Origin of the sequence: Nocardia sp. CC213A (assembly GCF_030766805.1) — a bacterium.
In the GTDB taxonomy this organism is placed as follows: Bacteria; Actinomycetota; Actinomycetes; order Mycobacteriales; family Mycobacteriaceae; genus Nocardia; species Nocardia otitidiscaviarum.
In genome coordinates, this window is record NZ_JASFXA010000009.1 from 1 (window position 1) to 57,193 (window position 57,193).

53 protein-coding genes and 1 pseudogene are annotated in these 57,193 nt (G+C 69.3%); 33 read left to right on the forward strand and 21 right to left on the reverse strand.

Annotated elements, in window-relative coordinates; genetic code table 11:
* On the reverse strand, positions 1–1,136 hold a 1,136-nt coding region (locus QJS31_RS17815; RefSeq protein WP_372341800.1), incomplete at its 3' end, for a SpoIID/LytB domain-containing protein.
* 163 nt (positions 1,137–1,299) lie between these two features.
* On the opposite strand from QJS31_RS17815, the gene QJS31_RS17820 reads away from it, so the two are divergent.
* Entirely contained in the window at positions 1,300–3,744 is a 2,445-nt protein-coding gene (locus tag QJS31_RS17820) for an N-acetylmuramoyl-L-alanine amidase (RefSeq protein WP_306357208.1), read from the forward strand.
* A gap of 28 nt (positions 3,745–3,772) precedes the next feature.
* Here the strand turns inward: QJS31_RS17820 and QJS31_RS17825 are convergent, their stop codons facing one another.
* Positions 3,773–4,612 carry an HAD family hydrolase gene (locus QJS31_RS17825; RefSeq protein ID WP_282781575.1) on the reverse strand — a complete coding sequence of 280 codons (840 nt, stop codon included), beginning with the start codon at positions 4,610–4,612 and terminating at the stop codon, positions 3,773–3,775.
* A 220-nt stretch (positions 4,613–4,832) separates the two neighbouring features.
* Between QJS31_RS17825 and QJS31_RS17830 the strand changes: the two genes are divergently transcribed.
* The 6 genes from QJS31_RS17830 to QJS31_RS17855 are packed head-to-tail and all read left to right on the forward strand — an operon-like array spanning position 4,833 to position 12,636.
* A complete protein-coding gene (locus QJS31_RS17830; protein ID WP_282781577.1) occupies positions 4,833–5,810 on the forward strand; it encodes an ABC transporter permease in 978 nt (325 codons plus the stop codon).
* Positions 5,807–6,736, forward strand: coding sequence for an ABC transporter permease (locus tag QJS31_RS17835; RefSeq protein ID WP_282781579.1), 930 nt, complete (start codon positions 5,807–5,809; stop codon positions 6,734–6,736). Before QJS31_RS17830 ends, QJS31_RS17835 begins: the two co-directional genes overlap by 4 nt.
* The gene (locus QJS31_RS17840; protein ID WP_282781581.1) at positions 6,733–8,595 is read left to right on the forward strand and encodes an ABC transporter ATP-binding protein; all 1,863 of its coding nucleotides are present in this window, start codon (positions 6,733–6,735) and stop codon (positions 8,593–8,595) included. The genes QJS31_RS17835 and QJS31_RS17840 overlap by 4 nt, the downstream gene beginning before the upstream one ends.
* Positions 8,596–8,604: 9 nt before the next feature.
* Complete coding sequence (locus QJS31_RS17845) at positions 8,605–10,281, forward strand: ABC transporter family substrate-binding protein (RefSeq protein ID WP_282781583.1); 1,677 nt, start codon at positions 8,605–8,607, stop codon at positions 10,279–10,281.
* Between the two features lie 31 nt (positions 10,282–10,312).
* On the forward strand, positions 10,313–11,992 hold the full coding sequence (locus QJS31_RS17850; protein ID WP_282781585.1) for an ABC transporter family substrate-binding protein: 1,680 nt from the start codon (positions 10,313–10,315) through the stop codon (positions 11,990–11,992).
* 35 nt (positions 11,993–12,027) lie between these two features.
* Entirely contained in the window at positions 12,028–12,636 is a 609-nt protein-coding gene (locus tag QJS31_RS17855; RefSeq protein ID WP_306357209.1) for a hypothetical protein, read from the forward strand.
* A 32-nt stretch (positions 12,637–12,668) separates the two neighbouring features.
* On the opposite strand, the gene QJS31_RS17860 is transcribed toward QJS31_RS17855, so the two are convergent.
* Together QJS31_RS17860 and QJS31_RS17865 are read right to left on the reverse strand one after the other, a co-directional pair.
* Entirely contained in the window at positions 12,669–13,358 is a 690-nt protein-coding gene (locus tag QJS31_RS17860; protein WP_306357305.1) for a protein glxC, read from the reverse strand.
* A 97-nt stretch (positions 13,359–13,455) separates the two neighbouring features.
* Positions 13,456–14,199: a 1-acyl-sn-glycerol-3-phosphate acyltransferase gene (locus tag QJS31_RS17865; protein WP_029930455.1), complete on the reverse strand. Its 744-nt coding sequence runs from the start codon at positions 14,197–14,199 to the stop codon at positions 13,456–13,458.
* Between the two features lie 109 nt (positions 14,200–14,308).
* Between QJS31_RS17865 and QJS31_RS17870 the strand changes: the two genes are divergently transcribed.
* Together QJS31_RS17870 and QJS31_RS17875 are read left to right on the forward strand one after the other, a co-directional pair.
* Positions 14,309–15,205, forward strand: a complete 897-nt coding sequence (locus QJS31_RS17870) for a hypothetical protein (RefSeq protein ID WP_306357210.1) — start codon at positions 14,309–14,311, stop codon at positions 15,203–15,205.
* Positions 15,206–15,249: 44 nt separating this feature from the next.
* Complete coding sequence (locus QJS31_RS17875; RefSeq protein WP_306357211.1) at positions 15,250–16,791, forward strand: Rieske 2Fe-2S domain-containing protein; 1,542 nt, start codon at positions 15,250–15,252, stop codon at positions 16,789–16,791.
* 78 nt (positions 16,792–16,869) lie between these two features.
* On the opposite strand, the gene QJS31_RS17880 is transcribed toward QJS31_RS17875, so the two are convergent.
* From QJS31_RS17880 to QJS31_RS17890, 3 genes are all read right to left on the reverse strand, one after another.
* Positions 16,870–17,205: a calmodulin gene (locus tag QJS31_RS17880; RefSeq protein WP_306357212.1), complete on the reverse strand. Its 336-nt coding sequence runs from the start codon at positions 17,203–17,205 to the stop codon at positions 16,870–16,872.
* A gap of 70 nt (positions 17,206–17,275) precedes the next feature.
* Entirely contained in the window at positions 17,276–18,289 is a 1,014-nt protein-coding gene (locus QJS31_RS17885) for a peroxiredoxin (RefSeq protein WP_306357213.1), read from the reverse strand.
* A 77-nt stretch (positions 18,290–18,366) separates the two neighbouring features.
* Positions 18,367–19,335 (reverse strand): DMT family transporter, encoded by a 969-nt coding sequence (locus QJS31_RS17890; protein ID WP_306357214.1) that lies wholly within the window; start codon positions 19,333–19,335, stop codon positions 18,367–18,369.
* A 167-nt stretch (positions 19,336–19,502) separates the two neighbouring features.
* Between QJS31_RS17890 and QJS31_RS17895 the strand changes: the two genes are divergently transcribed.
* A complete protein-coding gene (locus tag QJS31_RS17895) occupies positions 19,503–20,210 on the forward strand; it encodes a hypothetical protein (protein WP_282783477.1) in 708 nt (235 codons plus the stop codon).
* On the opposite strand, the gene QJS31_RS17900 is transcribed toward QJS31_RS17895, so the two are convergent.
* From QJS31_RS17900 to serS, 3 genes are all read right to left on the reverse strand, one after another.
* A complete protein-coding gene (locus QJS31_RS17900) occupies positions 20,199–21,608 on the reverse strand; it encodes an MFS transporter (protein WP_306357215.1) in 1,410 nt (469 codons plus the stop codon). The two genes, QJS31_RS17895 and QJS31_RS17900, sit on opposite strands and share 12 nt — an antisense overlap.
* A gap of 76 nt (positions 21,609–21,684) precedes the next feature.
* A complete protein-coding gene (locus QJS31_RS17905; RefSeq protein WP_282783475.1) occupies positions 21,685–23,466 on the reverse strand; it encodes a bifunctional diguanylate cyclase/phosphodiesterase in 1,782 nt (593 codons plus the stop codon).
* 174 nt (positions 23,467–23,640) lie between these two features.
* Positions 23,641–24,903 carry a serine--tRNA ligase gene (gene serS, locus QJS31_RS17910; protein WP_306357216.1) on the reverse strand — a complete coding sequence of 421 codons (1,263 nt, stop codon included), beginning with the start codon at positions 24,901–24,903 and terminating at the stop codon, positions 23,641–23,643.
* 236 nt (positions 24,904–25,139) lie between these two features.
* Here serS and QJS31_RS17915 point away from each other — a divergent pair, with 236 nt between their 5' ends.
* From QJS31_RS17915 to QJS31_RS17940, 6 genes are all read left to right on the forward strand, one after another.
* On the forward strand, positions 25,140–26,732 hold the full coding sequence (locus QJS31_RS17915; protein ID WP_306357217.1) for a GMC family oxidoreductase: 1,593 nt from the start codon (positions 25,140–25,142) through the stop codon (positions 26,730–26,732).
* A 435-nt stretch (positions 26,733–27,167) separates the two neighbouring features.
* Positions 27,168–28,205 carry a septum formation family protein gene (locus QJS31_RS17920; RefSeq protein ID WP_282783484.1) on the forward strand — a complete coding sequence of 346 codons (1,038 nt, stop codon included), beginning with the start codon at positions 27,168–27,170 and terminating at the stop codon, positions 28,203–28,205.
* A gap of 11 nt (positions 28,206–28,216) precedes the next feature.
* Positions 28,217–28,570 carry a metallopeptidase family protein gene (locus QJS31_RS17925; RefSeq protein ID WP_029930464.1) on the forward strand — a complete coding sequence of 118 codons (354 nt, stop codon included), beginning with the start codon at positions 28,217–28,219 and terminating at the stop codon, positions 28,568–28,570.
* A gap of 112 nt (positions 28,571–28,682) precedes the next feature.
* Positions 28,683–28,994, forward strand: coding sequence for a PE family protein (locus QJS31_RS17930; protein ID WP_029930465.1), 312 nt, complete (start codon positions 28,683–28,685; stop codon positions 28,992–28,994).
* An 8-nt stretch (positions 28,995–29,002) separates the two neighbouring features.
* Positions 29,003–30,190: a PPE domain-containing protein gene (locus QJS31_RS17935; protein WP_306357218.1), complete on the forward strand. Its 1,188-nt coding sequence runs from the start codon at positions 29,003–29,005 to the stop codon at positions 30,188–30,190.
* A complete protein-coding gene (locus QJS31_RS17940) occupies positions 30,187–31,014 on the forward strand; it encodes an ESX secretion-associated protein EspG (protein WP_282785268.1) in 828 nt (275 codons plus the stop codon). Before QJS31_RS17935 ends, QJS31_RS17940 begins: the two co-directional genes overlap by 4 nt.
* A 324-nt stretch (positions 31,015–31,338) precedes the next feature.
* Here the strand turns inward: QJS31_RS17940 and QJS31_RS17945 are convergent, their stop codons facing one another.
* From QJS31_RS17945 to QJS31_RS17955, 3 genes are all read right to left on the reverse strand, one after another.
* Positions 31,339–32,001 carry a histidine phosphatase family protein gene (locus QJS31_RS17945; protein WP_143983327.1) on the reverse strand — a complete coding sequence of 221 codons (663 nt, stop codon included), beginning with the start codon at positions 31,999–32,001 and terminating at the stop codon, positions 31,339–31,341.
* On the reverse strand, positions 31,998–32,915 hold the full coding sequence (gene pheA, locus QJS31_RS17950; RefSeq protein ID WP_282785267.1) for a prephenate dehydratase: 918 nt from the start codon (positions 32,913–32,915) through the stop codon (positions 31,998–32,000). The genes QJS31_RS17945 and pheA overlap by 4 nt, the downstream gene beginning before the upstream one ends.
* Positions 32,916–33,238: 323 nt before the next feature.
* Positions 33,239–33,673 carry a hypothetical protein gene (locus QJS31_RS17955; RefSeq protein WP_282785266.1) on the reverse strand — a complete coding sequence of 145 codons (435 nt, stop codon included), beginning with the start codon at positions 33,671–33,673 and terminating at the stop codon, positions 33,239–33,241.
* Positions 33,674–33,777: 104 nt separating this feature from the next.
* Here QJS31_RS17955 and QJS31_RS17960 point away from each other — a divergent pair, with 104 nt between their 5' ends.
* The 4 genes from QJS31_RS17960 (at position 33,778) to QJS31_RS17975 (ending at position 37,611) form a co-directional block, all read left to right on the forward strand.
* Entirely contained in the window at positions 33,778–34,563 is a 786-nt protein-coding gene (locus QJS31_RS17960) for a DUF2470 domain-containing protein (protein ID WP_306357219.1), read from the forward strand.
* A 76-nt stretch (positions 34,564–34,639) separates the two neighbouring features.
* On the forward strand, positions 34,640–35,428 hold the full coding sequence (locus QJS31_RS17965) for a CPBP family intramembrane glutamic endopeptidase (RefSeq protein ID WP_306357220.1): 789 nt from the start codon (positions 34,640–34,642) through the stop codon (positions 35,426–35,428).
* 364 nt (positions 35,429–35,792) lie between these two features.
* On the forward strand, positions 35,793–36,965 hold the full coding sequence (locus QJS31_RS17970; protein ID WP_306357306.1) for an LCP family protein: 1,173 nt from the start codon (positions 35,793–35,795) through the stop codon (positions 36,963–36,965).
* 97 nt (positions 36,966–37,062) lie between these two features.
* Complete coding sequence (locus QJS31_RS17975; RefSeq protein WP_029930474.1) at positions 37,063–37,611, forward strand: ferritin; 549 nt, start codon at positions 37,063–37,065, stop codon at positions 37,609–37,611.
* Positions 37,612–37,875: 264 nt separating this feature from the next.
* Here the strand turns inward: QJS31_RS17975 and QJS31_RS17980 are convergent, their stop codons facing one another.
* Both QJS31_RS17980 and QJS31_RS17985 read right to left on the reverse strand, forming a co-directional pair.
* Positions 37,876–38,793 carry a DUF5926 family protein gene (locus QJS31_RS17980; protein ID WP_306357221.1) on the reverse strand — a complete coding sequence of 306 codons (918 nt, stop codon included), beginning with the start codon at positions 38,791–38,793 and terminating at the stop codon, positions 37,876–37,878.
* Between the two features lie 182 nt (positions 38,794–38,975).
* Positions 38,976–39,599, reverse strand: coding sequence for a superoxide dismutase (locus tag QJS31_RS17985; RefSeq protein WP_306357222.1), 624 nt, complete (start codon positions 39,597–39,599; stop codon positions 38,976–38,978).
* A 208-nt stretch (positions 39,600–39,807) separates the two neighbouring features.
* Between QJS31_RS17985 and msrA the strand changes: the two genes are divergently transcribed.
* Positions 39,808–40,491 carry a peptide-methionine (S)-S-oxide reductase MsrA gene (msrA, locus tag QJS31_RS17990; RefSeq protein ID WP_282786268.1) on the forward strand — a complete coding sequence of 228 codons (684 nt, stop codon included), beginning with the start codon at positions 39,808–39,810 and terminating at the stop codon, positions 40,489–40,491.
* 24 nt (positions 40,492–40,515) lie between these two features.
* On the opposite strand, the gene QJS31_RS17995 is transcribed toward msrA, so the two are convergent.
* Entirely contained in the window at positions 40,516–41,127 is a 612-nt protein-coding gene (locus tag QJS31_RS17995) for a hypothetical protein (RefSeq protein WP_143983333.1), read from the reverse strand.
* A 282-nt stretch (positions 41,128–41,409) separates the two neighbouring features.
* Here QJS31_RS17995 and QJS31_RS18000 point away from each other — a divergent pair, with 282 nt between their 5' ends.
* From QJS31_RS18000 to QJS31_RS18020, 5 genes are all read left to right on the forward strand, one after another.
* Entirely contained in the window at positions 41,410–41,784 is a 375-nt protein-coding gene (locus tag QJS31_RS18000; protein WP_282786269.1) for a rhodanese-like domain-containing protein, read from the forward strand.
* Between the two features lie 56 nt (positions 41,785–41,840).
* The gene (locus QJS31_RS18005; protein WP_306357223.1) at positions 41,841–42,911 is read left to right on the forward strand and encodes a DUF4328 domain-containing protein; all 1,071 of its coding nucleotides are present in this window, start codon (positions 41,841–41,843) and stop codon (positions 42,909–42,911) included.
* Positions 42,908–43,672 carry a glycerophosphodiester phosphodiesterase gene (locus QJS31_RS18010; protein WP_282780723.1) on the forward strand — a complete coding sequence of 255 codons (765 nt, stop codon included), beginning with the start codon at positions 42,908–42,910 and terminating at the stop codon, positions 43,670–43,672. The genes QJS31_RS18005 and QJS31_RS18010 overlap by 4 nt, the downstream gene beginning before the upstream one ends.
* Before the next feature lie 161 nt (positions 43,673–43,833).
* A complete protein-coding gene (locus QJS31_RS18015; protein ID WP_029930482.1) occupies positions 43,834–44,361 on the forward strand; it encodes a hypothetical protein in 528 nt (175 codons plus the stop codon).
* Positions 44,362–44,654: 293 nt separating this feature from the next.
* The gene (locus QJS31_RS18020; protein WP_306357224.1) at positions 44,655–45,458 is read left to right on the forward strand and encodes a TMEM165/GDT1 family protein; all 804 of its coding nucleotides are present in this window, start codon (positions 44,655–44,657) and stop codon (positions 45,456–45,458) included.
* A gap of 321 nt (positions 45,459–45,779) precedes the next feature.
* Here QJS31_RS18020 and QJS31_RS18025 read toward each other — a convergent pair.
* Positions 45,780–45,947: pseudogene (locus tag QJS31_RS18025) on the reverse strand (TetR/AcrR family transcriptional regulator); the annotation flags it as partial.
* A complete protein-coding gene (locus QJS31_RS18030) occupies positions 45,944–46,873 on the reverse strand; it encodes an SDR family NAD(P)-dependent oxidoreductase (RefSeq protein WP_282780719.1) in 930 nt (309 codons plus the stop codon). The gene QJS31_RS18030 and the pseudogene QJS31_RS18025, both read right to left, overlap by 4 nt.
* Before the next feature lie 143 nt (positions 46,874–47,016).
* On the opposite strand from QJS31_RS18030, the gene QJS31_RS18035 reads away from it, so the two are divergent.
* Entirely contained in the window at positions 47,017–47,784 is a 768-nt protein-coding gene (locus QJS31_RS18035; RefSeq protein ID WP_306357225.1) for an SDR family NAD(P)-dependent oxidoreductase, read from the forward strand.
* A 175-nt stretch (positions 47,785–47,959) separates the two neighbouring features.
* Here the strand turns inward: QJS31_RS18035 and QJS31_RS18040 are convergent, their stop codons facing one another.
* The 3 genes from QJS31_RS18040 to QJS31_RS18050 all read right to left on the reverse strand — a co-directional run bounded on the left by QJS31_RS18040 (position 47,960) and on the right by QJS31_RS18050 (position 52,390).
* Positions 47,960–48,160 (reverse strand): cold-shock protein, encoded by a 201-nt coding sequence (locus QJS31_RS18040; RefSeq protein ID WP_029930487.1) that lies wholly within the window; start codon positions 48,158–48,160, stop codon positions 47,960–47,962.
* 304 nt (positions 48,161–48,464) lie between these two features.
* A complete protein-coding gene (htpG, locus tag QJS31_RS18045; RefSeq protein WP_282780717.1) occupies positions 48,465–50,429 on the reverse strand; it encodes a molecular chaperone HtpG in 1,965 nt (654 codons plus the stop codon).
* Positions 50,426–52,390 carry a TM0106 family RecB-like putative nuclease gene (locus QJS31_RS18050; protein ID WP_372341567.1) on the reverse strand — a complete coding sequence of 655 codons (1,965 nt, stop codon included), beginning with the start codon at positions 52,388–52,390 and terminating at the stop codon, positions 50,426–50,428. The genes htpG and QJS31_RS18050 overlap by 4 nt, the downstream gene beginning before the upstream one ends.
* A 438-nt stretch (positions 52,391–52,828) precedes the next feature.
* Between QJS31_RS18050 and QJS31_RS18055 the strand changes: the two genes are divergently transcribed.
* The 6 genes from QJS31_RS18055 to QJS31_RS18080 all read left to right on the forward strand — a co-directional run bounded on the left by QJS31_RS18055 (position 52,829) and on the right by QJS31_RS18080 (position 57,153).
* Complete coding sequence (locus QJS31_RS18055; RefSeq protein WP_282780712.1) at positions 52,829–53,467, forward strand: DUF6474 family protein; 639 nt, start codon at positions 52,829–52,831, stop codon at positions 53,465–53,467.
* 267 nt (positions 53,468–53,734) lie between these two features.
* Positions 53,735–54,226: a hypothetical protein gene (locus QJS31_RS18060; protein ID WP_282780710.1), complete on the forward strand. Its 492-nt coding sequence runs from the start codon at positions 53,735–53,737 to the stop codon at positions 54,224–54,226.
* Between the two features lie 281 nt (positions 54,227–54,507).
* Complete coding sequence (locus QJS31_RS18065; RefSeq protein WP_306357226.1) at positions 54,508–55,155, forward strand: YcnI family protein; 648 nt, start codon at positions 54,508–54,510, stop codon at positions 55,153–55,155.
* Positions 55,152–55,685: a copper resistance CopC family protein gene (locus QJS31_RS18070; RefSeq protein ID WP_306357227.1), complete on the forward strand. Its 534-nt coding sequence runs from the start codon at positions 55,152–55,154 to the stop codon at positions 55,683–55,685. The genes QJS31_RS18065 and QJS31_RS18070 overlap by 4 nt, the downstream gene beginning before the upstream one ends.
* The gene (locus QJS31_RS18075) at positions 55,682–56,632 is read left to right on the forward strand and encodes a CopD family protein (protein WP_282780704.1); all 951 of its coding nucleotides are present in this window, start codon (positions 55,682–55,684) and stop codon (positions 56,630–56,632) included. The genes QJS31_RS18070 and QJS31_RS18075 overlap by 4 nt, the downstream gene beginning before the upstream one ends.
* A gap of 59 nt (positions 56,633–56,691) precedes the next feature.
* Positions 56,692–57,153: an SRPBCC family protein gene (locus tag QJS31_RS18080; RefSeq protein WP_039808229.1), complete on the forward strand. Its 462-nt coding sequence runs from the start codon at positions 56,692–56,694 to the stop codon at positions 57,151–57,153.
* Positions 57,154–57,193: the final 40 nt, after the last annotated feature.

Below are 57,193 nucleotides of genomic sequence, written 5' to 3' on the forward strand. Positions count from 1 at the left end.
TCGCCCGGCACGGTCGCCGTGGTAGCGGGCGGCGGGGTCGGCGTGGACGCCGTGCTCGGGGCCATCGTGCCGCCGGGCGTGGGCTGGCGCACGGGATGCGTCGGCAGGGCATCCGGTCCCGCCGCGGCGGGCGGCGCGGCCATGAGGTCGATGAGGTCGAGGACGACCTCCACCGCGTCCACGAGGTCGGGGCCGATCCCCTCGCCGTCCGGTCCATCCGGCGGCGGCACCTCCGCGGGCAGCGGGGCCGGGGCCAGTTCGGCCGGGGTCGGGCCCACCTCGAGGGTGCGGATGTCGATGGCGGAGCCGCCGTCGGGCGCGGCGGAGTATTCGCTGCGCAGAATGCGTCCGTCGCGCAGCAGCACCTGACCGGTGGACGTGCGCACGGCGGCGGAGGTGCGCGCGTCCTCCTTCTCGGTGCCCGGATACATCTGACAGTCGGTGGTGTCGCAGGTCTGCGCGTACGGGTAGCGCTGTTCGGCCAGCGCGTAGGACCGGGCCGCGACGGCCTGAGCGCGCAGGGCCTCCGCGCCGCCGTGATCGGCCCAGGCGGGCACCATCTCGGCGGGCACCACGCCCATCAGATAGTCGTCCACGTCGACGTCGTTGACGGTGCGGGCGGCCGCGCCGTCGAGGGCGACGCCGAGCGCGCCGCGGTAGGCGCTGCCGCCGCAGAGGGTGAGGTGTTCGGCGGCGGGCCGGTCGGGGCCGGCTTCGACCGGGTAGACCCACGGGTCGTCGGTGCTGCCCGTCCACAGCACGTCACCGTCGCAGCCGCTGGTGATGACCACATCGGCGCCGGTCGGCGTGGCGGTGAGATGGGCGGCCTGGCCGGGGATGACGCGGCGGCCCGCCACGAAGAAGCCGGAGTCGGACCAGACGTCGAGGGTGCTGTCGTCCTGGGCCATGAGGCGGACGCGGACATTGGTCGGGCCGATGGCGCCCAGTTCGGCGCCCGGATAGTAGTGCGCCAGAATGCGTTCCGCGGTCCAGCCGTCCCGGGCCTGGTTGTAGGCGCCGTGCTGACTGAGGCCGCGGCCGTGGCCGTAGGGTCCGGCGGCGACCTGGTTGCGCACCTCGCCGTCGGGCCAGGCCCAGAGCACCACGGCGGTGCCCCCGGCCAGCGCCGCGGCCACCACGCACAGACTGACCGTCTTCCGTCGTCTACGTCGCTGTAGCAAGTACCCGTTCGGCATGTCATACCCGTTCTTCCGTGATTCCGGGGCTACATTCGAGCTACCGCTTGGTAATCCTCCACTGAAGGTTTAGGGTCTGTTACAGATGGGACTAGTGTGATCGTTGATTCGTCAGGAATCAACCCCGACACCGGGTGACGATCAACGGTTCTACCTGGAATGGGAGATGCTCGTGCCGTACCGCAAGCCGAAACGCTCATATGTCCTCCCGGTCGTCACCATCTTGGCGGTCACCGCGCCGATCGGTGCTCTCGCACTCAGCGATGCCCCGGCATACCGCGATACCGAGGAGCGCAACCTGGCGGCAATACCGGCGAGCGTGGCCGAACTCGCCCTGGCCGCCGCACCCGACGTGGTGCTGCCGCTCCGCGACATCACCGGCCTACCCCTACCGGACCTACGACTATCCGACCTGAGGATGCTGCCGCTACCGGCATCCATCCGGATTCCCGAGAACCTCCCGCTACCACCCGGGGTCGAACTACCCAGCGAGATCCCGCTACCCCGACTCGATCAGCCCGCCCGCACCCCCGTCGGCCCCTTCACCGCCGCACCCGGATTCATCGCCGACCCCGGCGCGGCCGACTCCCAGATCACCCCCGATCCCCAAGCCCCTTCCGCGCCGGACAGCGAATTCCACACCGCACCAGGCGAATCCGGAACGGTTCAGGCCCCCGCTCCCGCGGCTCCCGAAGGCCCCGCGGTACCCGGCGCGAATGCGCCCGAAGCGCCCGCCGCCGACGTTCCCGCGGCACAGCAGCCGCACCTCGACCCCGAGACCGGCGAGGAAACCCACGCTCCCGCCCAGCCCGCCGCCCCCGTCATCGGCGGCGACCCCGACCGTCCCGCGCTGGCCCCCGGCGTGGTGCCCAGCGACCTCGTCGACCAGGTCGGCGCACAGGTCAAGGAGATCACCCGCGACACGCCGTTCAGCATGGTGGCGCTCACCGCCAAGGAGCTGGTGGGCACGACGACCATGATCCGCGCCAAGGCCCCGGACGGCACCTGGGGGCCCTGGTACGAGGCCGAACCGGTGGACACCACCTCCGCCGACGGCGTCACCGACGCCCGCACCGGCACCGAGCCGATCTACGTCGGCGATACCAAGTCCGTACAGATCCTGGTGACCCGCAAGCCCGCGTCCACGACCTCCGCCGGGGCCATCGGCACCGACCCGGCGCAGCCCATCGACCCGGCACAGCCGCCCGCCGACCCGGCACAGTCGCCCGGCGATCCGGCCGTCGTGCCGCGCACCGACGCGGCGGCGGGCGATCCCGCGCAGATCGGGCTGGAGGCGCTGTCGGCCGTCCTCATCGATCCGGGCCGCGGGGCCATCGACGCGACGCTGTCCGAGGTGGCCGCGCCGCTGCCCGGCGGCGGGCCGAAGGTGATCTCACGCGCACAGTGGGGCGCGGACGAGAACATGCGCTGCCAGGACCCGACCTACGACAAGGACGGCGTCGCGGGCATCACGCTGCACCACACCGCGGGCCGCAACGACTACTCCAAGGCCGAGTCGGCCGGCATCGTGCGCGCCATCTACGCGTATCACGCGAAAACCCTGGGCTGGTGCGATATCGGCTACAACGCCCTGGTCGACAAGTACGGCCAGATCTTCGAGGGCCGCGCGGGCGGACTCGACAAGCCGGTGCAGGGCGCACACGCGGGCGGGTTCAACGAGAACACCGCGGGCGTGTCCTTCATGGGCAACCACGAGGAGCAGGCCCCGAGCGAGGCCGCCGTGCGTTCCATGGGCGAATTCATCGGCTGGCGGGCCAAGGTGGCCGGACTCGACCCCGAGGGCACCACCACCATGATCTCGGAGGGCAGCAGCTACACCCCCTACGCGCTCGGCGAGGAGGTGCGGCTGCCGATCGTGTTCGCGCACCGCGACGTCGGCAACACCAGTTGCCCCGGCGACGCGGCCTACGGGCTGATGGACCGGATCCGCTCCATCGCCGAGGACGCCTCCGGCGGGGTCTCCCCACAGCAGGAGCTGCCGTCACCGCCGCGGTCGCGCACCGATCAGCGCGCGGATCAGCAGCAGTCCATCGACCCGGAGGCCGACGCGGACCTGGCGGCGCTGGCCGATCTGACCACCCTGCTGCTCGACATGCTGGACCGCAGCGCGGTGGCCCGCACCTGGAACGAGCAGGGCGGGGCGGCCGGACCGCTGGGCGCGCCGATCTCCGAACCGCGGCCCACCGTGGACGGCGGCCAATACGTGCAGTTCGCCAACGGCATCGCCTACTCCACCCCGGACGGCCGGGTCTACCAGGTGGTGGGCAAGATCCTGGAACGCTTCATCCAGCTGGGCGCGTTCACCGGCCTGCTGGGCATGCCGACCAGCAGTGAGTACGAGGTGCCCGACGGCGTGCGCGCCGACTTCCAGTACGGCTCGCTGATCTTCAATCGGGTCACCGGCATCATCACGACGATTCTCGACACCTTCGGGACCAGCCAGTCCCCCGCCGGTGCGCCGATCCCGCAGCCGTTGGCGCAGGCGCCCGCAGCCGACCCGATCCCGGCCCCGCTGCCCGCGCCGTAACCCGGCGGCGCTCAGCGGCGAGAGTCGTTCACGCCCACCAGCGTTCGAGGATGCGGGCCACCCCGTCCTCGTTGTTGGTGGCGGCCACCTCGTTGGCGGCCTCCTTGGCCTCCTGATGCGCGTTGGCCATGGCCACGCCGTGCCCCGCCAGCCGCAGCATCGGCACGTCGTTCGGCATATCGCCGAAGGCGATCATGGTGGCGTGCTGCACGCCGAGCCGCTGGGCGACGGTGGCCAGCCCGGTCGCCTTGGTGACGCCGGGGGCCGACAGCTCGACCAGCCCGTCATCGGTCGAGTACGTCAGATCCGCGCGCCCGATCAGATGCGGCTCCAGCACCTCCCGCATGAACGCGCTGGTCGCGCCCGCCAGCCGGATCAGCATCTTGATGGCGGGCGCGGCGATCACCTCCGACCGCGCCACCCGCGTGTCATCGGGATTCAGCCAGGCGTGCTCGTACTCGGGTGAACTCACGAACTGCGGCGTGGCGGCATCGTGCGCGCTGACCCCCACCCGCTCGGCCGCCAGCCCGCACCCGGGTAGCAGCCGCTCGGCCAGCTCCGCCAACCATTCGAGGGTGTCCACATCCAGCACCCGCGTGGACAGGATCCGATCCTGCGCACTGTCGTAGATGACCGCCCCATTGCCGCACACGCACAGCGGGGCATACCCCAGCCCGTCCACCACCGGGTCGATCCAGCGGGGTGGACGCCCGGTGGCGAGCACGAACGGCACACCATCGGCGATCAGCGCCGCCACGGCCGCTCTGGTGCGGGCACTCACCTGCTCCCGGTGGTCGATGAGCGTGCCGTCGACATCGGTGGCGACCATCTTGGGTTTGGGCAGGTGAAAGAGAGTCACCTGTTCCATCCTGCCTCGAGAGGGGTCCCGCTTGCCCGAAAGATGCCCATTCGCAGCCCTACCGTCGACTATCCCCCACACCGCGTTCACAATCGGTTCGATCACGGCGTGAGCACCCCCACCGAACCCCGCCCGCCACGACTTGCCCGGCATTGGCTGCGCGGTACTGCGCATATCTTCAGGTCGGTCCCTATGATCTGGGGCTACAGACTCGACCCGAGAGGGACTGATGGCCGGATTCCTGCTGCGACGTGCGCTCAACTATGTCGTATTGCTGCTACTGGCGTCGTTTCTCACGTTCGTGGCGGCATCCTGGTCTTTCAATCCCCTGGAAAGTCTGGAGCAGCGCAATCCCCGGCCGCCGCAGTCGGTGATCGACGCCAAGCGCGCGGAGTTGAAACTGGACGAGCCGATCGTTCCTCGGTACGTGCAGTGGGTGGGCGGCGTGGTGCACGGCGATTTCGGCCAGACCCTGGCCGGGCAGCCGGTCTCGGAGGAACTGCCGCGCCGGATCGCCGTCAGCCTGCGACTCCTCCTGATCGGCTCCGTGGTCGGCACGGTGCTGGGCGTGCTGATCGGTGCGGCGGGCGCGATACGGCAGTACCGGTTCAGCGACTATTTCACGACGGTGATCTCGCTGCTGGTGCTGTCCACACCGGTGTTCCTGCTCGCCACCCTGCTGAAATTCGGTGCGCTGGAAATCAATATGGCCACGGGCAAGCAGATCTTCCTCTATACGGGTGAGACCTCCGCGACCGCCGTGCACGGCCTGTGGAATCAGTTCGTGGACCGCCTCCAGCACATGGTCGTCCCGACGCTGGGCCTGGCGCTGGGCGCCATGGCCGGATACAGCCGCTACCAGCGCAACGCCATGCTGGACGTGCTCCAGTCCGACTTCATCCGCACCGCCCGCGCCAAGGGCCTCACCCGCAGCCGGGCGCTGTACAAGCACGGCTTGCGCACCGCGCTGATCCCCATGGCCACGCTGTTCGCCTACAGTTTCGGCGGCCTGATCACGGGCGCGACCTTCACCGAGAAGATCTTCGGCTGGCACGGTGTCGGTGAGTGGCTGGTGGACTCCATCAATGCGCAGGACCTGTATCCGGTCGTGACCATCACGGCCTTCGCCGGATTGGTGGTGCTGATATCGGGCCTGCTGTCCGATGTGGTCTACGCGATCCTCGACCCCCGGGTGCGTGTGGGATGACCGAGGCCGAACTCATCGTCCAGGGTGCACCGGCGGCGGCTGGACGCCGAAAGCTGGTGCTGCGCCGCTTCCTTCGCAACAAGCCCGCCGTGGTCGGGTTGATCGTGCTGGTGCTGATGTTCGTGTCGGCTTTCGCGCTGCCGCCGCTGCTGCCCTACGACTATCAGGAACTCGACTACACGGCGCTGCTCCAGCCGCCGAGTACGGACCATCCGTTCGGCACCAACCAGATCGGACAGGACGTGCTGGCGCAGACGCTGCGCGGACTGCAGAAGTCGCTGATCATCGGTCTGTGCGTGGCACTCATCTCCACCACCATCGCCGCTCTCGCGGGATCGCTGGCGGGGTTGCTGGGCGGCTGGACGGATCGAGCCGTCATGTGGCTGGTCGATCTGCTGCTCGTGGTGCCCAGCTTCATCATCGTGGCGATCTTCGCACCGCGTACCAAGGGCAGCGGTTCCATCCTGCTGCTGATCGGCCTGCTGAGCGTCTTCAGCTGGATGATCAGCGCACGTATCGTGCGCGGTCTGGCGATGAGCCTGCGGGAGCGCGAATTCGTCCGGGCCGCACGGTATATGGGTGCCTCCACCTGGACGGTGATCACCACCCATATCGTGCCGAACATCGCGTCGATCCTGATCATCGACACCACGCTGTCGGTGGGTGCGGCCATCATGGCCGAAACCGGCCTCAGCTTCCTCGGCTTCGGCGTGCAGCCGCCGGACGTATCGCTCGGTTCGCTCATCGCCGCCGGCACCAAGTCGGCGCTGACCTATCCGTGGCTGTTCATGTTCGCCGGTGGCCTGCTGGTCGCCACGGTGCTGTGCGCGAACCTGGTCGGCGACGGTTTGCGCGACGCCTTCGACCCGAGTTCGGCTCGGGCGCGGTCGCGCAAGAAGGCGAAGGCGGAGAAGGCGGCGGCATGACGGACGACAAGAACACGCGTACCACCACCGCACCCCTGCTGGAGGTCTCGGACCTGCACGTTTCCTTTCCAGGGGAGGAAGGCCGCATCGACGCGGTGCGCGGGGTGAGCTACACCGTGCAGGATGGCGAGGTGCTGGCCATCGTCGGCGAATCCGGTTCCGGCAAGTCGGTGTCCTCACTGGCGGTGATGGGCCTGCTGCCGGATCAGGCGCGGGTGCGCGGTTCGATCCGGCTGCGGGGACGGGAACTGCTGGGGCTCAGCGACAAACATCTGTCGGCGCTGCGCGGCACCCGCATCAGCATGGTGTTCCAGGACCCGCTCTCGGCCCTCACCCCCGTGTACCGGGTGGGGGATCAGATCGCCGAGGCGCTGCTGGCACACAAGAAGATGAGCAAGGAGCAGGCCGCCGCGCGGGCGGTGGAACTGCTGGAGCTGGTAGGCATTCCGGAGCCCGTCGTCCGAGCCAAGATGTTCCCGCACGAGTTCTCCGGCGGTATGCGCCAGCGCGTGGTGATCGCCATGGCCATCGCCAACGATCCGGAACTCATCATCTGCGACGAGCCCACCACCGCCCTCGACGTGACGGTGCAGAAGCAGATTCTCGATCTGCTGCGCCAAGCTCGCGATATCACCGGTGCGGGCGTCGTGATGATCACCCACGATATGGGGATCGCGGCCACGCTCGCCGATCGCGTCGCGGTCATGTACGCCGGGCGGATCGTCGAGACCGCGCCCGTCGCCGAGCTTTTCAACGCCCCACGCATGCCGTACACGGTGGGCCTGCTCGGTTCCATTCCGCGCATGGACGGACCGGCGCGCACCCCCCTGATCCCCATCGTCGGTGCGCCGCCCGCCATGCACGCGCTGCCGCCCGGGTGCACCTTCGCACCCCGCTGCCCCGTCTCGGTGGACGACTGCCGCGCCGCCGAACCGCCGCTGCAGGACACCGAACCCGGCCACCGTGCCGCCTGTATCCGCACCGCGGAAGTCGGTTCGGCCGAGCTGTTCGCCGCCTACCGGCGCGACATCCCCGAACCGGAGCACCGCTCCGACACCGATTCCCATGTGGTGTTGCGGGTGTCGGACCTGAAGAAGACCTTCCCGATCACCAAGGGCGTCGTCTTCCGCCGCCGCATCGGCGAGGTGAAGGCGGTGGACGACATCAGCTTCGAGGTGCGTGCGGGCCGCACGCTGGCGCTGGTAGGAGAGTCCGGCTCGGGCAAGTCCACCACCCTCACCCAGATCATGGATCTGGTGCGGCCGGAAAGCGGCAGCATCGAAATCCTGGGCCGGAACGTCGAATCGCTGACCAAGGAGCAGCGTCGCGATATCCGGCGGCGCATGCAGATCGTATTTCAGGATCCCTCGGCCTCCCTGGACCCCCGGCTGCCGATCTTCGACGCACTGGCACAACCGCTGCGCATCGACGGCCGCCCTCGTGAGGAGATCCACCGGCGCGTCCCGGAACTGCTGCGGCAGGTGGGATTGCGGCCCGAACACGCCGACCGGTACCCGGCGGACTTCTCGGGCGGCCAGAAGCAGCGCATCAATATCGCCCGCGCACTCGCCCTGGATCCGGAGATCCTGGTGCTCGACGAGCCGGTGTCCTCGCTGGACGTGTCGATTCAGGCCGGGGTGTTGAACCTGCTGCGAGACCTGCAGCTCGAGCGTGGCCTGTCATACCTGTTCGTCTCCCACGACCTGTCGGTGGTGCGTAACCTCGCGCATGAGGTGGCCGTCATGTATCGCGGCGAGATCGTCGAATACGGTCCGGCCGAACAGATTTTCACCGCTCCCCGCCACGACTACACCCGCGCCCTCATCGACGCGGTACCCGTCCCGGTGGTAGCACGATAGGAGAAAGCCGTGGAAATCCGTTCGCTGGGAACACGTTTGGCCGTGCCCCTGGTCGCAGCGGCGGTCGTACTCGCCGGGTGCGCCGGTGGCGACACCGACACGTCGACGGGCGCCGCCGCCCAACTCGGCACCACCAACGACATCAACCCTCGTGATGTGAGCGAGTTGCGCGACGGTGGCAATCTGCGGCTCGCGTTGAGTTCCCTGCCCGAGACCTGGAACGTGCTGCACACCGACGCGGACGGCGAGGTGGGCAGCCTGTTGCGGCCGCAGATGCCGCGTGCGTTCAGAACCGATGCGGCGGGCAACCTTTCGGTGGACACCAACTACTTCACCAGTATCGAACTCACCGACACCGAGCCGCAGCGGGTCACCTACACCATCAACCCCGACGCGGTCTGGTCCGACGGCACCCCCATCACCTGGGAGGACCTCCGCTCCCAGGCGCAAGCGCTGAACGGCTCGAACCCGGCCTATCTGATTCGCATGAACTTCGGCTTCGACCGAGTGGAGAAGGTGGAGCGCGGTGTCGACGACCGGCAGGCGGTCATCACGTTCAAGGAGCACTGGGCCGACTGGAAGGGGCAGTTCGCCGGGGAGGGGTTCCTGTTCCCGAAGACCGTCACCGAGACGCCGGAGGCATTCAACGAGAGCCTGCGTGACGGGATCGCGCTGACCGCCGGACCGTTCACCCTGCAGTCGGTGGACCGCGCCCTGCAACGCATCGTGCTGGCCCGTAATCCGAAGTGGTGGGGTGACACACCCAAGCTCGACACCATGACCTTCAGCGTGCTCGCCGACGACGCGATGCTGCCCGCGCTCCAGAACAACGAGATCGACGCGATCGGCCTCGCGACCCGCGACGATATGAAGATCGCCCAGAACACTCCGGGTGTCGCCATCCGCCGGGCCCCGGGTGCGAGTTGGTCACACGTGACCTTCAACGGCGCACCCGGTTCGATCCTCGAGGACGCCCGCGTGCGCGTCGCCATCTCCAAGGCGATCGACCGGCAGGGCATCGCGACCGCCCTGCAGAACGGTCTGGTCGAGAACCCGACACCGCTGGGCAATCACGTGTACGTGCAGGGCCAGGTGGGCTATCAGGACAACAGCCTCCCGTTCGATCCCGATGCCGCGGCACGGGAACTGGACGAGCTCGGCTGGACGCTCAACGGTGACGTCCGCGAGAAGGACGGCCGCAAACTGGTGATCCGCGATGTCATGTACAACTCCGACACCTGGGTCCAGATGGCCCAGATCATGCAGCAGAACCTGGCCCGCATCGGCGTGCAGCTGCTGATCGAGACCAAGCCCGGCCAGGGGCTGTTCACCGACGTGATCCGGCCCGGCAATTTCGATATGGCGCACTGGGTGTGGTCCAGTGACGTGTTCGCGTTGAAGAACCTGCCGCAGGTCTACCGGTACGACCCCAATGATCTGCAGGGCAATTACGGCCGCATCGGTTCCCGGGAGATCAACGACCTCATCGATCAGGCGCTGGCCGAACTCGACCCGCAGCGGGCGATCGACCTGGCGAACGAGATCGACCGCAAGCTGTGGGAGATCGGCTTCTCACTGCCGCTCACACAGTCGGCCGGCAATGTCGCGGTGCGGGCGGATCTCGCCAACTACGGGGCGACGGGACTGGCCTCCTACGACTACACCAAGATCGGTTTCCTGAAGTGATCCGGCAGTTCCCCAACGGAAGGAGCGATCGATGCGATTGCGCTCGATAGGCTTGCGGCTCGCGGTACCCTTGGTGGCCGTCGCCGTGGCGGCCACCGGCTGTGCGGGCGGCGATGACGGCGCGCCCGAAGGGGCGGTCGCCGAACTCGGCACCACCAACGACATCAATCCGCATCCGGTGAGCGATCTGCGCGACGGGGGCAACCTGCGGCTCGCGGTGAGCGCCATCCCGGAGAACTGGAACGCGCTGTCCAACGACGGCAACGACGCCGAGATCGCGGCCATCCTGCGGCCGATGATGCCGCGAGCTTTCAGCACCGACGCGGCGGGCGATCTTTCGGTCAATACCGACTACTTCACCAGCGTCGAGTTGACCAGCACCGAACCGCAGCAGGTCACCTACACCATCAATCCGGACGCGGTCTGGTCCGACGGCAGCCCCATCACCTGGGAGGACATCCGCTCGCAGGCCGAGGCCATGAGCGGGAAGAACAAAGACTTCCTGATCGCCGCGCCGGGTGGCTTCGACCGCGTCGAGAAGGTCGAACGCGGCGTGGACGACCGCCAGGCCGTCATCACGTTCGCCAAGCACTACGGCGAGTGGAAGGGCCAGTTCGCGGGCAACAGCTTCCTGTACCCGAAGTCGGTCACCGAAACACCGGAGGCGTTCAACAAGAGCCTCGTGGACGGCATCGCCCTCACCGCCGGCCCGTTCAAGGTGCAGTCCGTCGACCGCGCCGTCAAACGCATCGTCCTGGACCACAACCCCACCTGGTGGGGTGACAAGCCCAAGCTCGACACCATCACCTTCAGCGTGCTCGACAGCGCGGCACGGCTTCCGGCGTTGCAGAACAACGAGATCGACGCGACGGGCATCGCCGACCGCGACGAACTCAAGACCGCGCAGAACACGCCGGGCGTGGCGATCCGCCGCGCCCCCGGCAATTCCTGGACCCACCTGACCTTCAACGGCGCGCCCGGCTCAATTCTCGAGGATCCGAAACTGCGGGTGGCGATCGCCAAGGCAATCGACCGCCAAGGCATCGCGACGGCGATTCTGAACGGCCTCGTCGAGAACCCCAAGCCGCTCGACAACCACGTCTATCTGGTGGGCCAGAAGGGTTACCAGGACAACGCCCTCCCCTTCGACCCGGCCGCCGCGGCCCAGGAACTCGACGCGCTCGGGTGGAGGCTCAACGGCGAATTCCGGGAGAAGGACGGCCGCATCCTGGAAATCCGCGATGTCATGTACAACGCCGACACCTGGGTGCAGGTGGCACAGATCATTCAGCAGAACCTCGCCGCCGTCGGCGTCAAACTCACCATCGACACCAAACCCGGCCAAGGTTTCTTCACCGATGAGATCCAGCCGGGCAATTTCGACGTCGGCCAGTGGGCTTGGGTGGGCGACCCGTTCCCGTTCAGCAGCCTGCCGCAGATCTACGGGTATTACCCGGACAATCTGCAGGGCAACTACGGCCGCATCGGCTCGCCCGAACTCAACGATCTGATCGAGCGGACCCTATCGGAACTCGATCCGGAGAAGGCCGTCGAACTGGCCAACCAGGTCGATCAGATGGTCTTCGATGAGGGCCATTCACTGCCGCTGTGGCAGTCGCCGGGCAATGTCGCGGTGCGTGACAATCTCGCCAATTACGGTGCTCCCGGCCTGGCGTCCTACGACTACACGAAAATCGGCTTCTTGAAGTGAGGTTCCGGGGCCACCCGCTGGCCTATCCGGTAGTCGTGACGATCGGCGCCCTGGCGATGTGCTTCGCCTGGGCGCCGTTCGGCGATATGGAGCTGCGCGGGCTGCTGGCCGCGTTGGTGCTGATCATTCTGGGGTACACCGGATTCCGGGTCGGCTACGCGCTGCGGGACACGGGCGGGGTCGATGCCGGAATGACCGCGCGGCGAATTCGCCAACAGTTTCGGTTGGTGAGCCGGTCGTGGTTGGAGTGCACGACAGACGGGCGAACGCTGTGGGTGCCGGTCTATTTCGATCCGGCGCTGATGACGCTGACACCGGCCCGGGTCGAAACATCCGGGCGGACAATCCATGTCGACGGGCTTCGGGTGTATCCCGCTGGTCGCAGCCGGGACTCGGAACCGGTGGGCCGGCTGGTCGACAATCCGTCCCGGCCGGATCCGGACGCCGTCGAACTCGCCGCCACCGCCACCCGCTGGCCCCGCCGCCTGCTGCTCGACGCCCAATCGGCCGTGGTGGCCCCGTTCGTGGGGCTGTTCTGGGTGTACGTGGCCGGTGGCGGGACGCTGGCGTTCGTGGCGGTCACGGTGGTGGCGGGAACGACGGTCACCTGGCTGAGTGCGGTGCGGGGGTCGGATCCGAGTTGAGGGGTCGTGTTCGCGGGGTCGGTTTTTGCGGGTCAGCGAGGGTCTGGGCGGGGTGGGACGTGGGGCCAGGGAGGTTGGCGGGTGGAGCCGTAGCGGGTGAATTCGGTGGGGTCGTGCGGGAATCCGGCGGTGTGGAGGAGTTCGCGCAGTTCGGTGAGGTGTTCGGGGCGCATGGGTTTGCGGACGCAGGCGGCGCCCAGGGAGGCGACTTCGCCGCGGACGTAGACGCGGGCGTCGTAGAGTGATTCGCCCAGGGCGGGACCGGCGTCGCCGCACACCACCAGGCGGCCCGCCTGTGCCATGAGGGCGCTCATGGGGCCGCTGTCGCCGCCGACCACGATGTCGACGCCCTTCATCGAGATGCCGCAGCGCGCACCGGCATTGCCCTCGATGACCAGCAGGCCGCCGTGCGCGGTCGCACCCGCGGACTGGGCGGCGTCGCCGCGCACCCGGACCAGGCCCGACATCATGTTCTCCGCCACCCCGACGTCGGCGTCGCCGTTCACGGTGATGGCGGCATGCTGGTTCATGCCCGCGCAGTAGTAGCCGACGGAACCGTCGATGGTGACGGCCATCTCGCGATACAGGCCGCAGGCCAGGGCGTGTGCGCCGCCCGGGTTGGCGACCAGCACGCCCTGGGGTGCGCTCGGCGACATGAGCAGTGCGTTGACCGCCCGCGTGCCGAGCGTGGCGAGATCGAGGGTGGTGTCGGCCGGATCCATGACAACGGTGTTCACTGTTGCCGCCCGACATACACCTTCCGCTTCGGCAACGACGGCGAGCCCGTCCCCTCGGGCGGCGCAGGGGAGGGGCGGCGGGCTACTGCTGGGTGCGGCGGGCGGCCTTCTCGGCGGCTTCCGCCGCGTCCATGGCGTTCGCCTCTTCGAGAGTCGGTGCGCTGCCGCCCAATCGGGCGGGCACCCAGTAGGCACCGGGTTCGTGCACGTAGTCCCGCTGCACGTCCAGCAGCATCTCCTGCATGGTCGAGCGCAGGGTGGCGGTCAGCTCCGCGGCCGGCTCGAACGGTGCGATGGGCTCGCCCACCTTGATGGAGATGGGAGTGTTGGTGCGGCCCAGGCGCTTCGGGTGCCCCTTGGTCCACACCCGCTGCGCACCCCAGATCACGATCGGGATGATCGGCACTCCGGCCTCGATGGCCATGCGCGCCGCACCCGACTTGAAATCCTTGATCTCGAAGCTGCGGGAAATGGTGGCCTCCGGATACACCCCGACCAGTTCTCCGGCCTTCAGCCGCTGCACCGCCTCGTGGTAGGAGTCCGCGCCCGCCGACCGGTCCACCGGAATGTGCTTGAGCGCACGCATGATCGGCCCGGAGATGGAATTGTCGAAGACTTCCTGCTTCGCCATGAACCGGATGTAGCGCTTGGGCGTGCGCGCGGGCAGTCCGGCATAGGTGAAATCCATGTAGCCGGTGTGGTTGATGGCGATGACCGCACCGCCCTCGGCGGGAATGTGCTCGTCGCCGGTGACGGTGAACTTCAGGCCCTGCAGTGCGAACACGGTGCGGGCCAGCCCGATGATCGGGAAGTAGACGGGTTCCACAGTTCAGCTAGCGTAGTCGCTGCCGGAGCTGGTACCAGTGACCCAGGCAACATCGATCGTCGGCTGTGACACCAGGACGGCCGCGGGGACACGAAAGAGGTTCGCAGGAGTGGGAAACGCCCGAACATCGCTGCGTGACTACTGCCGCAGGGGGCTGCCGGAGGTCGGGGCGCGACGGCGGGGAATCCTGGTCGGCGGATTGGCGGTGGCGACGGCGGCGGTGCTCGCGGGCTGCGATTCCGTCTCGGGCATCCCCGGGGACAATCCCGCACCCGCCAGCCCGGCTCAGGTCACCACCACGACCGCGGCCGCCACGACGACCAGCGGCGACACGCCCGGGAATACGGCGGCCGAGAATCCCGACGGCACCGCGGCCGTCGGGGCCTGGGTGGCGGACCTGCGGGCCGGGGATGTCGACGCGATCACGGAGAAGTGCTGGACCATCGCGCCGTCGAACGCGGCGGCCATGTACGCCGAGCCGGAATCGATCCTCGCGGCGCTCGAGAACCCGCCGGTACGTGGCGAATCCGGGATGATCTGGAGCGGAGCGGCGGTCACCGTGGTGGCCTCGGATCGCACCCTCGCCGGCGATTACGCGTGCCCGCGCGTCTACCGCAGCGGCAACGACCTCGGATTCGACACCGAGCTCGGGTTCAACGGCGCGGACGCACGGCACACCGTGCGCCGCTATCTGGCGCGGTTCACCGGCGAACCCCTCGACCCCGCGGATCAGGAGGGCGCATACCCGCTGGTCTGCGCCGCGACGCCGGGCAGCTGGGATCCCGAACAGACCGGTCAGGCGACCGCGCCGCCGCTGGCGCTGAACCCCGGACAGCTCACCGGCGTGACGTCCTTCATAGATCAGTCCATCGAGTCCGCCTGGCCCGACGGCGGCTACATCACGGTGTCCGTGCCGGTCACCAATGCGGCCGGTGTCCAGCAGAAACGGACATTCACCCTGAAGTCCGGCGACGAGGGTTACTGCATCGGCGACGTTTCTCCCTAACCAGTACGCTGGGTGGCTGGTAACGGTCAGGGAGGAAGAAGCTCGTGCAGATCACCAGCGTCGGACACGCCGGATTCCACATCCGAACCGCGGCGGGGACGATCCTCTGCGATCCATGGGTGAACCCGGCGTACTTCGGTTCGTGGTTCCCGTTTCCGGACAACACCCGGTTGGACTGGGACGAACTGGGCAACTGCGATTTCCTCTACGTCTCGCACCTGCACCGCGACCACTTCGACGCTCAGCTGCTCACCGACAAGGTGAACAAGGACACCACCGTCCTGCTGCCCGACTACCCGGTGCCGGACCTCAAGCGCGAACTCGAGAAGCTCGGCTTCCACACGTTCGTGGAGACCGAGGACTCGGTCAAGCACACCGTCACCGGCCCGAACGGCGGCGAGCTGGACGTCATGATCATCGCGCTGCGCGCGCCCGCCGACGGGCCCATCGGCGACTCCGGCCTGGTCGTCTCCGACGGTGAGACCGTCTGCTTCAACATGAACGACGCCCGGCCCGTCGATATGGACGTGCTGCACGACCAGTTCGGGCATGTGGACATCCACCTGCTGCAGTACTCCGGGGCCATCTGGTACCCGATGGTGTACGACATCCCGACCCGCACCAAGGCCAACTTCGGCAAGCAGAAGCGGCAGCGCGGCATGGACCGGGCCCGCTCCTACATCGAACAGGTCGGCGCGACCTGGGTGGTGCCCTCGGCCGGACCGCCGGTCTTCCTCGACGACGAGCTGCGCTACCTCAACGACGACCGCGGCGACGAGGGCAATATCTTCCCGGACCAGATGGTGTTCCTGGAGCAGATGGAGATCCACGGCAACACCGGCGGCATCCTCATGATCCCGGGCTCCACCGTGGACCTGCGCGGCAAGGACCTGCTCGAGCTGAGCCACCCGGTCGCCCCGGAGACCATCTACGGCGACAAGGCCGCCTACATCGAGGACATGGCGCAGCGCATGGCTCCCGTGCTGGCGGCCGAAAAGGCTTCCTGGGCAACCGGAGACGAGCCGCTGCTACCGCCGCTGAAGGAGCTCTTCGAGCCGATCATGGCGCAGAGCGACCTCATCTGCGACGGCATCGGCTACCCGGTCAGCCTCGTCATGGGCGAGGAGACCGTGGTGCTGGACTTCCCCCAGCGCATGGTGCGCGAACCCGTCGCGGGAGAAGGCAAGCACCGCTACGGCTTCCGCATCGACCCGCAGCTGGTGCGCACCGTACTGCGCGACAACGAACCCGACTGGGTGAACACCATCTTCCTGTCGACGCGCTTCACCACCTGGCGCATCGGCGGCTACAACGAATTCCTCTACACCTTCTTCAAATGCCTCACCGATGAGCGCATCGCCTACGCCGACGGCTGGTTCGCCGAAGCGCACGACGACTCCGCCTCCACCGAACTCGACGGCTGGGAAGTACAGCGCCGCTGCCCCCACCTGAAAGCCGACCTGTCGAAATTCGGCGTAGTCGAAGGCAACACCCTGACCTGCAACCTGCACGGCTGGCAATGGGATCTGGAGAGCGGCCGCTGCAAAACCTCCAAGGGCCACGAACTCCGCTCACGGAAACTCTGAATCCGCGAGACATCCAAATCCACGGAATGCCTCGGGTCGCGACTCCGGCCGGTGTGGGACACCGGCCGGAGCGGCCGCTTAGGCGAGTTCGCGGGTCAGCCTGGAGGACCAGGGACACCAGAAGCATCCGGGGAGGAACGCCCCGCACGCCTCATCCAGGTGGTCTTCGACATAGGTGATGCTGGCATCGCAGACCTCGATGGCCATGGTGAAGAAGCTGATGGTGTCCGGGTCGAGGTGGAAGTTCCAGCCGGGGTTGTAGTCGGCGGTTTGTTTGCGTATCCGACCCATGACGTGGGTGGACATTTGTTCCTCACCGGAGAGTATCCGGCGAGCCTCCTCGATGCGCTGCTCGTTCGTCAATCGGATGACGAATTCCTTGCCGGAGTAATCGGTGAATGCGAAGTCCGCCATGATATTCCCCTCGCTGCCGCGTACGGGTGGATGGAACCTGCCCTTCGATGGTAAGCCCCGGAAACGGGTGTCACGGTGAAATCGACTGTGCGACAGAAGATTTACGATACCGACCGCTCTGAACTACGAGCTCCCGGATCGCGGTCGCTCCGCGGGCGACCGGTGCGGCGATCCGGCCGTCCGCTCCGATGAGCACCGCGGAGGGCGTTCCGCGCACCCGATAGCGCAAGGCCGCCTCATTGCCCTGCTGGACCAGCACCGGGATATCACCCACCCCCTGGACCTCGGCCCATTTCTCGTGCTCGGCGGGGTCGCCGTTGCCGACCACCACGATGCTCAACTCCGCCGCCGTTCGGCGATGCCAGCGCGGCAGCTCCCGAGCCAGTGCCGCGCACATCTCGCAGTGCGGGTGCACGAACACCAGCAGCAGGTGACGGCCCGCGCGCAGCAGGTCCGACAGGCCCGACCGGTCACCCTCGGGAGTGAGCAGCTCGAACTCCGGCGCGACCGCACCGACCGGCAGGCCCTCCGCCCCCAGGGTGGACAGCGCCTGCTCGTCCAGCCGCCGCCGCACCACCCGCAACTCGCCCTGGATCAGCAGGAACAGGGCGAGCAGCACCGCGACCACCGCCATGCCGACGGCATGATCCGCGGGCAGGCTGCCCGGCACCTCCGGCACCGCGAGCGCACCGACCGCCACCAGCACCGCGAGGGCGATCAGCACACCATTGCGCACCACCGTCGCCCGTCCGATCGGGACCGAACTCGCCGCACCGAAACACGAACACGCGGGATGCTGCCCCGCACGCAGCAGGCGCACCACCGCCACCGTGAACACCACGAGCAGCCCGCCCGCCGCCACCGCAGCGCCGACCGCCGACCGCGGCGGCAGTGCCGCGACCGCGATCACCGCCTCCACCACCGGCAGCGCCCACGCCGCCAGCGACACCCAACGCAGGCCGATCCCGAACTCGTGCACTGCTTTTCGCGTACCGGCCAGGTCGGCGAACTTCCCCCACGCCGACAGCCCGAACACCGTTGCGAGCAGCAGCCGTGACACCCACACCCCGTAGTCGACCACCATCACCGCACCATGACATACCCGCCGCCTCGGGGCAGCCGGAATCCCGCGATCGTTGCCGCGCAAGGGAATCGATGGCGCTATCGGTCCGTCGCGGGGCGGGTGCGCGCGGCCAGGGCCACGGCGGCGAAGGTGACGACGCAGCCCAGCACCGCGAGACCGGAGAAGCCGGGGCCGGTGGGGACCGCGACGTCGAGGACCAGGGACATGAGCAGCTGTCCGGCCACCGAGGTGAGGCCGAGCAGGAGCACGCCGATCCAGCGCACCACCAGCACGGCCAGCGCGATGAAGGCGACGCCGATCACGCCGCCGACGTAGAGCCACGGCTCGGTGGGAAACCCGGCGGGCCAACCCGTTCCGGCCAGCAGCACCGCTTCGACGAGGACCAGTCCGGCGGTGCCGGTCAGGAAATTCGCGAGTGTCGCCGTCGGCGGTCCGCCCACCGCACCGACCCGACCGTTCACCGCCTGCTGCCACGCCACGCCGAAACCCGCCAGCAGCGGCAGCGCTATCAACAGCAGATGCGGGCCGCCGCGCAGGGATTCCGGCACCGACAGCGCGCCGTCGCTGCCGCCGTCGCGCCCCGCCACCGACAGCAGTACCGCGGCCAACGCCAGTCCCGCGCCCCCGGCCCGCATTGCGGTCACCGGCGTCCGCCCGGCGGGGCCGATACCGAAGCGGTCCACCGCCAGGCTGCTCACCAACTGCCCCGCCACCACGGCCACCGTGAAGGCCGTGACCCCGATGGCGGCCACCGTGAGCCCCTGGCAGGCGACGAAGAACGCCCCGCACAGACCGCCCAGCAACTGCCACCACCGCAGCCCGCCGCTCACCAGCGCCCGCCGCACCTCCCCGACCCCCGCCCGCAGCCGACCGCTCACCGCGAACGCCACCCCGAGCACCACCAGCCCGGTCCCGAAACTGATCACCGCGGCGGCGACCCCATCCCCCAACCGCTCCCCCAACTCCCCATTGATCCGCGCCTGCCCCGCCACCGCCGCGCCGATACAACCCCCGAACACCAACCCGATCCGCCGCCGCATCGCCATTCGCCCGATTGTGCCCGTCCGGCCCGAGACCGCTCACCCGGCCACCGCCCCAGGGCCGAATCGCCGAGACTCCGACCGCAGCCGAGAGCTGAATTCCAGTGTCCGACAGTGGAACAGCCCATCCCGACGATGTCGCGTTCGTCGCGTTCGGTGTCTACAGTTGCCCGGTGAGCGAAGCTGATTCGACCGAGATTCATGACGCCGCGACCTGGAATGCGCTATCGGATGCATGGAACTCCTGGGGGCGGCTCGATGACGACGTGATCGGGCATCTGATAAATCCCGCGTTCCTGGGCGGGCCGCGCTGGCCCGCACTGCGCCAGGCGCATGCCATCGCCCGGCGCGAGGATGCGCTGTTGGTGGCCAGCAGCGGACTCGCCGACCCCACGACCTGGGACGATGCCGAACCGACGAATGGCTACGAGGTCGAGGTATTCGGCATCTCACCCGACCTGCCCACCAGCAGCGGCACCATGGCCGTGGCGAAATCCTGGCTCGGGCAGATGGTGATGACCGTGTCGAATGTGGTGGCGCAGTACGGGTTCCAGGTGCCGCAGATGCTGGAGCGCTATGGCGTCATCACCACCGAACTCTCCGATGCGCAACTGCCCGACGAGGCGGCGGATACCTACCTCGACGACAACGGGGCCATTGTCGTCATGCTCGGTCTGGTGGACCGGGAGGTACCCACCGGGGTCGCCGGGCCACTGTCCCCGATTCGGCTGGTCAATGTGAAACTTCTGACCGCAGCCGAGGGCCGGTTCTGTGTCGACAACCGGATGGGCGACGACGAGGCTCGGCGGGAACTGGCCCGGCGCTTCGCGGCGCAGGGCCAAACCCTCTGGTCGAGCCTGAGCCGTCCCTCAGTGATCTGATCCGCGCGGGGGGAGCCAGGCGGGGACGAGTAGCGCGGTGACAAGGATCGGGACACCGAGCAGGGCGACGGTGGGCGGGATCGGGAGCCGGCTGGAGGCCAGGGCCACGAAGCCGAAGACGGCCAGCGAGAAGACCTCCTCCAGCAGGCCCGAGACCGAGGTCACCGTCGCTCGGGCCGGACCCTCGATGGCGTCCTGGAGGCGAGCGGCCGCCACCACGCCCGCGTTGTAGACGATGCCGTACGCGATGCCGATGGCGGTGAAACCCGCGATGGTCAGCGGGTATACGGCCTCGGGTCGGTGCGCGGCCGCACCCGGCAGCAGCGCGCCGCCGATGAACAGGACACCCCCGACCGCCAAGGCGGTGGCCATGGTGCGGGCACGCATGGCCTCGGTGCGACCCGCGAGGGTGGAACCGAGGAGAGCGCCGGTCACCGTGAGGCCGACCAGTAGCGCCGTGGCCCACGGGGGTACGCCCGCATCGTCGGCGAGCAGGGCGAAGTACTCGTCGAACGCGGTCATGCCGTAGAGCAGCGCGCCCAGGAACAGCGCGTGACGCACCGGCCGGATCCGCACCGCCTCGCCCAGACCGGCGCGGAGCATGAATACGTAGCGGCCGAGGACCGATCCGGGTGCGGCCGAGAGCTTCCCGGCATCGGAGATTCCGGCCGTCCCGGCAGTGGATTCCGCGACCGTCCCGGCAGTGGAGTCCCCGGCCGTCCCGGCAGTGGAGTCCGCGACCGTCCCGGCCACGGACTGCATGCGGTGGTGCGGCGCGCTGCCGGAGTCGCCGGCGTGCGGGTGCGGTGGGGCGGGTTCGTCCGCGTCCGCCAACTCCTGGGCCGCCTCGGTGGTGACGGTTCTCGGGGCGGCGGGGAGGGTGAGGGCCAGGACGGTGTGCACGGCCGCGATGGCGACGCTGGCCCAGCCGACCAGGGCGTAGCCGCCCCAGGCGTAGAGCGGGGCGGCGGCCAGGATGCCCAGCAGGGCGGCGGCCTCGGAGGCGGCGCGGGTGTAGCCCATGATGCGGGCGTAGTCGGCGGTCTCGCCGCGGGCGGCGAGTTCGTCGTAGACGAGGGCCTCGAAGGTTCCCGACTGCAGCGCGCCCGCGGTGCCCCACAGCACGAAGCCCAGGGCGAAGCCGAGATACGAGGGGAACAGCGTCCACGTGCCGAAACCGGCCACCAGCAGCACACCGCCGACGAGCAGCAGACCCCGGCGCGACACCGTGTCCGCCCACGCGCCCGAGGGCACCTCCAGCAGGAAGGCGGTCGCCGACCAGATGGCCAGCAGCCCGGAGATCTGCGCGGTGGACAGCCCGTGATCAGCGAAGATCAGGGCGTAGAGCGCATAGAGCGGAATGAGATCGGCGGAGCCGCGGAACAACACCGCGCGCACCGCGAGTCCGGAACCCGGGCCACCGGTACGCGCTGAGCCGACAACTCAACAGGCATAGACGAGCAAACGCATGCGCTCAGCGTTGCCCGCCACCCACGCCTTCGTCAAGCGGATTATCGACCGGAACCCAGCCGTTGCCGGGCTCCACGCCCGCGCCCACCAACCCGCTGCGTTCGTTCAGGTCATTGATGAGTTCGGCGACCGGCTGCGAATCGCTGTAGTGATACCCCTGCGCCAACGCGAAACCGAGCTCGGTCAGCACCGCCGCCTGATATTCGGTCTCCACACCCTCGGCGATCACCTGGAGATCCAGCGACTTGCTCAGCGCCGCGATCACGCCCAGCAGCGGCGGCGCGGGCGAATCGGAGCGAATGGCGGCCACGAAGGACTGGTCCACCTTGAGAATGTCGCTGGGCAGCGTGGCCAGGCGGCTCAGCGACGAATAGCCGGTGCCGAAATCGTCGATGGCGATCCGCACGCCGCGATCGCGCAAGGCGTGCAGATTCGCGATGGCCGTCTCGGATTCGGCGGCCAATTCGCTCTCGGTCACCTCGAGCACCAATTGCTCGGCGGGCCAACCGGTATCGGCGAGAATGCCCGACACTCGCTCCGCGTACTCGCCCTGCGCCAATTCCAGACCGCTCACATTCACGTTCAGCGTGAGATCCAGCTGTGCGAAGGTCTCCTGCAACCGTGCCGCGTCCGCGCACGCCCGGCGCAGCACCAGCTCGTCCAGATCGGAGATGAGGTCGTACTCCTCCGCCACCCGGATCAGGCCCTCGGTGGTGACCTCCGGCTGCGCATGCGACGACCAGCGCAGCAGCGCTTCCACGCCAACGGCTTTCGCGCCGCCCTCGCCCAGGGTGACGATCGGCTGGTACTGCACGTCCAGCGCGCCGCGGTCGATGGCCTCGCGCAGCTCCACCGCCAGCGGCAGCTGCCGCGACGACTCCAGCACCGTGCGATTGCGGCCCGCCTGCTTGGCCCGGTACAGGCCCACATCCGCGCGGCTCACCAGCAGCGACCCGGATTCGCCCGGCTGCCAGGAGGTGACGCCCGCCGAACAGCCGGTGGTCACCGCCGCGCGCAGCTGCTCGGTGAGCAGGATCGCGGCCTGCTCGGTGGTGTTCGGCAGCAGCAGCGCGAACGCGTCACCGCCGTAGCGGGCCAACCGCTGATCGGGGGCCAGCAGCTTGGACCAGGTGTCACCCACGCGTTGCAGCACGGCGTCGCCGGCGCGATGCCCGAGATGGTCGTTGATCTTCTGGAAGCGGTCGAGATCCACCAGCACCAGCGCCAGCCCCTGACCGGTCCGACCCGCCTGCGCGATGGCCACATTCAGGGCGCGGTCGAATCCGCGCCGATTCAGCAGACCCGTCAGCACATCGATATCCGCGTCGGCGGCCATGCGGGTGAGAATGCCGACCACAATGCCGATACCCACCGTGATTCCGGCCGGAATGAAACCCGACCACCACGGCAATCCGCGCGAGGGCACCACCCACAGACAGCACAGCACCGCGAAGGTCAGATGCGCGGCCAGCCAGCGCCAGCTGAAGAATATGGCGGCATCGCAGGCGACGAAGACATAGAACGCCGCCAAGGTGATCGCGCCGACGGTATTCGGAAACCAGTGCACCGCAATGGTCACCAACACCGTCGCCACACCCACATACACGTGATGCGCGGAATGCGGCATCCGCGGACCCCAGATGAGCAGACTGATTCCGAGCAGCAGCGCCATGAACGCCGCACTGCCCACCAGCGGCCGATTGCCCTCATCACCGGGAGCGATGGCAGTGATCATCAGACCCAGGACCCCGCCCATGACGTAGAACGCCCCGGTGGTCCGAGCCATGACCATCGCTGTCGCCAGCGCCGATGCGGTCCGCACCCGCGTTCGGGTATCGCCGCGAGACCCGATTCCTCGCACGATGCATAGCCTAGACACACTCGTGACCTGTAGTAGACACAACCGGCCGAATCGACACGCGGATGCGCGAACCGGTGGTTACCGTGCGGGTTCGGCGAATCAGCGCGACGGCGTCAGCACCTCGGTTCCGACGAACGGGACCAGCGCGGCGGGAACCCGAACCGAACCATCGGCCTGCTGATGATTCTCCAGAATCGCGACGATCCAGCGCGTGGTCGCCAGGGTGCCGTTCAACGTGGCGGCGATCTGCGGCTTGTTGTTCTCGTCGCGATAACGCACATTCAGCCGCCGCGCCTGGAACGTGGTGCAATTCGAGGTCGAGGTGAGTTCGCGATACGTACCCTGGCTCGGCACCCACGCCTCGCAGTCGTATTTACGCGCGGCCGAGCTGCCTAGATCACCGGCCGCCACATCGATCACACGATACGGCACCTCGATGGCGGCCAGCATTTCCTGCTCCCACGCCAGCAGCCGCTTGTGCTCGGCGTCCGCGTCCTCCGGCTTGGCGTAGACGAACATCTCCACCTTGTCGAACTGGTGCACGCGGATGATGCCACGGGTGTCCTTGCCGTAGCTGCCCGCCTCCCGGCGGAAGCACGACGACCATCCCGCGTAGCGCTTCGGGCCCGCGCTCAGATCCAGGATCTCGCCCTGGTGGTACCCGGCGAGCGGCACCTCCGAGGTGCCGACCAGGTACAGGTCGTCCTCCTCGAGGTGGTAGACCTCGGCGGCGTGCTGGCCCAGGAAACCGGTGCCAGCCATGACCTCCGGGCGCACCAGCACCGGCGGGATCATCATGCTGAAACCGTTGGCGGTGGCTCGCTGCGCGGCCAGCTGGAGCAGGCCGAGCTGCAACAGGGCACCGTAGCCGGTGAGGAAGTAGAAGCGCGCGCCCGACACCTTCGCGCCGCGCTCCATGTCGATCAGGCCCAGCGCCTCGCCGAGTGCCAGGTGGTCTTTCACCTCGAAATCGAACTCGCGCGGGGTGCCGATGGTGTCGAGCACGAGGTAATCGTCCTCGCCGCCCGCGGGCGCGCCCTCCTGCACCACATTCGACAGTGCCCGCTGCGCGGCGTCGAGTTCGGCGTCGGCGGCGTGCTCGGCCGCCTCCGCCTCCTTCACCTTCGCCGAGAGCTCCTGCCCGTGCGCCAGCAGCGCGGGACGCTCGTCCGGAGACGCCTTGCCGACCTTCTTGCCCAGCGCCTTCTGCTCGGCGCGCAGACCGTCCGCGGCGGCGACTGCGGCACGCCGGGCCGCGTCGGCCGCCAGCAGGGCATCCACCAGGGCCGGGTCCTCACCGCGCGCCCGCTGCGAGGCGCGGACGACATCGGGATTCTCCCGCAGGAATCGAAGGTCGATCATAGGTAGAGCGTAAAGGGCGGGGTCCACCTGATGCTGCGCCGCCTCCCCGGGACTTCAGCGCACGGCGTAGTGCCGTCGACCGTCGTGCACGCGTGCCGCCGGTCGGGTGCCGAACCGATTTCGGGCGTACCCGGGGAGTTACCCCGAACCTTGCGAAATCAGGTGTCGGGTTTGCCGGTGTCTCGCATAGTTGGGTGCACACGATCTGTCGGTGCTGCGTCAGCGAGGAGTCACCCATGCCCGAATCCGTGCAGGACACTGTGGATTTCATCGTTGTTGGAGCCGGGTCGGCGGGGGCCGCGGTGGCGGCGCGCTCGAGTGAGCGGGCCGGGGCCAGGGTGGTGGTGTTGGAGGCGGGGTCGGCCGACAAGGACAAGTTCATTCGGATTCCGGCCGGATTCTCCAAGCTGTTCCAGGGGGCCAACGACTGGAACTACCACACCGAGCCGCAGGCCGCGCTCGGCGGGCGGCGAGTCTACTGGCCGCGCGGCAAGATGCTCGGCGGCTCCTCCGCCATGAACGCCATGATGTGGGTGCGCGGGTTCGCCGCCGACTACGACGACTGGGCGCGCGCGGCCGGGCCCACCTGGTCGTTCCAGGAGGTGCTGCCGTATTTCCGGCGCATGGAGCGCGTGGAGGGCGCGAGCGGCGACGAGGAGGGCGGCGACGGGCCGCTGCACATCTCCAGGCAGCGCAGCCCGCGCCCGCTCACCCGCGACTTCCTGGTGGCCGCGACCGAGGCGGGGTACGCCGTCGAGCGAGCCAATGCCGCTGTGCCACAAGGATTCTCCGAAACCATGGTGACGCAGAAGCGGGGCGCGCGGTGGAGCACCGCCGACGCCTACCTGCGGCCCGCGCTGCGGCGGCGGCGCGGCCTCGAGGTACGCACCGACGCACACGTCACCCGCATCCTGTTCGAGAATGAGCGGGCCGTCGGCGTCGAATACCGGCGCGACGGGCAGACGCATCGGCTGCACGCGCGGCGTGAGGTGATCCTGAGCGGCGGCGCGATCAACACCCCGCAGCTGCTCATGCTGTCGGGGGTGGGCGATCGGGAACAGCTGTCCGGCTTGGGGATTCCGGTGGTGCACCACAGCCCCGAAGTGGGACGGAATCTGCGGGACCATCTGGTCGCGCCCATCGTCTACCGCACCCGCGCGGGAAGTCTGTTCACCGCCGAACGCATTCCGGAGCTGGTGAACTATCTGCTGCGGCGGCGCGGGATGCTCACCTCCAATGTGGGCGAGGCGTACGGCTTCGTGCGCAGCCGCGACGAACTCGAGCTGCCCGACCTGGAACTCATCTTCGGTCCCGCCCCCTATGTCGGGGAGGGCCTGCTCGATCCCGTCGGGCACGCCATCACCCTCGGCGCGATCCTACTGCGGCCCGCCAGCAGCGGAACCATCACCCTCGACTCCGCCGACCCGTTCACCGCGCCCCGTATCGACCCCCGCTACTGCACCGACCCCGAGGGGCTCGACCGCGCCGCCCTGCTCGCCGGACTGCGCACGTGCGTCGACCTCGCGCACATGCCCGCGCTGAAACAGCACATCGGGGACCTCATGCAACCCGACGTCCCCGCCGACACCCCCACCGACGAGATCCTGCGCCGCTGCCTCGAGGACCACTCCCACACCCTCTATCACCCGGTCGGCACCTGCCGCATGAGCGCCGACGACACCGGCGTCGTCGACCCCGAACTCCGCGTCCGCGGCCTCCAGGGCCTCCGCATCGCCGACACCTCCGTCATGCCGATCATCATCCGCGGCCACACCCACGCCCCAGCGGTCCTCATCGGCGAGAAAGCGGCCGACCTGATCACGCGATAGCGCACCCTGTCGGTAGCGCGCGGTGCGCAGTAGGAATCCGGCGTGGCGACCGACCTCAGGGCGCGGGCACCCGAGTGCCTGAAATCGGGCTCGGCTTTCGCGCAGAGGTTCGCCGATCGCGCATCTCGGAAAAGGCACCCTGCTCGCACCTCACCACACGTGACAACTGATCTCGCATGGTCCGGATAACTCCCCGGGTACGCCCGAAATCGGCTCGGCACCCCGGCCGTCGGCACGCGTACACGACAGCCAACGGCACCTCAGCCGCGCGCCGAAGTCCCGGAGAGGCGGCACAGCACAGCACAGCACGTGGCGAAGGGTGGGCCGGCGCTGCCATGATGGAGCGCGATGCCCGCATACGTGCCCCCGGAACCCAAGCGGCCCGCGCCGCCCGTGCGCAGGAAGCCGAGCGCCCGCGACAAGGTGCTCGGTCCGATGCGCGCTGTCGTCGACCGGGGACCGCTGTCCGCGCCGACGCTGCGGTGGGGGCTGCTGGCGGTCGCGGTCGGGGCGATGGTGGCCGCGCTGGTGACGCTGTTCGTCAGCGGATTCGACCACGGGAAGGTGGAGGCGCACAGCCCGTCCGGACCGCAGCCGACCGGGGCGGTGGCGGGCGCGGCCTTCGGGACCGCCAAGACCGGCGACTGCCTGACCTGGAGCAAGGCCGACGCCAGCGACCTGCAGAAAGTGGATTGCGCCAGCAAGCACCTGTTCGAGGTGACGGCGGACATCGACCTGAGCAAGTACCCGGGACGCGAATTCGGGGCCGGATCCCGCTTCCCGGATTCGCTGCGCTTCACCGAACTGCGCGACGAGCACTGCGTCAGCGCCGCGCAGCGCTATCTCGGCGGCAAGTTCGATCCGCGCGGCAAGTTCGTCGTCGGCCTGATCAATCCCGGCGAACCGGGCTGGACGGCGGGTGAACGCACCCTGCGCTGTGGGCTGCAGGTCGCGTCGAGCACGGGCTCGGCCGCGTACGCCACCGCCGGCAGCATCCGGGAACGCGATCAGTCCAAGGTCTACGAGGTCGGCGCCTGCGTCGGCATCAACCGGAATCTGCCCACCGACCAGGTGGACTGCACCCAGCCGCACGCCTTCGAGATCGTCTCCACCGTCGACCTCGGCGCCCACTTCACCGACGGACCCCCCGCCGCGGAGGATCAGGACAAGTACATGGAGGAGCGATGCGCCACCGACTCCACCGCGTACCTCGGCTCCCCCGAAGCGCTGCGCAACAAGACCCTCACGCTGTTCTGGGACTTCCTCGACACACGCAGCTGGCTGGCCGGCAGCCGCAGCCTGAACTGCATGCTCGGCAAGGGCTCGGATCAGGGTTTCGCGGCCATCACCGGTTCGGCGCGCGGCGACATCCTCATCGACGGACAGGCCCCCGTGCCGCCGCCGAACAACGGCCGTTACACCCCGCCGCCGCTGCCCGGCGCGGCCCCGCCGAACCTGCCGCCACCGCGGTGATCGGGTAGCGCATGCCGGTGACCATGTCCGACGATCGTTTCGAGGAGCTCGTCGGCGACGCCCTCGACCTGATTCCGCCCGAACTGGCCAAGGCCATCGACAATGTGGTGATTCTCATCGAACCCCGCAGCGCCGAGGATCCGCATCTGCTCGGGCTGTACCACGGGATAGCCCTCACCGATCGGGACTTCAGCCACTACGGCGGCGCATTGCCGGACACCATCACCATCTACCGCGAGGCCATCCTGGACATGTGCCACACCGAAGAAGAGGTGGTGGAGGAGGTGGCGATCACAGTGATTCACGAGATAGCGCACTATTTCGGGATTGACGACGACCGCCTTCATCAGCTGGGATGGGGCTGACGCCGTAGGTGTGCTCCAGATTTGCTGGAACCGATAGCGCCCGCGGTGCGTCCAATCTCTCGTAGGGGGCCGTCGGGTCTCCGGGGGCAGCTGGCGGAAGGAGCGCTCGAGCATGGTTGGCCACGTCCTGGTGCAGCCGGAGGTCGTCCTCGCGGCAGCCGCCGAACTCGATCTGCTGGCCGAGCGGCTGGCGGCGGTCGCCACGGCGGCCGGACCGACCACCCACGTCCTACCGTCCGGCACCGAAGAGGTGTCGCTGCTCGCGGCCGGACACTTCAACCACGCCGCGCTGAGCCATGACCGCGCGATCGCGCAGGGTGTGCTGGAACTGCACCACGCCGCCGCGACGCTACGCGCGCAACTGGCCCAGTACCTCGCGCAGGACGCCATCCGCGCGGTCGGCATAGCCTCGATACCCGTGTAGGGGGACCGATGACGCTGGGTATCACCGGAGTGTTCTGGCTGCCGCGCATGGCCGAGGTCAACTCGGTCACGCTCAACGCGGGCGCGCACGCCATCCCGATCGCCGCCGCCTCCACCTCGTGGAGCGCCATCACCGCCGCCTGGGTGGACGCCACCACCACCGTGGCCCGCGTGATGGCCGAGATCGGCGTCGGATTGCAGGGCATCAACGGACTCAATGTGCTGGGACGGCTCGGCGGATTCACGGTGTGGGCCGAACAGCAGGGCGTGATGGCCGCGACCCTGGCCGCCAAGACCGCCGCCAACGCCACCGCGTACACCGTGGCGTCCATCGCCATGCCGAGCCTGCCGGAGATCGCGGCCGTGGAGGCGGCGCGGATCGCCGCCCACTCCACCGGCGGCGCGCTCAACGGCAGCGCGCAGGCCGCCGAGGCCGCCAAGCTGGCCCTGGACATCCGGGCCGCGCTGGTCATGGAGACCTACGAGGCCGCCACCACCGCCATCGTCACCACGCCCGGTGAATTCCTGATGCCGCCGCCCATCGCCATGGGCGCTGGGTCGGCCGATCCGGCCGCCGCCGCGCAGTCGTTCGGCGACAGCGGCAATCCGGTGCAGACCGCACTGGCCGCGGCGGCCGCGCTCGCCAACAATCCCGGGGTGATGAGCGCGGTCTCGCAGGCCGCGCAGTTCGCCGGGAGCGTGGCGACCACCGGCGTTAGCACGGCGGGCAATGTGGCGGGTACGGCGATCTCCGCCGTGGGCACTGTGATGCAGTCCGGGAACGGCGTGGGCGCGATGCCGGTGCCGTCCGGTGCCGGTGCCGCCGCCGCGGTCGGCATCGGCGGTATGGCCGCGGCGACGCACGCGGTGTCCTTCGGCGGGGGCGGCGGCACCGTGAGCATCGGCAATGGCGCGGGCAGCCTGCGCGTGCCGGAGGGTTGGGGCGCGGGAACCGGATTCGGCGCGGGTGCGCCGACCGCTGCCGTGTCCGGCGGCGAAACGGCCGCCGCCGCCCGCACGGAGGCCGCCGCGCCCGTGCGCTCGAACACCACCGGTGGTCCGCTGTCCGGCGGCCAGGCCCGCGACGACGAGGAGCGGACCCGGGAGGGCGGCTACGGGCGCTCGGCCGATCATTTCGCCGACGGCCGGGTGATCGCGCCCGCCGTCATCGGAGCCACGCCGGAGCCCGCCGAGTGACCGTGCTCGGCGCGGGCCGCGGACCATCCCTGCTGGGGGCGGTCACCCTGTCGCTGGACGAGATGCAGTGCCTGCTGGAGATCTTGGCGCTCGACGACATGCCGGTGGTGTTGGACGCCGTGGGCCGCTACGACACCGCCGCCGCACACGACCGCGCCATGGCGGTGGCCGCAGCCGGTCTGGCCGACCGCGACCTGCTCGTCGATGGCGAGGTGCATCCCGAACTGGCCGAACGGCTTCGAGTGCTGAACCGGCCGCACTGGGAGGTGGCGGTGCGCTGGTATGTGGGCGCGTCGATCCATCGCCTTTGCCTCGCCAAGGGCGACGAGATCGAGGTGATCGTCCTGCGCGCCCCCGCCTCCTATGTCATCGACCAGGCCGGCCACGACCTGCCCGGCACCATCATGGCCGCCCTCGGCCCCGCCGAACCCCTGGAGCTGGCGGGGACGAACGCGCCCACCGCGGACCTCGTCCCCATCTTCGACGACACCGGCGACGCCGCCGCCACGGCCGAACGCCTTGCCCGCGTGGGTGATCCACCCCGTGACGCCGCCACCCTCGCCGCGGCGCTGGTGCAGGTGCACTCGTACGCCGAGATCGTCGCGGTCGTCCACGGCGACGGCACCCGCGATATCGCTCCCGACCACATGGCCGTCTTCAACACCCGGCACGGCCGCTTCCTCGCCACCACCAGCCCCGCCGACGACGGCGTCCGGTGGACCGCCCTCAGCACCGGCACCCCGGCCCGCTTCCGCGCCGCACTACAGCACCTCATGGCGGATCTGCCACTGCGCCAGGAGTTCCGGCCCACCGCTGCCCCGTGAACGGCAGGGCGACGACCCTGCCGAAGTACACCCGCGCATCAGTCAACGGGACCGGCGTAGTGCGACGGTACCGACCCGCATCCGCGCCGCGCCGGAGGCCGTGCCGAGAACACGACATACCACTCCCGCCGTCGGCACCGCAGTGGATGGATCGTGGACGAGCTGCCACGCTTTCCAAATCCTGGCGTGTCGCGTGCCCGCGATCGTGTTCCGCGCCGTTGCGACGCCGCAGCCGACCGCCGGTTGGGCGTGGGGCGGTGCCCCGGGCCGTCTGGAAGTCGGTGCGTCGATCGGCGCGGCTAATTCTCCGATTCGGTGCGCCGGTCAGCCCATCGGGTCGTCGCCGGTCGGGGAAGTATTCTCGCCGAACGGTGGCGTGTAGCGGCCCCAGCGGGTGCAGGTCCAGCCGCCGTCGGGGGTCGGCAGCAGTTCGATGGTCTCGGTGTTGTCGAGGTGATTGTTGGCCGCGAAAAGCCTTGGGATTCCCGTGAGTTCGCGGGAGACCAGGCGCATGGCGGCGCCGTGGCTGACCACCACGATATCGGTGGAATCGGCACTCGTGAGGTATTCCGCGCGTAGCTGTTCCAGGGTGGGGACGTAGCGGGAGAGCACGTCGTGGCCGGATTCGCCGCCGGGGACGCGGGCGGACAGGTCCCCGGCATGCCACTTGTGGTAGATGCCCTGGAAGATCAGGTGCGCGGCGGTCGAATTCGAGCCTTCCAGCTCACCGAGCTGCACCTCCTGCAGATCGGCCAGCACCTCCAGGCCGACGCCGGTGGCCTCCTCGATGTAGCCGCCGGTCTGGCGGGCGCGCAACGCCTCCGAGGAGAACAGTCGCCGCGGCGGCACCGTCAGTGTGGAACCGAATGTCTTCGCCTGCGCCACACCGCGTTCGGTGAGCGGTAGGCCCGGCACCTTGGTGTCGAGGATCTTGGCGACATTGCCCTCGGTCTCCCCGTGCCGCACCAGGATGAGTTTGCCCGTCACAGGTCCGCCACCCCCTTCTTCAGATCGGCAAGCCAGGCCGCAGCGGGTTCGTCCGGCGGCGGCGGTGCGCCGGTCGCCGAGGTCGCGGGCCAGGAACCGAGGTAGCGGATCCGAGCGGCGGTGCGGTGCAGCGCCTTGAGCGCCTCGGCGACCGCGGTGTCGTCGATATGTCCGACGCAGTCCAGGTAGAACCGGTAGGTGCCCATACCGGTACGGGTGGGCCGGGATTCGATGCGCGTGAGGTCGATGCCCCGCGTGGCGAATTCGGCGAACGCGCGCATGAGCGAACCCGGCTTGTTGGCCAGCTCCAGCACGATGGAGGTGCGGTCCGCGCCGGTCCGGCGCGGCGCGGCCTGTGGGCGGCTCACCAGCACGAAGCGGGTGACGGCCTGATCGTGGTCGGCCACGCCGTCGGCGAGCACCGCCAGGCCGAGCCGCTCCCCCGCCAAGGCGGTGGACACGGCCGCGTCGGCGTGCCCGTTCGCGACATCCTCGGCGGCCGCGGCATTCGAGGCGGAGGTGTAGGGCCGTGCGTCCGGCATCCGGTGCGCCAGCCACATCCGCACCTGTGCCGCCGCCACCGGATAGGCCGCGATGGTGCGCACCTGCGCCAGCTCGATTCCCGGGCGGCCCAGGATCGTGAAGGCCACGTCGAGTTCGGTCTCGGCGATGATCTGCAGGCGCGGCCCGACCGCGAGCGCGTCCAGGGTCGGCGCGATCGACCCCTCCACGGAACTCTCGATGGGCACCACCGCCGCCACCACGTCACCGGCCCGGACGAGTTCGATGGCCGCCCCTTGGCTGGACGCGGGGACGCGCTCGACCGGCCCGTCGAAGGTTCCGGCGGACTCGAGTTTCGCGAGGGCCATCTCGGTGAAGGTTCCCGACGGCCCGAAGTAGGCGATACGCGGCACGATAACGAGATTACTTGCGTACGCGCCCGCACTTCACCGATTGCCGGTCGGGGGCCGTCGCATCGGACACGGACAGCCGCGACCGGCGCGCCACGGTAGCGGGGTCGGGACAAGCCGCTTTCGGGTAGCCGGACGGCTCGGGGGTCCCGGAGTGGTCGGCGTCGGGGTGCGGCCCGGCACCGGCGGTGAGGAAGGCACCCATCACCGGGTCGGGGTGGCTCGGTCGCGGGGCTTGCAGCAGGCCGCGTCCCGAGCGGCTCGGTCGTCCGCCGGGCGGCTTGCACCAGCACGTTTTCCGCCGTAACACGACGGCCGACGGGTGCTCAGGCGGTCGCGGCTCCGCCGGTCAATACCGCGAGCGCCGCCGTCACCGCGTCGCGGTCGGCAGTCTCGATGGCGAGCAGCACGTCGCGTAGCGCCGCGACCGCAGGCGGCTTCAGGTTGGTCAGGAAGGCGATGTCGGGGTTGGCCAGCGCGCTCGGGATGTCCTCGCCCATGAGCGCGGCCACGGTTGCCGCGACGATGCCGACCGCACGCTCCCCGGAGTCGGTGCGGGCCACGAATCCGGAGTCGGAGTGGGCGACGCGCACCAGGAATTCGGCGACGGCCGTATCGGAGGCCGTCAGGTCCAGCACCTCGATCTCCGGATGCCCGGTGCGCACCGGTCGCACCAGTTCCTCGGTCAGACCGCGTTCGGGGCGGGGCGGTACCGACAGGGTCAGCGGAATCGGCTCGGGAGCGGGCGAATCGTGCGACACCGATCAACGGTAGCGGTCGCCACGCCGGCGGGAGCAAGTTCGCGCTTGCATTGGCGACCTACGTCACTTAGCTTAGGTTTACCTAATTCATCCTGGAGGTGTGTATGCCCCACCCGGCACCGGCCGCTGTCGCCCCCAATACCGCCGAACGTGTGCACAGCGCCTGCGCCCATGCCGAACAGGCCATGCTGGCCCTGCCCGGCCTGGACCCCATCCCCACCGCGGTACATCTGCTCCGGCAGTGCGGGGATGCCGTCATCGCCGTACCCATGACCTCCACGGCCGCCATGCTCACCGCCAACTCCGGCACCACCGGCTCCCCCGCCGTCCTCGAACTCACCGACCACGCACCGCTGCGCCTGCGCGAACCGGTGCGCGCACTGGTCTGGCTGCGCGGCTGGGTGCGCGCCGTGCCCGCCCACGCCCAGCGCGCCCTGGCCACCCACGTCGCCGAGGACCACCCGCACCCCAACCTGCTCGACGTCGGCCACACCACCACCCTGCTGCGCCTGGTGGTCGACTCCGCCGTGGTCGCCGACACCACCGGAGCCGAATCGGTGTGCCGCGACGGGCTGCGCGCCGCCCGCCCCGACCCCTTCTGCGGGATGGAGGCGGCCTGGCTGCAGCACATGCAGGCCGACCACGCCGACGTCATCGCGCAGCTGGCCCGCCGCATCCCCGCCCACCTGCGCCGCGGGCACATCCACCCGCTCGCCATCGACCGCTACGGCATCACGCTGCGCGTCGAGGCCGTCGACCGCGACCACGATGTCCGCCTGCCCTTCGACCATCCCGCCGACGACGTCGACGCGCTCAGCCGAGCCGTGCGCGCACTCGCCGGCTGCGCCATGCGCTCCTCGGCCGCACGGCTGCGGCGGACCATCGACTAGCGCTCCGCACCGGGTCACCGCATACGCGGCGGCTGTCGGCCGACGCCGCGCGCCGTCGCGCGCATAGATTTGCCCCATGGTTCCCGCCGCATCCGCACCCCTGTGGCCAGCGCCCGCCTCCGATCAGGAGCAGCGGGCGATACGGCTCGAGATCGCCGTCGTCCTGGTCGTCACCTTCGGGCTGAGCGGAGCGAGCGCGGCGCTGTCACTGCTGGAGAGCGCGCTGTCCCCGGGCGGGGTCGGGGGCCAGACGGTGGCCTTGAACGCGCCGCGCGCCGCGCAGTCGCTGATCGACCTGCTGTTCCAGCTGTTGAGCGTGGCCCGGCTGCTGGGCTGGGCGGCACTGGGCCTGTACCTGCTGTGGCGCAGCGGAATCGGGCCGCGCGCCCTCGGCCTGCTGCGCGTGCGCTGGCGCGCCGACATCGTGCCGGGACTGGTACTGGCGGCGGTGATCGGAATCCCCGGGCTGGCGCTGTATCTGATGGCGCACGCGCTCGGGGTGAGCGTGACCATCGTGCCGAGTTCGCTGGAGCATTGGTGGCGGCTGCCGGTGCTGGTGCTGTCGGCGTGGGCGAATTCGGCGGCCGAGGAGATTCTCGTGGTCGCCTATCTGATCACGCGATTGCGGGCGCTGGGCTGGTCGGAGAACCGGTCGCTGCTGGCCTCGGCCTTGCTTCGGGGCAGCTATCACCTGTATCAGGGCCTCGGCGGCGGCGTCGGGAACCTGGTGATGGGTGTGATCTTCGGCCGCTACTGGCAGCGGACCGGGCGGCTGTGGCCGCTGCTGCTGGCGCACGCGCTGATCGACACGGTGGCCTACATCGGCTACACCTTCCTGCGCGGACACGTCTCCTGGCTGCCGTGACCACCTCGACGTGACCACATCGAGATGAACCGCTTTCGGGCGTGAATAAGTACAGTCTCAGGTGATGAACGGCGACGACCCTCGGCACGATGCACGGATGCGCCGGGAGTCGCCGCCGCGCGGGGCAGGCGAGTCTCCGGCACATCCGCGGCAACCGCACCCCGGCGAGGCCCGCTGGGGCAGTCCGGCACCGCGGCAACAACCGCCACGGCAACAGCCGGCGCGGCCACAACCGGCACGGCAACAACCGGCACGGCAGCAGCCATCGCCGCAACAACCGGCACGACGGCAGGCACCGCGTGGACCGCGGCCCGAGGACCGGCGCGAACCACCCGGCGGCCCCGCCGTGAACCGCACCCGCCGCATGCCGCGCAACGAGCCCGAACCCGCGCTGGCGTGGTCCCAGGTACCGCCGCCGAAACAGCCCCCGCCGCGGCAGTCGCGGCGCGCCCCCGACGCGGGTGCGGCCACCCATGCACCGAACCAGCGCCCGGTCCCCCATCGTGCGGCGTCCCCGCCACCGCCCGCGTCACCACCGCGCGCCACCCGCGGTCGCGGTGCCCGACCACCGCGCGGGCCGCGGCCGAAACGCAAGCGGCATTGGGGTCGCTGGCTGCTGGCGCTGCTCGTGCTCCTGGTGAGCCTCCCCATCGCGGCGGCGTTCTATGTGGAGAACAATCTGGTCCGCATCGACGCCATCACCGATTACGACGATCGGGTGGGCGACACGCCCGGAACCAATTGGCTGTTGGTTGGTTCCGACAGCCGCGCCGGGCTGACCCTGGAGCGCGAACAGGAGTTGGCGACCGGCGGCGAGGTCGGTTCGGAGCGCACCGACACCATCATCCTGGTGCACATTCCACGGTCCGGTCGGCCGACCCTGGTGAGCCTGCCGCGCGATTCGTACGTGAGCATTCCGGGCTACGGCCGGGAGAAGCTCAATGCCGCGTTCTCCTTCGGCGGCGCGCAATTGCTCACGCAGACCGTGGAAATCGCGACCGGCGTGCACATCGACCATTACGCGCAGATCGGATTCGGCGGCTTCGCCGACGTGGTGGACGCCGTCGGCGGCATCGACATGTGCCTGCCGAATCCCATCGACGATCCGCTGGCCGGAATCGACTTGCCCGCCGGATGTCAGCGGCTGAACGGTGCGCAGGCACTGGGTTTCGTGCGCAGCCGCGCCACCGCGCTGGCCGATCTCGACCGCATGAACAATCAGCGGATGTTCATGGCGGCGCTGCTGAAGAAGGCCACCGCGACAAGCACTCTCGTCAATCCGTTCCGAGCGTGGCCGCTCCTGCGGGATGTGACGAAGTCCCTGCGCGTCGATCAGGGCGCGCATGTGTGGGATATCGCACGTCTGGGCTGGGCGCTGCGCGACGATCCGGTAGCCACGACGGTGCCGATCGGCGGCTTCACCGATACCGCGAGCGGCAATGTGCTGCTGTGGGACAAAACGAGAGCGTCGCAGTTCTTCGAGGCTTTGGCGGCCGACGAACCGATTCCCGATGAGCTGCTGACACCAGGCATTTAGGGTCTCCTTATTGAGGCAATACTTGCCTCAATAAGGCCGTCCTCAATAAGGCTGCACTTGGATGACAGGCGCTGTGACCAGGGTTAATGTCGTGTCTATGTCCAGCCACGCCAAGTCCCAGCGCAGCAAGTTCCACGCCCTGCTGCACGATCAGATCCGGAACGAATTCAACGCCGAACACCAGTACATCGCAATGGCGGTGTGGTTCGACAATGCCGATCTGCCCGTGCTGGCCAAGCATTTCTACAAGCAGGCCGTCGAAGAGCGCAATCACGCGATGATGATCGTGCAGTACTTCCTCGATCGGGATATCAACGTCGAATTGTCCGACGTCGACGCCCCGAAGGCGCAGTTCGCCAATGCGAAGGAAGCGTTGCAGCTCGCGCTCTCCCAGGAGCAGGCGGTGACCGAGCAGATCGTCCAGCTCGCCAGCACCGCCCGGGAAGAGGGCGACTACCTGGGCGAACAGTTCATGCAGTGGTTCCTGAAGGAGCAGGTCGAGGAGGTCGCCCACATGAAGACCCTCGTCAATGTCGCCGAGCGGGCCGCCGCGAATCTGTTCGATCTGGAGAATTTCGTCGCGCGCGAGATGAGTTCACCCTCGGACGCGTCCGGCGCGCCGTCCACCGCGGGCGGTCATCTGTAAAGCGGTACTCCCGAGTACGGCAGGCCCGGTCCCTTGCGCTGGACCGGGCCTGCCGTCTGTCTCCCGAGGGAGATCGGTCACTCGGCGCTCAGGGAGCCGAGCAGACCGGTGATGATTTCGAGAATCGCGTCCATGGTTTTCCTCATCTCTTGCTTCGGCGAGAAGATCCTCGCCTCCCCCGACCTTCCGGGGTGATGAGAACCTAACCGAGAGCCAGGTTAGAAATGAGGGTTTTTCAAAAAATTCCCCAGGAAATCTCGCGCGTCAGCGCAAGGTGACCTGACGCGAACGCAGACCATCGCGCGAGCGGCGTTCCGCACTCGTCAGCGGTTCGTCCACCGCCAGCGCCTCGACCAGTCGCGCACCGAATTCCGTTGCCCCCGGCACCCATTCGCTGGCGTGCCGCTCGCGGTCCAGATCGAAGACCGGCACCAGCACGCCGTGCGTCCGGAACGACCCCGCGAACCGCGACCCCTCACCCAGGTGCAGGTTCCCGGCCGCGTGCAGCCGGGCCAGGGCCAGCATCAGGGCGTCCTCGTCCTCCGGGCGCACCCAGCGCAGATGCGCCTTCTCCCCGGCGTCCACCCACCAGGCCGCGCCGATGGCGTCCCCGCCCAGCTCCAGCCGCGCCGACGGCATGATGGCCTGATTCGCCTGCTCGATGGTGGCGGCCACCTGCGGATCCGGGGTGACCCCCGCCGGCACCCACCAGTTGAAGTCCTGGTGCACCGTCAGATCCAGCGCCGCACCCGGATCCAGCACCTCGGCCAGCCCCGGCGCGCCCTCGGCGCTGGTGGCGGCCAACGACTCCCCCGGCTCCGCCGACTGCGTCCACAGAATCGCGGCCGCCAGATCCGCGGCCGGATCACCGGACTGGAACTGCACCTGCACACCCACGAACCCGGTCGGCTCGTCCCCGGCGCGCACCAGCGCCGACACCGCACCCGGCAGCACGGTGGCGAGCGTGACGGGACGTTCGGCGGCGACATTCGCCGACAGCTTCAGCGTGGCGGTCGCCGACGGCACGAACTCCCGTAGCGCCACCAGATCGCATTCCGCGGCCAAGCCCGCGAACGGCCGTGTCACCACCGACGCCGCCCGCTCCTGCGCCGCCCGACGCTCGGCCAGCTTCGCCTGCCGATTGCTCCCCGGCTTGGGACTGTTGCGCTTGCTCTTACCCATGAGGCGGGAGCGTAGCAGGACGGGGCGGGTTTCCCCGTTTTGACCTGCGTAGATGCCTGACATCGAGGGCGGTGTCGATACGGCCGCGAGACCGCGGCCGCCGGGATCGTGGTGGTGCGGGGACGACGAGGGCCCGCGAACCTCGGCGGTTCGCGGGCCCTCGCACCTCACTGCGGGTCGGCTCAGCCGAAGATGAGGCCCTTGCCCTGGGAGACGGCGCGAGCGAAGCGCTCCTGCACGTCCTCCCAGTTGACGACGTTCCAGAACGCGGTCACGTAGTCGGCCTTGACGTTCTTGTACTGCAGGTAGAAGGCGTGCTCCCACATGTCGACCTGCAGCAGCGGGATGATGCCCAGCGGGACGTTGGCCTGCTGGTCGTACAGCTGGAAGGTCAGCAGCTTCTGGCCCAGGGTGTCGTAACCCAGGACGGCCCAGCCGGAGCCCTGCAGACCGTTGGCCGCGGCGGTGAACTGCGCGCGGAACTTGTCGAACGAACCGAACTGGTCGTCAATGGCGGCGGCCAGCTCGCCGACCGGCTTGTCGCCACCGTTGGGGGAGAGGTTCTTCCACCAGATGGAGTGGTTCACGTGGCCACCCAGGTGGAAGGCCAGGTTCTTCTCGTACAGGAAGATCGCGCCGTGGTCGCCCTTCTCGCGGGCCTCCTCCAACTTCTCGAGCGCGGTGTTCGCGCCCGCGACATAGGCGGCGTGGTGCTTCGAGTGATGCAGTTCGTTGATCTGCCCGGAGATGTGGGGCTCCAGGGCGCTGTAGTCGTAATTCAGATCTGGCAGCGTGTACTCAGCCACGATGTCCCTTCCTCAGTGTCGGGGCCGTGTGCCCTCGGTGTGTAGAGCGCACCCAACCATCATTCGTACACCCGCTCGGTTGCAACCGGGGGCGCTCCCCCCTGATTCCGGCGCCGGTCGAAAATCCCAGCAAGTGGACGGTGCCCGCGCAGCACCGGCGCAAACAGGCCCCGCTTCGGGCCGAGACGGCTGCCGTAGCATCGAACCCATGTCGTGGTACGACGAACTCGTAGCCCGCATACGACTGCCGCAGGCCGTGCCGGTGACGCCGGAGCAGGCGTTGCCCGGCCGTGCCGAGCCGCTGGTCGTCCCGGAGCGACATTTCGTCAACGGGCATCCGCTGAAACCACCGTTCCCCGCGGGCACGGAGGTCGCGGTGGTGGCCATGGGCTGTTTCTGGGGTGCGGAGCAGGGCTACTGGCTGCACGACGGCGTGCACAGTACCGCCGTCGGATACGCCGGGGGCTATACGCCCAACGCCACCTACGAGGAGGTGTGTTCGGGGCGCACGGGGCATACCGAGGCGGTGTTGGTCGCGTTCGACCCCGAGGTCGTCGACTACGCGGGAATTCTGCGGTGGTTCTGGGAGAACCACGATCCGACCCAGGGCATGCGGCAGGGCAACGACCGCGGCACCCAGTACCGCTCGGCCGTCCTGACTCTCGACGACCGGCAGGCCGACATCGCGCACGAGACCGCGGCGGCGTATCAGGAATGTCTGACCGCGGCCGGGTACGGCAGCATCACCACCGAGATCGCCGCGCTACCGGATCTGTCCGCGTTCTACTACGCCGAGGGCTATCACCAGCAGTATCTGGCGAAGAACCCCGGCGGCTACTGCCCCGACCACGGCACCGGCGTGCGGTGCCCGATCGGCGGCCCGGGCACATAGGTCGTCGCGCGGAACTGCGCCCGGCTACAGCGCCGGCACGATATCCGGCCGCATGGTGCGGGGATCGCACCTGTCGTGCGCTTCCCACCACCGCATGCCGCCCGCGATGAAATCCGCGACCGGGATCTCGTGGCCGTGGCAGTCCTGGATGCTCACCCGGTCGAACCACACGCGGATATCGAGTTCGCGCGGGTCGATGCCCTCCTCCTGGGAGAACTCGAGAATGTGCGCGCCCTCGCCCGCACCGAGCACGGTGTCGAAGCTGAGCAGTTCCCGCCACAGCGCCCAGCTGCTGTCGTCGAGGTCGAAGAACTCCCAGCCGTGCAGTGCGCCGCCGCCGAAGCTGCGCACCGCGTCACCGAGCGTCTCGAGGGTGGCGGGCAGGATTTCCGGCTCCAGGTCGTCCCACTGCTGGCGACGGAAGGAGGCGGCGACCCGGCTGACGCCGGAGAGGGTGAGGAAAACCGCGCAGTCGGCGGGCGGTGGCCCGTCGAGCGGCAAGGTCAGCACATCGAGTTCGAGCCGTAGCCGAGCATTTGCCGGTTCGACCTGTATACCGAGGCAGGTCGCCTCGGACAGGGCGGTGTTGAGTCCGTTGGTGTCCAGAGTGTCGAGTAGCCCCCTGCTCGTATCCATGGTCCGAGGCTACCGAAAGTGCCTGCGTGAACCGGGGATTTTCGTTTTTGTGCAGTGTTGTCGTTTTTTACGGTTCCACCGGGAACCGATCGTTCCGGTGCTGCGTCGAAAGAGATATCCGGCCGAACGCTCCGGCACGTGGAGGGGACCTACCGGGGCGCTCGGCCGGACATTCCGGACAGGTCTCGACCTGTGGATCAGGTTGTGGATTATGTGGATAACCTGCCGCTCGACCGGAATGGAACTCCCCCGCCGCCGCGCCCCCGTGGCAGGATCGACAGGGTGACGAGCCCCGACATCCCCTCGGTACCGATCGACGCCGTGCCCGCGGAGTTCGACGCCGCCGAGCCGTGGGGCACGACCGACAGCGTGCCCGCCCTCCTGCTCGACGTCCGTGAACCCGACGAGTGGCGGCTCGGCCACGCGCCGGGCGCCATCCACATCCCCATGGTCGACGTCCCGGCGCGCACCGACGAAATAGATATCGACGCCCAGGTGTACGTGATCTGCCGCCAGGGCGGTCGCTCGATCCAGGTGGCCCAGTACCTCGAGCACATCGGCTACGAGGTCCTGCACGTATCCGGCGGCATGGTCGCCTGGCAGCAGGCGGGCCGTCCGCTCGCCGGCGACGACGAGCAACAGGCGAAGATCTACTAGATGAAGGGGGGACACGTCCGGTGAGTTCCGTTCCGCGATCGCCGACGCGATCGCCGGTGGTGCAACCCTGCGCCCGCTGCGGCGCGCGCTGGGCAGTGCAGGGCACGCCGCTGCACTGGTGTCCGCGCTGTCACGGCGTGTTGCTCTCGCCCGCGCCCGTCGACGCCCCGCCCGCCCGCCGCAACTACCGGTGGGTGGCCCGGCCGCCCGGCCGCCGCAAGTCCCCCGCGCCCGGCCCGCGCCGCTCCGGCTCGTGGCAGACCCCGCACTACACCCGAATCCCGCGCTGGGGGCTGCGCGACGTGCCGCCGCAGCCCGCCGTCGCCCCGGCCGGGCGATGGGACCGGCTCGCCGCCCGGGTACCACTGCTGTTGACCGTGACCGCCGGTGTGTTCCTCGCCGCCGGACTCGCCGAACTGGGCCGCTACGGCATCCTGCTGCGCAATCGCACCCGGCTCATCGAACCGTGGCTGCTGGCGCTCTCCGACGCGCTCGTCTACACCACCGCCCTGGCCGCCCTGCTGCTGGCGCTGGTCAGCGCGGTCGCGGTGGTCGGACGGCTCGCCGATCTCCGGCGCGCCGCATACGCCGAGGCCGGGCAACGGGATCCACGGTCGTCGCTCATGCTGGCCCTGGGCTGTCTGGTCCCGGTCGCGAATCTGCTGTGGCCCGGCGTCTTCCTCACCGAGGTGGCGCGGCGGCGCGCGGATCCGCGGCTGCTGCGGGCCGTCCGGATCTGGTGGGGCGTCTGGATCGGCAACGCCCTCATGGTGTTCGGCGCGCTGCTGTGGCGGCTGCCGGATTCGCTGCAGGCCGAGGCCGACGGCGTGCTGTGGACCGCCGTCACCGACCTGGTCGCCGCGGGCGTGGCCGTGCTGACGCTCTGGGTGCTGCGCGGCTGCGAGGGGCTGGATGTGCTCGGACGCCCGCGCGCCGGGCACCGCTGGACCGTGGCGACGGCTCCGGCCGAACCCGTCATCGAGCCGGTGCGGCCGGGCGGTTCCGCCGAACGCGCGGCGCGCGCCGCCGTCGGGAATGATGAGGCCACCGTGAGTGCACCGGCCGGTGAGCCCCAAAACCCGGACGGTTCGCCGGAATTCGAGCATGAGGAGGTATTGGCGAAGTGAGCCGGGACAGTCGTGCGCCGTTCGTGGTCGCGCATCGGGGCGCATCGGCGGCGAAACCCGAACACACCCTCGCCGCCTACGAACTCGCACTCCAGGAGGGCGCCGACGGCGTCGAATGCGATGTGCGACTGACCAAGGACGGCCAGCTGGTGTGCGTGCACGACCGCACCGTCGACCGCACCTCCTCCGGCACCGGCGCGGTCAGCGAGATGACCCTCGCCGAACTCGAGGCCCTCGACTTCGGGACGGACGGCGAGCCCGCCGCCGTGCTCACCCTCGCCCAGCTCATCGAGCTGGTGCTGGACTGGAAGAGCCGCCCCACCAAACTCTTCATCGAGACCAAGCATCCGGTCCGGTACGGCGCGCTGGTGGAGACCACGCTGTTGAACGAATTGCAGCGCTACGGCATCGCCACCCCCGCCTCCGCGGACCATTCCCGCGCCGTGGTCATGTCCTTCGCCGCGACCGCCGTCTGGCGCATCCGCCGCGCCGCGCCGCTGCTCCCGACGGTGCTGCTCGGTGAGTCGTCGCTCTACCTCTCCGGCGGCGCGGCCACCACGGTGGGCGCGACGGCCGTCGGCCCCTCGGTGCGCACCCTGCGCGAACACCCCGACCTGGTGGACAAGGCCGCCGCGGCGGGCCGCGCCACCTACTGCTGGACCGTCGACGACGCCGACGACGTCCAGCTCTGCGCCGACCTGGGCGTCAGCTGGGTCGCGACCAATCATCCGGGCCGCACCAAGGGCCTGCTGACGGTCTAGTTCGGCCGCGCCGCGACGGTCCGTGCCGCCGGTTACCCGCCGGCGTGCCCGTCTGCTAGCAATCTCTGGTACTTGTGTGCCAGTTGAGTTCCGGGCAACCTGGGTATCCCTACAGGTAGGACGGGCAGGGCCGCCCCGATTTCGGGTCTCGGGAGGCAGAGATGAATACGAACGACCATATCGGCGTGACGCCGTTCCAGGCGCGCGGAGCGCTGCGGGGATTCCTGATCTCCGGGCGGTGGCCGGATTCCACCAAGGAGTGGGCGCAACTGCTGGTGTTGGCCGTGCGGGTGGCCAGCCTGCCGGGGCTGCTGCCGACCACGACGGTGTTCGGGACCCGGGACGATCTGCCCGACGATCCGGAGCCCGGCACGGTGGGGCTGGTGCTGGCCGAGGGGCCGGTGCTCGGCGACGAGGCATTGCAGCCGGGACGGTTTGCCGAGCATGTGCCATCGGCCTTGCTCATGCTGCATCCGCCGCGCGAGACGCGGCCGTCGCTGCCCGAACTGGCGGGCGCGGCATCGGGCTGCGTGCTGCTGCCGGGGGTGCCGCATCTGGGGCTGGAACATCGCGCGGCCTGGGTGGAGACCGATTGCGACGGCGTGGTGACCTCCATGGTTTCGCGTGTGGGCGTCGATCCGATCAGCGACCCCGACACTGCGGTTCTGGCCATGCTGCTGGCCGCGTGAGGGTTCCCGAAACCACCGCGCAGGACTCCCAAACTTATTGCGCGCATTGCGATTTCGATTACGTCGGGTTGGCGGCGGGCGGTTTGCCGGGGTAGAGTGGCCGACAGCGAAGGGGAGTAGCCCCCAATCGCGCAGTCGACATACTGGTCCCGTGGCGGATCCGGCTGCGGGAACCGGATTTCCGGTGGGCGAGACCTTCGGCCGATGACAACCGATCCGAATTGCCGGTGCGGTGTCGGCTGAAGGGCTCTGTGTCGTTCAGCCGACAGGCCGGAGCCCTGGGAGCCTGAACGATGATCACCACCGTGTTGCTGAGTTTCGGCGCACTGTTCCTCGCCGAACTGGGCGACAAATCGCAACTCATGGCGCTGACCTTCGCGCTGCGCTACCGCTGGTGGGTGGTGCTGAGCGCGATCGCCACCGCGAGCGTGGCCGTGAACCTCATGGCCGTCGGGGTGGGCCACTTCCTCGGCGCGGCGCTGCCGACCGAGCTGATCTCGCTGCTCGCCGCCGTCATCTTCCTGGCCGTGGGCCTGTGGACGCTGCGCGACGTGCTGCCCGCACCGGCCGCCGACGACCCCGGCACGGCGACCACCCGGCCCACCTCGCGCTCGGCGTTCTTCGTGGTGCTGTCCGCGTTCATGTTGGCCGAACTCGGCGACCGCACCATGTTCGCGACCATGGCGCTGGCCACCGACCGGGGCTGGCTGGCGGTGTGGATCGGCTCGGTGGTCGGGATGGTGGCGGCGGGCGCGCTGGCCATCGCCGTCGGCGTCACCGTGGGCAGGCATATTCCCGAACGTGCCATCGCCACCTGTTCCGGCCTGCTGTTCCTCTACTTCGGCGGGCTGACGCTACTGGGCACCGTGACGCGGCTGGGTCCCGCGGCCACCGCGCTCGCCGCCGCCGTACTACCCGTCCTGGCCGGGCTCGTGCTGCTGATCCTGCGCCAGCGGCGTCCCGAACAGGTCCCCGCTGCGGGCGACCAGGTCGAGCATGGGCTCCCGCAGGTCGTGCAGTCCCTCGATGTCGTCGGTGGCGATACACGCGGTGACCATGGAACTCAGGGCCGCCACCAGGGTCTGGCAGGCGAATAGCTGCTGTTCGGTTTCCGCGCCCAGCACGTCGCCGACGATGGCGACGAAGGTCTCCTGCAGGCTGGTGCGGCGGTGGATGGCCTCGCTGCCGACGGCGTAGACCTCGACCAGGAACAGTCGGGCATAGGCGGGGTGCGCGGACAGTCCGTCCAGGTAGGAGGTGAGCAGCCGCTCCAGCCGCTGCCGCTGGGTCTCCCCGTCGGGGCTGCGGCCGGTGGCGTCGAGGATGCCGGCGAGCAGCAGTTCCACCGCGCGTTCGAAGGCGGCCTCGAAGCAGTCCTCCTTGGAGCGGAACTGCTCGTAGAAGGTTTCCCGGGAGACCCCGGCGCGTTTGATGATGGCCGCGACCGGTGTGCCGACATAGCCGTTCTCGGCCATCGCCTCGGCCATCGCGAGCAGGATGCGGTCGCGCTGGGCGCGCACCACGGTCTCCCGGGGCAGGCCGTGGCGGCCGCGGGGCAGGCGGGCGGTGACTGCCGAGTCGGTCATACGCTCTCCGTCGTGCGTGTTCGGGCGGGCCGCCGCAGTCGGCGCGGGCGGGCGGGCTGGTCGGTCGTGTAGGGCGCCACCTCGGTGCGGGCGATCTCCACGCCGGAGGCGACACCCGACCGCAGCGTCGTATCCACGGCCCACTGCCCGATGCCGCGGAACCACAGCAGCGGGCCCACCCAATAGGGTGACACGACCCGCCGCGATCGGCGTGCCAGCGCGCGTTCCAGACCGTCGATGGCCGGGCCGAGCGGGGCCACGTTCGAGACGGTGTCGCGGCCCAGGATGGCGTGCGCGGCCTCGGTGCCGAAGCCACGCCCGGTCATCTCGGTGTCGAGTTCAGCGAAGTAGGCGATGCCGACCCGAGCTCCGGTGTGCCGCAATTCGATTCGCAGCGTGTTGCCGAGCGCGTCGACGGCGGCCTTGGAGGCGCTGTACGCCCCCGCCAGGGGTAGGTGGATGGCCGCCGCCAGCGAGGACACCAGCAGCGCGTAGCCGCCCGCGTGGGCGATATGCGGTCCGGCCGCGCGCAGCGTGTAGTAGACGCCGAGCACATTGACGGTGAGCGTCTCCTCCAATACCGCCGGATCGCCGCCGATGAGCGGCAGCTGCCGGGCGATACCGGCATTGGCGACCACGGCGTCCAGTCCGCCGAGTTCGCTCACCAGGGAGGTGATCACCCGCTCGACCTGGGTCGGATCGCCGACATCGCAGTAGCGCCACGGCGCGTCCCCGCAGTCGGCGGCCACCTGCGCCAGCAGGTCCTGCTCGATGCCGAGCAGGGCCACCCGGGCGCCGTGCGCGTGCAGCTGCCGGGCGAGGGCGGCTCCGATCCCGCGCGCCGCGCCGGTAACCAGAATCCGTCGTCCTTCGATATCGGGAGGCGAACCGAAGCGGCGTAGCCAACGGGCCGAGCGGGCTTTCATGGGATGACGGTAGCACTCAACGAACAGCAGTGTTCGCAAACTAGACGTCCGGACCCGTCGCAGCGGCGCTGCGGCCCACCGTTATCGTGCTATTGACGGAAGGCCAGCGAGAGGCCGTCCACCGTTGGAGAGGACCAATCACCGTGGAGATTTCGGGCTCCGCCGCAATTGTCACCGGAGGCGCGTCCGGTCTGGGCGCCGCGACCGCCAAGCGCTTCGCCGACCTGGGCGCCACCGTTTTCGGGTTCGACCTGCCGCAGTCGATCGAGCGCGCCGGGGACAGCGTGCCCGCCGGTGTCACCCTGATCCCGACCGATGTCACCAGCGGTGACGAGGTGGCCGCCGCGGTCGCCAAGGTCGTCGAGTCCGGTGTGCCGCTGCGCATCGTCGTCAACTGCGCCGGTGTGGGCTGGGCGGGCCGCATCCTGTCCAAGAACGGACCGCACGATCTGGAGCTGTTCCGCACGGTCATCACCGTGAACCTGCTCGGCTCCTTCAATGTCATGCGCCTGGCCGCCGAGGCCATGGCCAAGACCGAGCCGGTCGACGAGTACGGCCAGCGCGGCGTCGTCATCAACACCGCCTCGGTGGCGGCGTTCGAGGGCCAGATCGGGCAGATCGCCTACTCCGCATCCAAGGGCGGCGTGGCCGGTATGACCATTCCGGCCGCCCGCGACCTGGCGCAGTTCGGCATTCGCGTGAACACCATCGCGCCCGGCATCATCGACACCCCGATGCTCGCCGGTGTCACCGAGGAGTACCGCAAGGGTCTGGAGGCGGGCGTCCCCTTCCCGTCGCGGCTGGGCCGTCCCGACGAGTACGCGCAGCTGGCGCAGTACATCGCCGAGCACGACTACCTGAACGGCGAGACCTTCCGCATGGACGGCGCGCTGCGCATGGCTCCGCGCTGACGCTGGGTCGTGGGGGCTTCGCCCCCACACCCCCGACGGAAAGGTAGACCGGCGGCGCTGCCCCCGGCCCCGGGCCGAGCGGAAAACCACAAGGCCCGCACCGAGATTCGGTGCGGGCCTTGGTCTTCGAACTGGCTAGCTCGAATATTCTAAGCCTATCTAAGCGCTATATGTCTCAGTGCTTGCGCACAGCGGAGGCCTGCGGGCCCTTCTTGCCCTCGGTGATCTCGAACGAGACCTGCTCGCCCTCTTCGAGGCCGCGGTAGCCGGTGCCTTCGATCTCCGAGTAGTGGACGAAAACGTCGGGGCCACCCTCGCGCGAGATGAAGCCGTAGCCCTTCTCCGCGTTGAACCACTTGACGGTGCCCTGAACCATTACCTTCTCCTGACAGGGTGTTTCTTATATAACGGTCGCCGCGGTCACGGCGACCGGGTCGATTCAGACGGCGACTTGCTACTTGGATGCCAAGAGAAGCGACGCCCGCACAATGTTCCGCGCGAGCATGTGTCAAGCATGAACACGAAAAACCAACGACCAAGAAGTACAACGTACGCTACGAAGGCGAGTTCCCGAAATCGCCTAAACATGTCGATGGTCACAATCTTGATCGGGTACGCATAACCGACCACTGATGTTGTTTCTGGTGGGAGTGCCCGCCCCCGCGGACACTCCCTCCAGATCAGACGGTGCGGGTGAGCCGTTCGGCCAGGATGCGGGCGAACTGCGCCGGATCCTTCAACTCGCCGCCCTCGGCCAGCACCGCGGTGCCGTACAGCAGCTCGGCGGTCTCGGCCAGATCCGAACTCTCCTCCGCCGAACGCTGCGCGAAGGCATCGCGCAGACCGGTCACCAACGGATGCGCCGGGTTCAGCTCCAGAATGCGCTTGGTGTGCGGCAGGTCCTGCCCGGAAGCGCGGTACATGCGCTCCAGCATCGGGGTGAAGTCGAACACATCACCCACGACGCAGGCGGGCGAGGTGGTGAGCCGGTTGGTCAGGCGCACCTCCTTGACCTCCTCGGCCAGGGTCTCCCCCAGCCACTTCAGCACCTCGGCGAAATCCTTCTCCTGCTGTTCGCGCAGGGCCTCGGATTCCTTCTTCTCCTCCTCGGTCTCCAGATCCACCTCACCCTTGGCGATGGACTGGAACGGCTTGCCGTCGAACTCCGGCACCGCGCCGACCCACATCTCGTCCACCGGATCGGTGAGCACCAGCACCTCGATGCCCTTGGCCCGGAACGCCTCCATATGCGGGGAGTTCTCGATCTGCTGGCGGGACTCGCCGGTCAGGTAGTAGATCGCGGACTGGCCGTCCTTCATGCGCTCCACGTACTCCGCCAGCGAGGTGGGCTCGGTCTCGGAGTGGGTGGAGGCGAACGAGGCGATGCTCAGGATGGTCTCGCGGTTGTCGGTGTCGGAGAGCAGACCCTCCTTGACGACCCGGCCGAATTCCTTCCAGAACGTCTCGTACTTCGAGGCGTCCCCGTCCTCGGCCTGCCCGGCGGCCTTCATGTCCTTGACCGTGGACAGCACCTTCTTGACCAGCCGCTTGCGGATGGCCCGGATCTGCCGGTCCTGCTGCAGGATCTCGCGCGAGACGTTCAGCGACAGATCCTGCGCGTCCACCACACCCTTGACGAAGCGCAGATACTCCGGCATCAGCTCTTCGCAGTTGTCCATGATGAACACCCGCCGCACATACAGCTGCACGCCGCGCTTGTGCTCCCGCGCGAACAGGTCGAACGGCGCGTGCGACGGAACGAACAGCAGCGCCTGGTATTCGAAGGTGCCCTCGGCCTTCATGGGGATGATCTCGAGCGGATCGTCCCAGGCGTGCGAGACGTGCTTGTAGAACTCCTTGTACTCCTCCTCGGACACCTCGCTCCTGGGGCGGGTCCACAGGGCCTTCTGGGAGTTCAGCGTCTGGGTTTCGGTGATCTCCTTCTCGGTCTTCTCCTCGCCCTCACCCTCGGTGACGGTGCGCTTCACATCCATGCGGATGGGCCAGGCGATGAAATCCGAGTACTTGCGGACGATCTCGCGGAGCTTCCACTCCTGCGTGTAATCGAAGAGGTGATCGTCCTCGTCGGCGGGCTTGAGGTGCAGCTGCACCGTGGTGCCCTGCGGGGCCTCGTCCAGCTCCTCGATGGTGTAGGTGGAGCTGCCCGCGTTCGACTCCCAGCGGGTGCCGCCGGTCTCGCCCGCCTTGCGGGTGGTGAGGGTGACCTTGTCGGCCACCATGAAGGTCGAGTAGAAGCCGATGCCGAACTGGCCGATCAGCTCCTCCGCCTCGGTCTGCGACTTCTTGGCCTCCAGCAGCTGCTTGCGCAGCTCCGCCGTGCCGGACTTGGCGAGGGTGCCGATCAGATCCACGACCTCGGCGCGGGACATGCCGATGCCGTTGTCGCGCACGGTCAGCACCCGGTTGTCCCGGTCCACCTCGAGTTCGATGTGCAGATCGGAAGTGTCGGCGGTCAGATCCTTGTCCCGGAACGACTCGAGCCTCAGCTTGTCGAGAGCGTCGGAGGAATTCGAGATCAGTTCCCGCAGGAAGGTGTCCTTGTTCGAATAGACCGAGTGGATCATCAGCTCCAGGAGCTGATGCGTCTCGGCCTGAAACTCCAGTTGTTCGACGTGATCGGTCACGTCGTGATGGTACGACGCGCGAAATCGGCGATGGCGGGAACCTCGGCATCCGCGCGATCGGTCATCCAGTCCCGCAGGATCTTCGTGGCCAGCACATCGTCCTCGTTGTACTCGAGGATGCGGGTGCGCTGGGACAGGTCCGGATCGCCCTCGTAGCCGACGGCCAGGCGATACCAGCTCATGGACGCCTCGCCACTGGCCTCCGGATCACGCCACGCGAATCCGGCGACGGGGGCGATCTTCTTGAGGCCCTTGCCGTTCGGGCAGATGAACTGCTCGGAGACGGCCTGGAACATGTCCACCCAGTCCGGCCCGTCGACGAACTGCTGGATCTGCTTCTCGGTGGGCACCCCCGGTTGCCCGGCGAAGCGGCGGGCCGACTCGTAGAGCCACTTGTCCTCGGCGGTGCGGGAATAGCAGTAGGCGGCAAAGGTTTTCCCGCTGGCCTTCGCCTCGGCGCGGATGCCCATCAGCCAGTTCCAGAACTCGGCGAAGGATCGGCCCTCGTCCGGGGTGGGTAGCGGATCCCAGGTGACGAAGGGACGGTAGACGCCGTCGAGCAGGGTGCCCCACAGGTAGGCCCCGTGCTCCTGGAAGCTCTCCAGGTCCACGTCCACCTCGACGTCCGCGCGCCGCACCGTGACCCGGTCGACGCGGCGGACCAGGGGTGCGCCGGTGGCCCAGGCGCGGGCGGTGACCACGGTCTCGGTGAACGGCTCGTACTGCCAGTCGTCCGGATCGTCGCCGGTCCATCCGGCCAGATCGTCGATGGTGTCGACGCCGTGGCGGCGCAGCACCTCGGCGCGCGAGCCGGGCGCGACCAGGCTGATGTCGCGGTGGGCGATCAGCCACTTCTCGCACGCGCCGGCGAGGGCGTCCACGGCGACCGGGTCGGCGGTCTCGGCGGAGGTTACCGGGACCGTCGCGGGCGTGATCGCCGCGCCGTTGACGGGCGCGGATTCGGCGCGGGCCGTGGTGTCGTCGGCGGTTGCGGTGTCGTCGGCCGTTGCGGTGTAGTCGGCGGTTCTGGTGTCGTCGGCGGTTCTGGTGTCGTCGGCGGTTCTGGTGTCGTCGGCGGCCGCGGCGGCACGCTGCCCCAGGGCCGTCGGGGCGGTGCGGGTCCACCACGGGCACTGGCGGCACTCGGGCACCTTCGACGGAATGGTCGGCAACTCCCCCCGCACCACGGCGACCCGATCGGCGTAGCGCTGGTCGTAGTCGTCGAGGATCGGGCCCAGGTCGTGCACCAGGATGCGGTCGAAGTGATAGCCGATGGCACCGCCGACCAGGGCGGGGCTGGCGTAGCCGTGGCGCTGCAACATGCGGTAGAGGTGGGCCAGCCGCTGCTGGTCGCGCTGCTGCGGGCGGGTGCGGACGTGCTTGTCCGGCCGCGGATTCCAGCGGTACAGGTCGCTGGTGGTGGGGTGGTAGTCGGCCGGGTCGGGTTGGCGCGGATCGGTGACCTTGTGGTTCACCACGATGATCGGGATGTAGCCGCCGCGATCGGCGTCCCGCCACAGGATTTCGCAGCCGCCGCGCCGCCCGGTGTCGGGTTCCTGCGGCAGTAGCGCGCCCCAGATGCGGTCGACGCCCGCCGCGCAGGCCGCCATGGTGGCCTCGGCGCGCTGCGCGGCCGAGCGGGTCGGGTCGATCACCACCCAGCGGTTCGGATCGGCCGCGATGAGCGTGTCGCGCACATTCTCCCGATGCGCCTGCGCCGCCTCCCGCCGCTGCTTCACCCCGGCGTCCTCGGCCACGCCCGACATCGCCCCCGGATGCAGGGCGTCCAGATGCAGCCGGTGACGGCAGCCGATCAGCGCCCGCGCGTCGATGAAAGACACTCGCTCGGTACGGAACTCGGCCGTCGACTCGGACCCGACGGCCGCCGTATCGGCCGGTCGCCGATCGTCGGCAGCGCCGTGTCTGTCGCGACCCAGCCGGTCGCCAATGCCCGAATCCACGCATAGCAGTATGGCGTGAGCCCCCGACACCCCCATCCGCCCGCCCCTCTCCTCGCCCGGCGGAAGCGGGAAAAGGCGGGCAACGCTCGCCGCGCCGGCGTGACATCACCACGGCGCGGACCTGCAACCGGCGAGGGTCGAGGTTCGAGTCGTTCCGCGGCATCGCATGACCTCTCCACCTGGCTCGCCGCTGTGCACCCCGCCCTGGTGTCCGCCGGCTCCCTTCGTGCCACGCTGCCGCCCGGCGGCTTCGTCCGCACCCGGCGCTCCCCTCGTACGGACGCCGACCGGGCTGCCCGCGCGCCGGTAAACGGGCATCACGGTCACGGTCGCGGGTGTGGACCCGCTACTGTGGGCGGCAAACCGTGTGACATGGGCGGACGGGCGAATTCCCCGGCCTGTGCCGCCATGGCGAACCAGCGTGACGGAGGCCGTTCTATGGGGTTGTTCACCAAGCGCAAGAAGCGGGTCAGCCGCCGAGCGGAGGCGAAGGCCCTCAAGCACAAGGCGGCGATCGAGGCCAAGCTCGGGGCCAAGAACGAGCGCAAGCGCAACCGGGCCGAGATCCGCACCCAGGAGAAGGTGGCCAAGGCGCAGATCAAGGCGCTCGAGGCGGAGGAGAAGGCGGCGCTCAAGGTGGCGGCGCGGGCCGAGCGGGAGCTGTTCAGCGCGGCGCAGGTGCGCAAGTACCTCGGCGTGGCGCGGATCCTGGTGCCGGTGCTGGCCCCGCTGGCGTACCGCGGCGCGACCTTCGTGCGCGGCCAGATCGACAACCGCCGGGCGCAACAGCTGGGAATCGGCCTGGATCAGCTCAGCGAATTCTCCGGACCGGGTGCGAAACTGCGCGCGCGCATCGCCAACGTGGAGACCACGATCGGCGAATTGGAGTCCAAGGACGCCGATGTGGACACCAAGAAGTTCGCCACCGCCACCCGCGACCGCCTGGACAGCCTGAGCGCCGCCGTGCGCACCGCCGACCAGATGCCGGTCCAGCGCCGCCGCGCCGTGCACGCCTCCATCTCCAATGAACTGTCGGGCGTCGAGTCGGACGTACTCGCCCGCCTCGGCGTGCGCTGACCCGGCTGTTCGATGCCAGACCGTGGCCGCACCGACCGCCGAGGCGACACGCCCGGCGGAACCGTGCGGTCGCGCAATCCCGAGGGCCGACACCACGACCGGGCAGCGGCGGCGGATCGGCCCCGCCTGTCGGCCCACCGTTCCGACGGGCGACGCGCGCTCCTGACGACGGCGGCAACTCGCCCCACGCCGGGCCTGGCCCGGCGGCGGCGACCGGTCACCGTGCGCGGTGCGGAATCACCTGCACGACAGCATGAGTCGCGCCGCGTGCGCGGGTTCCTGGTAGGGGTCACGGTCGCGGCGCTGGCCATTGCCGCGCACGGCGCGGCCGGGGCCGACATTCCCGAGTCGGCCGGGGTAACGCTGCTGTTGCTGATCTCCGGTGCGGCCGGGGTGTCGGCGGCGGTATCGACGCGATCCCGGATGGCGCTGCTCGGCTGGCTGCTCGCCGGGCAGCTGGCCTGCCACGGCGCGCTGTCGGCGCTGTCCGGGCACACCCACGGTGCGGGTGCGGTGGCCGACCGGTGGATGATCACGGCCCATGTGCTGGCGGCCGGGTGCTGCGCGGTGCTGCTGGCGGTGGTCGAGCGGCTGTACGGGCTTGTCTCCCAGGCGGTCCGGGCGGCGACCACCCGCCCTGCGGTGCCGGCGACGGGCGGTGAGGTGAGCCGGTGGCCGACTGTGGCGGGAGCGGTGCGGCACGCGCTGGCCGTCGGTGCGATCGGCCCCCGCGCACCGCCCGTTCCGGGCTGTCGCTGACCGCAGCCGCACCGAGGGTCGGCACCGCCGACGCACACGGGCTGTCGCACTGCCGACGTGTACCGGGTCACGCATCGCACCGAGGCACTACGCCGCACGGGGCGTTCGACATCGGTCGCGGGCCGACCGGCGCGATGGTCGTCGTAGCGGCTGACGCACACCGGCTGAGCGCACCACTGCCGCTGGGCCGACAACACCACTGCCGCGTTGGGCCGACAACACCTGTTGGGCCGACGACACCGGCACCCACCGAACCCCTTGTCAGAGAAAGCCATCCACCTATGCACACATCGCTATCGCGTGCGCTCGGCACGGCCGTCGCGGCCGCGAGCCTCACGCTCTTGGGCGCGGGTACCGCCTTCGCCCATGTCACCGTGGACGCGCCCGGCGCGCAGCAGGGCGGGTACACGGTCGCCACCTTCCGGGTGCCGACCGAATCCGATACCGCGTCCACCACCGAACTCGTTGTCACCCTGCCGAATCTGAAGAGCGCCCGCACCGAGCCGCTGCCGGGGTGGGCCGCGAAGGTCGACCGCAATGCGCAGGGTGAGGCGACCTCGGTCACCTGGACCGCCGAGCCGGGCAATCCGGGTGTGGGTCCCGGCCAGTTCCAGCGATTCGTCATCTCCCTCGGGCGGCTCCCCGAGACCGAGACCGTGAGCTTCGCCGCCGCCCAGACCTACAGCGACGGCACGGTCGTGCGCTGGGATCAGCCGGAGACCGGGGGTGCGGAGCCCGAACATCCCGCTCCGACACTGACTCTCGCGGCGGGCGACGGCGACGGGCACGGCCACACCGTCGGCGACTCCGCCGCCGCGGAGACCGACACCGACACCACCGCCCGCTGGCTCGGCGGCATCGGCCTGGCGCTGGGCGCGCTGGGTTCGGCCCTGGGTCTGGGCGCGGTCCTGCGGAGCCGCCGGTCATGATGCGACGTGTGATCGCCGGTGTGGTCACCGGCCTGCTGGTGAGCGGTATGACCCTGCTGGGCGCGGGCACCGCGAGTGCGCATTCATCGGTGGTGGGCAGCGACCCGGCCGCCGGGGCGGAGATCGCGACCGGGCCGGAGCGGGCCACGGTCACCTTCAACGAGGATCTGCAGACCAGTTTCCCGTCCATGACCGTGACCGGTCCGGACGGCAATCTGTGGTCGAAGGGCGAGCCGACGGTGGCGGGCCGCAGCATCAGCGTGGCGGTCGGCGAACTGGGTCCGGTCGGCGAGTACAAGATCGCCTACCGGGTCACCTCGGCCGACGGCCACCCGGTGAGCGGCAAGATCAGCTTCACGCTCACCCAGGAGGGCACCGGCACCCCCGGCCCGAAGGCGAATGCCAAGGCGGGCGAGGACGGCGACGGCGGCGGCTTCCCGCTGTGGATCTTCATCGTGGGCGCGGTGGTGCTGTTCGGCGGCGGCCTCGCCTTCGCGCTGCTCGGTGGTCGGGGTAAGCGACGTTCGTGAGCCGGTCCGACCGCACCGATCGCCGTGGGGGGACCGGCGGCATCCGACGTTGGCTGCTGCTGGTCGTCCCCGCGGGCCTGCTGGGCGCACTGCTGGCGTGGATGCTGGCCGGGGCCGACCCGGTGCAGCCGGAGGCCCCGACCCGGGCACTGGCGGACTGCGCGGGCGCGGCGGTGCTCGGCCTGGCCGCACTCCCCCGCCTGCACGACCGGCTCGACATCCCGTGGCGCGTGCTCGCCATCGCGGCGGGGGTGTGGGCGGCCCTGGAATTCGCCATGCTCGCCTTCGAAGCCGCCGAGGTGCTGGGTGTCTCGGTGGGTGAGCTGGGCGCGCGGCAGTTCGGCGGTTTCCTCACCGATGTGAGCGGCGGCCAGATCGGCATCGCCATCCTGCTCGGCAGCGGTGCGGTGGCGGCCTACAGCGCCTTCGGTTTCCGGCTGCCGGAGCGGGCCACCCCCGATCTGGTGCTGGTGTTCACGGCGGTGACCCTCGCGCTGCGGCCGATCACGGGACATATGTCACAGCAGGCGTTCGGTTCGGTGCTGGCCGCCGTGCACGCGCTGGCGGCGGCGGCCTGGTTCGGGCTGCTGCTGGCGCTGGCGCTGGTGGTGCGGACCCGCGGCGAGTGGGCGGTGTTGCTGCCCCGCTATTCGGCGTGGGCGCTACCGCTGGTGGGCGTGGTGGGACTGACCGGCCTGGTGAACGGTCTGGTGCGGATGGGCGGTCCGGCGGCGCTGGTGACCACCGGCTACGGTCGCATTCTGCTGGCCAAGACCGTACTGCTGGCGGCGCTGATCGCGCTGGGCTGGTGGTGGCGCAGGCGCTGGGTGCCGGTGGCCGCCGATCACCGCATGACGGCCGAGTCGTCGCTGCGGCGCGCGGTGCTGGAGACGGTCGCCATCGCGGTCGTTTTCGGACTCGCTGCTACACTCGCCGTCACCGCGTGAGACCTGGTGTGACACACCCGACCCGCCGACCAAAACTAGAACACGTTACAGTCGAGCGCATGACCGAAGTCAAGATCATCGCAGACTGCGCGGCCTCGGCCGAATCCGCGTTCGCCTACGTGAACGACTACCGCAATCTTCCGAAGTTCATCACCGAGATCAGCGCGTTCACCCCGCTCACCGAACAGACCGAGGGCGTCGGCGCGACCTTCGACGGCACCATTCAACTCGGCCCCGTCACACTGCACTCGACCATCGAGATCGTCCGCCACGAAGAGAATTTCGCCATCGGCGTGAAGTCCATCAAGGGCTTCGAGATCGAGTCCACCTTCCTGTTCCACGCCAAGGGCGAGCACGCCTGCACCGTCGACGCCATCGTCGACTACCGGGTGCCGGGCGGTATCGCGGGCAAACTGCTGGGCAAGACCATCGAGCCGTTCGTGAAGATGGCCGTGAAGAGCTCCACGCACCACCTGACCACCCAGATCGCCGCCTACCACCGCAGCGACGCCAACGCCTGATCACGCATCCGGACGGTCGCCGACGACGCCGACCCCGGTA

What these genes read in the sequence shown, in the direction of transcription:
- QJS31_RS17890 (WP_306357214.1), bottom strand. Translation starts at nt 19,335, where the DNA reads ATGGCGATGCGGCGGCGGATCGGGTTGGTGTTCGGGGGTTGTATCGGC.
- QJS31_RS17935 (WP_306357218.1), top strand. Translation starts at nt 29,003, where the DNA reads ATGACGCTGGGTATCACCGGAGTGTTCTGGCTGCCGCGCATGGCCGAG.
- QJS31_RS17925 (WP_029930464.1), top strand. Translation starts at nt 28,217, where the DNA reads ATGCCGGTGACCATGTCCGACGATCGTTTCGAGGAGCTCGTCGGCGAC.
- QJS31_RS17880 (WP_306357212.1), bottom strand. Translation starts at nt 17,205, where the DNA reads ATGGCGGACTTCGCATTCACCGATTACTCCGGCAAGGAATTCGTCATC.
- QJS31_RS17980 (WP_306357221.1), bottom strand. Translation starts at nt 38,793, where the DNA reads ATGGGTAAGAGCAAGCGCAACAGTCCCAAGCCGGGGAGCAATCGGCAG.
- QJS31_RS17975 (WP_029930474.1), top strand. Translation starts at nt 37,063, where the DNA reads ATGTCCAGCCACGCCAAGTCCCAGCGCAGCAAGTTCCACGCCCTGCTG.
- QJS31_RS17930 (WP_029930465.1), top strand. Translation starts at nt 28,683, where the DNA reads ATGGTTGGCCACGTCCTGGTGCAGCCGGAGGTCGTCCTCGCGGCAGCC.
- QJS31_RS17840 (WP_282781581.1), top strand. Translation starts at nt 6,733, where the DNA reads ATGACGGACGACAAGAACACGCGTACCACCACCGCACCCCTGCTGGAG.
- QJS31_RS17905 (WP_282783475.1), bottom strand. Translation starts at nt 23,466, where the DNA reads ATGGCTCGGACCACCGGGGCGTTCTACGTCATGGGCGGGGTCCTGGGT.
- QJS31_RS17885 (WP_306357213.1), bottom strand. Translation starts at nt 18,289, where the DNA reads ATGGTGGTCGACTACGGGGTGTGGGTGTCACGGCTGCTGCTCGCAACG.
- QJS31_RS18030 (WP_282780719.1), bottom strand. Translation starts at nt 46,873, where the DNA reads ATGAAAGCCCGCTCGGCCCGTTGGCTACGCCGCTTCGGTTCGCCTCCC.
- QJS31_RS17835 (WP_282781579.1), top strand. Translation starts at nt 5,807, where the DNA reads ATGACCGAGGCCGAACTCATCGTCCAGGGTGCACCGGCGGCGGCTGGA.
- serS (WP_306357216.1), bottom strand. Translation starts at nt 24,903, where the DNA reads ATGATCGACCTTCGATTCCTGCGGGAGAATCCCGATGTCGTCCGCGCC.
- QJS31_RS17920 (WP_282783484.1), top strand. Translation starts at nt 27,168, where the DNA reads ATGCGCGCTGTCGTCGACCGGGGACCGCTGTCCGCGCCGACGCTGCGG.
- QJS31_RS18065 (WP_306357226.1), top strand. Translation starts at nt 54,508, where the DNA reads ATGCACACATCGCTATCGCGTGCGCTCGGCACGGCCGTCGCGGCCGCG.
- QJS31_RS18055 (WP_282780712.1), top strand. Translation starts at nt 52,829, where the DNA reads ATGGGGTTGTTCACCAAGCGCAAGAAGCGGGTCAGCCGCCGAGCGGAG.
- QJS31_RS17965 (WP_306357220.1), top strand. Translation starts at nt 34,640, where the DNA reads ATGGTTCCCGCCGCATCCGCACCCCTGTGGCCAGCGCCCGCCTCCGAT.
- QJS31_RS17960 (WP_306357219.1), top strand. Translation starts at nt 33,778, where the DNA reads ATGCCCCACCCGGCACCGGCCGCTGTCGCCCCCAATACCGCCGAACGT.
- QJS31_RS18080 (WP_039808229.1), top strand. Translation starts at nt 56,692, where the DNA reads ATGACCGAAGTCAAGATCATCGCAGACTGCGCGGCCTCGGCCGAATCC.
- QJS31_RS17830 (WP_282781577.1), top strand. Translation starts at nt 4,833, where the DNA reads ATGGCCGGATTCCTGCTGCGACGTGCGCTCAACTATGTCGTATTGCTG.
- QJS31_RS18015 (WP_029930482.1), top strand. Translation starts at nt 43,834, where the DNA reads ATGAATACGAACGACCATATCGGCGTGACGCCGTTCCAGGCGCGCGGA.
- QJS31_RS18020 (WP_306357224.1), top strand. Translation starts at nt 44,655, where the DNA reads ATGATCACCACCGTGTTGCTGAGTTTCGGCGCACTGTTCCTCGCCGAA.
- QJS31_RS17825 (WP_282781575.1), bottom strand. Translation starts at nt 4,612, where the DNA reads ATGGAACAGGTGACTCTCTTTCACCTGCCCAAACCCAAGATGGTCGCC.
- QJS31_RS18040 (WP_029930487.1), bottom strand. Translation starts at nt 48,160, where the DNA reads ATGGTTCAGGGCACCGTCAAGTGGTTCAACGCGGAGAAGGGCTACGGC.
- QJS31_RS17860 (WP_306357305.1), bottom strand. Translation starts at nt 13,358, where the DNA reads ATGGATCCGGCCGACACCACCCTCGATCTCGCCACGCTCGGCACGCGG.
- QJS31_RS17995 (WP_143983333.1), bottom strand. Translation starts at nt 41,127, where the DNA reads ATGGATACGAGCAGGGGGCTACTCGACACTCTGGACACCAACGGACTC.
- QJS31_RS18070 (WP_306357227.1), top strand. Translation starts at nt 55,152, where the DNA reads ATGATGCGACGTGTGATCGCCGGTGTGGTCACCGGCCTGCTGGTGAGC.
- QJS31_RS17915 (WP_306357217.1), top strand. Translation starts at nt 25,140, where the DNA reads ATGCCCGAATCCGTGCAGGACACTGTGGATTTCATCGTTGTTGGAGCC.
- QJS31_RS17970 (WP_306357306.1), top strand. Translation starts at nt 35,793, where the DNA reads ATGCCGCGCAACGAGCCCGAACCCGCGCTGGCGTGGTCCCAGGTACCG.
- QJS31_RS17850 (WP_282781585.1), top strand. Translation starts at nt 10,313, where the DNA reads ATGCGATTGCGCTCGATAGGCTTGCGGCTCGCGGTACCCTTGGTGGCC.
- msrA (WP_282786268.1), top strand. Translation starts at nt 39,808, where the DNA reads ATGTCGTGGTACGACGAACTCGTAGCCCGCATACGACTGCCGCAGGCC.